This window comes from Exiguobacterium sp. SH3S3 (assembly GCF_004337115.1).
GTDB lineage: Bacteria > Bacillota > Bacilli > Exiguobacteriales > Exiguobacteriaceae > Exiguobacterium > Exiguobacterium aurantiacum_A.
On sequence record NZ_SJUU01000005.1, the window covers coordinates 1 to 56,038 of the forward strand.

At 54.0% G+C, this 56,038-nt stretch carries 60 protein-coding genes and 1 riboswitch (1 of these 61 cut by a window edge); of the genes, 12 read left to right on the top strand and 48 right to left on the bottom strand.

The window, feature by feature from the left end; translation table 11 throughout:
• Window positions 1-572 precede the first annotated feature (572 nt).
• The 4 genes from pgmB to EVJ28_RS06040 form a co-directional block, all read right to left on the bottom strand.
• On the bottom strand, window positions 573-1,238 hold the full coding sequence (pgmB, locus tag EVJ28_RS06025; protein WP_131456602.1) for a beta-phosphoglucomutase: 666 nt from the start codon (window positions 1,236-1,238) through the stop codon (window positions 573-575).
• A gap of 201 nt (window positions 1,239-1,439) precedes the next feature.
• On the bottom strand, window positions 1,440-1,757 hold the full coding sequence (locus tag EVJ28_RS06030) for an Asp23/Gls24 family envelope stress response protein (protein WP_236633343.1): 318 nt from the start codon (window positions 1,755-1,757) through the stop codon (window positions 1,440-1,442).
• Between the two features lie 90 nt (window positions 1,758-1,847).
• Window positions 1,848-2,903: an acyltransferase family protein gene (locus EVJ28_RS06035; protein ID WP_131456600.1), complete on the bottom strand. Its 1,056-nt coding sequence runs from the start codon at window positions 2,901-2,903 to the stop codon at window positions 1,848-1,850.
• A gap of 74 nt (window positions 2,904-2,977) precedes the next feature.
• Complete coding sequence (locus EVJ28_RS06040; RefSeq protein ID WP_131488271.1) at window positions 2,978-3,163, bottom strand: hypothetical protein; 186 nt, start codon at window positions 3,161-3,163, stop codon at window positions 2,978-2,980.
• A 250-nt stretch (window positions 3,164-3,413) separates the two neighbouring features.
• Between EVJ28_RS06040 and EVJ28_RS06045 the strand changes: the two genes are divergently transcribed.
• Window positions 3,414-3,902, top strand: a complete 489-nt coding sequence (locus EVJ28_RS06045; RefSeq protein WP_131488273.1) for a restriction endonuclease subunit S domain-containing protein — start codon at window positions 3,414-3,416, stop codon at window positions 3,900-3,902.
• A gap of 5 nt (window positions 3,903-3,907) precedes the next feature.
• On the opposite strand, the gene EVJ28_RS06050 is transcribed toward EVJ28_RS06045, so the two are convergent.
• Window positions 3,908-4,507, bottom strand: coding sequence for an alpha/beta hydrolase (locus EVJ28_RS06050; protein ID WP_131488275.1), 600 nt, complete (start codon window positions 4,505-4,507; stop codon window positions 3,908-3,910).
• Window positions 4,504-5,448, bottom strand: coding sequence for a VOC family protein (locus tag EVJ28_RS06055; RefSeq protein ID WP_131456596.1), 945 nt, complete (start codon window positions 5,446-5,448; stop codon window positions 4,504-4,506). The genes EVJ28_RS06050 and EVJ28_RS06055 overlap by 4 nt, the downstream gene beginning before the upstream one ends.
• Window positions 5,449-5,568: 120 nt before the next feature.
• Here EVJ28_RS06055 and EVJ28_RS06060 point away from each other — a divergent pair, with 120 nt between their 5' ends.
• From EVJ28_RS06060 to EVJ28_RS06070, 3 genes are all read left to right on the top strand, one after another.
• Window positions 5,569-6,459: an ABC transporter ATP-binding protein gene (locus EVJ28_RS06060; protein ID WP_131456594.1), complete on the top strand. Its 891-nt coding sequence runs from the start codon at window positions 5,569-5,571 to the stop codon at window positions 6,457-6,459.
• On the top strand, window positions 6,449-7,642 hold the full coding sequence (locus tag EVJ28_RS06065) for an ABC transporter permease (protein ID WP_131469149.1): 1,194 nt from the start codon (window positions 6,449-6,451) through the stop codon (window positions 7,640-7,642). Before EVJ28_RS06060 ends, EVJ28_RS06065 begins: the two co-directional genes overlap by 11 nt.
• A gap of 63 nt (window positions 7,643-7,705) precedes the next feature.
• Window positions 7,706-8,131: a hypothetical protein gene (locus EVJ28_RS06070; RefSeq protein WP_070328620.1), complete on the top strand. Its 426-nt coding sequence runs from the start codon at window positions 7,706-7,708 to the stop codon at window positions 8,129-8,131.
• Window positions 8,132-8,171: 40 nt separating this feature from the next.
• Here EVJ28_RS06070 and EVJ28_RS06075 read toward each other — a convergent pair whose 3' ends face one another.
• The 3 genes from EVJ28_RS06075 to EVJ28_RS06085 all read right to left on the bottom strand — a co-directional run bounded on the left by EVJ28_RS06075 (window position 8,172) and on the right by EVJ28_RS06085 (window position 9,904).
• Window positions 8,172-8,660: an SMI1/KNR4 family protein gene (locus EVJ28_RS06075; protein WP_131488277.1), complete on the bottom strand. Its 489-nt coding sequence runs from the start codon at window positions 8,658-8,660 to the stop codon at window positions 8,172-8,174.
• Window positions 8,661-8,714: 54 nt separating this feature from the next.
• Window positions 8,715-9,314, bottom strand: a complete 600-nt coding sequence (locus EVJ28_RS06080; RefSeq protein ID WP_016509316.1) for a helix-turn-helix domain-containing protein — start codon at window positions 9,312-9,314, stop codon at window positions 8,715-8,717.
• A gap of 89 nt (window positions 9,315-9,403) precedes the next feature.
• Window positions 9,404-9,904: a PTS sugar transporter subunit IIA gene (locus EVJ28_RS06085; protein WP_070328619.1), complete on the bottom strand. Its 501-nt coding sequence runs from the start codon at window positions 9,902-9,904 to the stop codon at window positions 9,404-9,406.
• 206 nt (window positions 9,905-10,110) lie between these two features.
• Between EVJ28_RS06085 and EVJ28_RS06090 the strand changes: the two genes are divergently transcribed.
• Window positions 10,111-11,805: a M3 family oligoendopeptidase gene (locus EVJ28_RS06090; protein ID WP_131456588.1), complete on the top strand. Its 1,695-nt coding sequence runs from the start codon at window positions 10,111-10,113 to the stop codon at window positions 11,803-11,805.
• A gap of 44 nt (window positions 11,806-11,849) precedes the next feature.
• On the opposite strand, the gene EVJ28_RS06095 is transcribed toward EVJ28_RS06090, so the two are convergent.
• The 17 genes from EVJ28_RS06095 to EVJ28_RS06175 form a co-directional block, all read right to left on the bottom strand.
• Complete coding sequence (locus EVJ28_RS06095; RefSeq protein WP_131488279.1) at window positions 11,850-12,740, bottom strand: aldo/keto reductase; 891 nt, start codon at window positions 12,738-12,740, stop codon at window positions 11,850-11,852.
• Window positions 12,737-13,240, bottom strand: a complete 504-nt coding sequence (locus EVJ28_RS06100) for a cupin domain-containing protein (protein WP_131469153.1) — start codon at window positions 13,238-13,240, stop codon at window positions 12,737-12,739. The genes EVJ28_RS06095 and EVJ28_RS06100 overlap by 4 nt, the downstream gene beginning before the upstream one ends.
• A 99-nt stretch (window positions 13,241-13,339) precedes the next feature.
• Window positions 13,340-13,768, bottom strand: a complete 429-nt coding sequence (locus tag EVJ28_RS06105; RefSeq protein WP_016510664.1) for a CBS domain-containing protein — start codon at window positions 13,766-13,768, stop codon at window positions 13,340-13,342.
• Between the two features lie 272 nt (window positions 13,769-14,040).
• On the bottom strand, window positions 14,041-14,841 hold the full coding sequence (locus EVJ28_RS06110; RefSeq protein ID WP_131456584.1) for an alpha/beta fold hydrolase: 801 nt from the start codon (window positions 14,839-14,841) through the stop codon (window positions 14,041-14,043).
• A 91-nt stretch (window positions 14,842-14,932) separates the two neighbouring features.
• On the bottom strand, window positions 14,933-16,045 hold the full coding sequence (locus EVJ28_RS06115; RefSeq protein ID WP_131488281.1) for a M14 family metallopeptidase: 1,113 nt from the start codon (window positions 16,043-16,045) through the stop codon (window positions 14,933-14,935).
• An 82-nt stretch (window positions 16,046-16,127) separates the two neighbouring features.
• The gene (locus EVJ28_RS06120) at window positions 16,128-16,529 is read right to left on the bottom strand and encodes a hypothetical protein (RefSeq protein WP_131488283.1); all 402 of its coding nucleotides are present in this window, start codon (window positions 16,527-16,529) and stop codon (window positions 16,128-16,130) included.
• Window positions 16,530-16,640: 111 nt separating this feature from the next.
• Complete coding sequence (locus EVJ28_RS06125) at window positions 16,641-17,111, bottom strand: flavodoxin family protein (RefSeq protein WP_070328611.1); 471 nt, start codon at window positions 17,109-17,111, stop codon at window positions 16,641-16,643.
• A 72-nt stretch (window positions 17,112-17,183) separates the two neighbouring features.
• Window positions 17,184-18,083, bottom strand: a complete 900-nt coding sequence (locus EVJ28_RS06130) for an SWIM zinc finger family protein (protein WP_131470059.1) — start codon at window positions 18,081-18,083, stop codon at window positions 17,184-17,186.
• Complete coding sequence (locus EVJ28_RS06135) at window positions 18,080-18,502, bottom strand: hypothetical protein (protein ID WP_131488284.1); 423 nt, start codon at window positions 18,500-18,502, stop codon at window positions 18,080-18,082. Before EVJ28_RS06135 ends, EVJ28_RS06130 begins: the two co-directional genes overlap by 4 nt.
• A complete protein-coding gene (locus tag EVJ28_RS06140) occupies window positions 18,499-19,149 on the bottom strand; it encodes an SIMPL domain-containing protein (RefSeq protein WP_131488286.1) in 651 nt (216 codons plus the stop codon). Before EVJ28_RS06140 ends, EVJ28_RS06135 begins: the two co-directional genes overlap by 4 nt.
• A gap of 19 nt (window positions 19,150-19,168) precedes the next feature.
• Complete coding sequence (locus tag EVJ28_RS06145) at window positions 19,169-19,543, bottom strand: hypothetical protein (protein WP_131488288.1); 375 nt, start codon at window positions 19,541-19,543, stop codon at window positions 19,169-19,171.
• A gap of 303 nt (window positions 19,544-19,846) precedes the next feature.
• Window positions 19,847-20,977, bottom strand: a complete 1,131-nt coding sequence (locus tag EVJ28_RS06150; RefSeq protein ID WP_161566952.1) for a Fic family protein — start codon at window positions 20,975-20,977, stop codon at window positions 19,847-19,849.
• Window positions 20,978-21,065: 88 nt separating this feature from the next.
• On the bottom strand, window positions 21,066-21,809 hold the full coding sequence (locus tag EVJ28_RS06155; protein WP_131488292.1) for a hypothetical protein: 744 nt from the start codon (window positions 21,807-21,809) through the stop codon (window positions 21,066-21,068).
• Window positions 21,806-22,351, bottom strand: coding sequence for an RNA polymerase sigma factor (locus EVJ28_RS06160; protein WP_131488294.1), 546 nt, complete (start codon window positions 22,349-22,351; stop codon window positions 21,806-21,808). The genes EVJ28_RS06155 and EVJ28_RS06160 overlap by 4 nt, the downstream gene beginning before the upstream one ends.
• Window positions 22,352-22,405: 54 nt before the next feature.
• Complete coding sequence (locus EVJ28_RS06165) at window positions 22,406-22,915, bottom strand: hypothetical protein (protein ID WP_131488296.1); 510 nt, start codon at window positions 22,913-22,915, stop codon at window positions 22,406-22,408.
• Window positions 22,916-22,994: 79 nt separating this feature from the next.
• The gene (locus EVJ28_RS06170; RefSeq protein WP_131456567.1) at window positions 22,995-24,002 is read right to left on the bottom strand and encodes a tRNA dihydrouridine synthase; all 1,008 of its coding nucleotides are present in this window, start codon (window positions 24,000-24,002) and stop codon (window positions 22,995-22,997) included.
• A gap of 97 nt (window positions 24,003-24,099) precedes the next feature.
• Window positions 24,100-24,702 carry a TetR/AcrR family transcriptional regulator gene (locus tag EVJ28_RS06175; RefSeq protein WP_131488298.1) on the bottom strand — a complete coding sequence of 201 codons (603 nt, stop codon included), beginning with the start codon at window positions 24,700-24,702 and terminating at the stop codon, window positions 24,100-24,102.
• A gap of 220 nt (window positions 24,703-24,922) precedes the next feature.
• On the opposite strand from EVJ28_RS06175, the gene EVJ28_RS06180 reads away from it, so the two are divergent.
• Window positions 24,923-25,882, top strand: a complete 960-nt coding sequence (locus EVJ28_RS06180; RefSeq protein WP_131488300.1) for a DUF5692 family protein — start codon at window positions 24,923-24,925, stop codon at window positions 25,880-25,882.
• A gap of 138 nt (window positions 25,883-26,020) precedes the next feature.
• Here EVJ28_RS06180 and rlmD read toward each other — a convergent pair whose 3' ends face one another.
• The 6 genes from rlmD to gatC form a co-directional block, all read right to left on the bottom strand.
• Complete coding sequence (gene rlmD / locus EVJ28_RS06185) at window positions 26,021-27,379, bottom strand: 23S rRNA (uracil(1939)-C(5))-methyltransferase RlmD (RefSeq protein WP_131488302.1); 1,359 nt, start codon at window positions 27,377-27,379, stop codon at window positions 26,021-26,023.
• A gap of 95 nt (window positions 27,380-27,474) precedes the next feature.
• On the bottom strand, window positions 27,475-28,473 hold the full coding sequence (locus EVJ28_RS06190; RefSeq protein WP_131488304.1) for a diacylglycerol kinase: 999 nt from the start codon (window positions 28,471-28,473) through the stop codon (window positions 27,475-27,477).
• Between the two features lie 43 nt (window positions 28,474-28,516).
• Window positions 28,517-29,269 carry a WecB/TagA/CpsF family glycosyltransferase gene (locus tag EVJ28_RS06195; protein ID WP_161566953.1) on the bottom strand — a complete coding sequence of 251 codons (753 nt, stop codon included), beginning with the start codon at window positions 29,267-29,269 and terminating at the stop codon, window positions 28,517-28,519.
• The gene (gene gatB, locus EVJ28_RS06200; protein ID WP_131456559.1) at window positions 29,266-30,696 is read right to left on the bottom strand and encodes an Asp-tRNA(Asn)/Glu-tRNA(Gln) amidotransferase subunit GatB; all 1,431 of its coding nucleotides are present in this window, start codon (window positions 30,694-30,696) and stop codon (window positions 29,266-29,268) included. The genes EVJ28_RS06195 and gatB overlap by 4 nt, the downstream gene beginning before the upstream one ends.
• Window positions 30,697-30,707: 11 nt before the next feature.
• On the bottom strand, window positions 30,708-32,150 hold the full coding sequence (gene gatA / locus EVJ28_RS06205; protein WP_131488308.1) for an Asp-tRNA(Asn)/Glu-tRNA(Gln) amidotransferase subunit GatA: 1,443 nt from the start codon (window positions 32,148-32,150) through the stop codon (window positions 30,708-30,710).
• Between the two features lie 11 nt (window positions 32,151-32,161).
• Window positions 32,162-32,452 carry an Asp-tRNA(Asn)/Glu-tRNA(Gln) amidotransferase subunit GatC gene (gene gatC / locus EVJ28_RS06210; RefSeq protein WP_016509877.1) on the bottom strand — a complete coding sequence of 97 codons (291 nt, stop codon included), beginning with the start codon at window positions 32,450-32,452 and terminating at the stop codon, window positions 32,162-32,164.
• Between the two features lie 215 nt (window positions 32,453-32,667).
• Here gatC and EVJ28_RS06215 point away from each other — a divergent pair, with 215 nt between their 5' ends.
• The gene (locus EVJ28_RS06215) at window positions 32,668-34,371 is read left to right on the top strand and encodes a methyl-accepting chemotaxis protein (RefSeq protein ID WP_131488310.1); all 1,704 of its coding nucleotides are present in this window, start codon (window positions 32,668-32,670) and stop codon (window positions 34,369-34,371) included.
• 37 nt (window positions 34,372-34,408) lie between these two features.
• Here the strand turns inward: EVJ28_RS06215 and EVJ28_RS06220 are convergent, their stop codons facing one another.
• The 3 genes from EVJ28_RS06220 to EVJ28_RS06230 all read right to left on the bottom strand — a co-directional run bounded on the left by EVJ28_RS06220 (window position 34,409) and on the right by EVJ28_RS06230 (window position 37,278).
• Entirely contained in the window at window positions 34,409-35,785 is a 1,377-nt protein-coding gene (locus EVJ28_RS06220) for an alanine/glycine:cation symporter family protein (protein ID WP_131488312.1), read from the bottom strand.
• Between the two features lie 239 nt (window positions 35,786-36,024).
• Entirely contained in the window at window positions 36,025-36,462 is a 438-nt protein-coding gene (bcp, locus tag EVJ28_RS06225) for a thioredoxin-dependent thiol peroxidase (protein WP_071398073.1), read from the bottom strand.
• A 12-nt stretch (window positions 36,463-36,474) separates the two neighbouring features.
• Complete coding sequence (locus EVJ28_RS06230; protein ID WP_131488314.1) at window positions 36,475-37,278, bottom strand: hypothetical protein; 804 nt, start codon at window positions 37,276-37,278, stop codon at window positions 36,475-36,477.
• A gap of 170 nt (window positions 37,279-37,448) precedes the next feature.
• Between EVJ28_RS06230 and pruA the strand changes: the two genes are divergently transcribed.
• Window positions 37,449-38,993 (top strand): L-glutamate gamma-semialdehyde dehydrogenase, encoded by a 1,545-nt coding sequence (pruA, locus tag EVJ28_RS06235; RefSeq protein WP_070328591.1) that lies wholly within the window; start codon window positions 37,449-37,451, stop codon window positions 38,991-38,993.
• A 51-nt stretch (window positions 38,994-39,044) separates the two neighbouring features.
• Here the strand turns inward: pruA and EVJ28_RS06240 are convergent, their stop codons facing one another.
• The 6 genes from EVJ28_RS06240 to EVJ28_RS06265 form a co-directional block, all read right to left on the bottom strand.
• Entirely contained in the window at window positions 39,045-39,860 is an 816-nt protein-coding gene (locus tag EVJ28_RS06240) for a ZIP family metal transporter (protein ID WP_131488316.1), read from the bottom strand.
• 128 nt (window positions 39,861-39,988) lie between these two features.
• On the bottom strand, window positions 39,989-40,453 hold the full coding sequence (ribH, locus tag EVJ28_RS06245) for a 6,7-dimethyl-8-ribityllumazine synthase (RefSeq protein ID WP_070328590.1): 465 nt from the start codon (window positions 40,451-40,453) through the stop codon (window positions 39,989-39,991).
• Window positions 40,453-41,634 carry a bifunctional 3,4-dihydroxy-2-butanone-4-phosphate synthase/GTP cyclohydrolase II gene (locus EVJ28_RS06250; RefSeq protein ID WP_070328589.1) on the bottom strand — a complete coding sequence of 394 codons (1,182 nt, stop codon included), beginning with the start codon at window positions 41,632-41,634 and terminating at the stop codon, window positions 40,453-40,455. Before EVJ28_RS06250 ends, ribH begins: the two co-directional genes overlap by 1 nt.
• Window positions 41,634-42,275 (bottom strand): riboflavin synthase, encoded by a 642-nt coding sequence (ribE, locus tag EVJ28_RS06255; RefSeq protein ID WP_131488319.1) that lies wholly within the window; start codon window positions 42,273-42,275, stop codon window positions 41,634-41,636. The genes EVJ28_RS06250 and ribE overlap by 1 nt, the downstream gene beginning before the upstream one ends.
• On the bottom strand, window positions 42,256-43,338 hold the full coding sequence (gene ribD, locus EVJ28_RS06260) for a bifunctional diaminohydroxyphosphoribosylaminopyrimidine deaminase/5-amino-6-(5-phosphoribosylamino)uracil reductase RibD (protein WP_131488321.1): 1,083 nt from the start codon (window positions 43,336-43,338) through the stop codon (window positions 42,256-42,258). Before ribD ends, ribE begins: the two co-directional genes overlap by 20 nt.
• Window positions 43,339-43,488: 150 nt before the next feature.
• Window positions 43,489-43,631: riboswitch (FMN riboswitch) on the bottom strand.
• A gap of 91 nt (window positions 43,632-43,722) precedes the next feature.
• Entirely contained in the window at window positions 43,723-44,535 is an 813-nt protein-coding gene (locus tag EVJ28_RS06265; protein WP_131488323.1) for an undecaprenyl-diphosphate phosphatase, read from the bottom strand.
• A gap of 451 nt (window positions 44,536-44,986) precedes the next feature.
• On the opposite strand from EVJ28_RS06265, the gene EVJ28_RS06270 reads away from it, so the two are divergent.
• On the top strand, window positions 44,987-45,628 hold the full coding sequence (locus EVJ28_RS06270; RefSeq protein ID WP_236634064.1) for a homing endonuclease associated repeat-containing protein: 642 nt from the start codon (window positions 44,987-44,989) through the stop codon (window positions 45,626-45,628).
• Between the two features lie 43 nt (window positions 45,629-45,671).
• Here EVJ28_RS06270 and EVJ28_RS06275 read toward each other — a convergent pair whose 3' ends face one another.
• Both EVJ28_RS06275 and EVJ28_RS06280 read right to left on the bottom strand, forming a co-directional pair.
• Window positions 45,672-47,354: a GGDEF domain-containing protein gene (locus tag EVJ28_RS06275; protein WP_131488325.1), complete on the bottom strand. Its 1,683-nt coding sequence runs from the start codon at window positions 47,352-47,354 to the stop codon at window positions 45,672-45,674.
• A gap of 120 nt (window positions 47,355-47,474) precedes the next feature.
• Entirely contained in the window at window positions 47,475-48,305 is an 831-nt protein-coding gene (locus tag EVJ28_RS06280) for a DegV family protein (RefSeq protein ID WP_131488327.1), read from the bottom strand.
• Between the two features lie 177 nt (window positions 48,306-48,482).
• On the opposite strand from EVJ28_RS06280, the gene EVJ28_RS06285 reads away from it, so the two are divergent.
• From EVJ28_RS06285 to EVJ28_RS06295, 3 genes are all read left to right on the top strand, one after another.
• Complete coding sequence (locus EVJ28_RS06285) at window positions 48,483-49,181, top strand: ABC transporter ATP-binding protein (protein WP_131488329.1); 699 nt, start codon at window positions 48,483-48,485, stop codon at window positions 49,179-49,181.
• Window positions 49,182-49,193: 12 nt separating this feature from the next.
• Window positions 49,194-51,518, top strand: coding sequence for an ABC transporter permease (locus EVJ28_RS06290; protein WP_131488331.1), 2,325 nt, complete (start codon window positions 49,194-49,196; stop codon window positions 51,516-51,518).
• A gap of 85 nt (window positions 51,519-51,603) precedes the next feature.
• Entirely contained in the window at window positions 51,604-52,329 is a 726-nt protein-coding gene (locus EVJ28_RS06295; protein ID WP_233589709.1) for a DUF4261 domain-containing protein, read from the top strand.
• Between the two features lie 428 nt (window positions 52,330-52,757).
• Here EVJ28_RS06295 and EVJ28_RS06300 read toward each other — a convergent pair whose 3' ends face one another.
• The 5 genes from EVJ28_RS06300 to EVJ28_RS06320 form a co-directional block, all read right to left on the bottom strand.
• On the bottom strand, window positions 52,758-53,081 hold the full coding sequence (locus EVJ28_RS06300; protein ID WP_070328566.1) for a thioredoxin family protein: 324 nt from the start codon (window positions 53,079-53,081) through the stop codon (window positions 52,758-52,760).
• Between the two features lie 19 nt (window positions 53,082-53,100).
• Window positions 53,101-53,952 (bottom strand): DegV family protein, encoded by an 852-nt coding sequence (locus tag EVJ28_RS06305; protein ID WP_131456531.1) that lies wholly within the window; start codon window positions 53,950-53,952, stop codon window positions 53,101-53,103.
• 114 nt (window positions 53,953-54,066) lie between these two features.
• On the bottom strand, window positions 54,067-54,483 hold the full coding sequence (locus EVJ28_RS06310) for an RDD family protein (RefSeq protein ID WP_236634065.1): 417 nt from the start codon (window positions 54,481-54,483) through the stop codon (window positions 54,067-54,069).
• 19 nt (window positions 54,484-54,502) lie between these two features.
• Window positions 54,503-55,579: a nitric oxide synthase oxygenase gene (locus EVJ28_RS06315; protein ID WP_131488333.1), complete on the bottom strand. Its 1,077-nt coding sequence runs from the start codon at window positions 55,577-55,579 to the stop codon at window positions 54,503-54,505.
• 110 nt (window positions 55,580-55,689) lie between these two features.
• Window positions 55,690-56,038, bottom strand: partial view of an EAL domain-containing protein gene (locus tag EVJ28_RS06320; protein WP_161566954.1) — the 3' portion only. It continues 2,468 nt past the right edge of the window; the window shows 349 of its 2,817 coding nt (coding positions 2,469-2,817); its start codon lies beyond the right edge, outside the window; the stop codon is at window positions 55,690-55,692.

The window sequence follows — 56,038 nt, forward strand, 5'->3', positions numbered from 1 at the left end:
AGATGATTTTACTCATGGATGCGTTCCCCCGTCTGAATGAATAGGTTCATTATATCGATTCGACCGCACACAAAAAACCCTGAATGAGCACTTTTTATCAAGTGTCTATCATTCAGGGTTCAGTTCACTTTCTCTTAAAGAACCTTTTCTATCTCTAGTTCATACTCTTTGTCCGATTCATCATGAAGTACATTCTAAACTGTAATCCTGCTAAGTCACAAGAGCAGTATTAATATATAGAGTCTACGTTGTAGCGCGAAAACAAATCTAAACGACGTTAGCATGAGAGCTTTTGCCATAAATGCATCCGATTAACGCACAATATTAGTAGACACTTTAACCAAATTCTTCTCGAGTTTTTATTACAGCAGTATAACTAAAGTGTAACTAAGAAAAATTCACCAGCGTGATTGAAATCATCAATAGATATTTACACCGATGAGTAGGCTAGAAAATCAAAGACATTCTCATCGCTAAAAAAGTTATGTCTTGTATTGTTACACCACTACACAAAAAAAAAGATGACGACTGTTCGGGGCAGTCGTCATCTCACGGAAGATGAACGTAGTCTGTCACGCGCCGGCGCGTTCGAGGATGCGTCGGAGCGAAAGTTCATCGGTCGAAGCGACGATGAGGTCTGCATGACCAAGCATCGACTCTTCCCCGACGGCGACAGCAAACATGTTTGCCGCTTTGATTGCAGTCACGCCTGCGGCTGCGTCTTCAACGCCGATGGCATGTTCGGGTTTCACGCCAAGGGCAGAGGCAGCCTTCAAAAACACTTCGGGATGTGGTTTCGAGTCGGCGACAGTTGCTGCATCGACAATGTGATCGAAGTAATGGCGGACACCAAGTGCGTCAACGACCGCGAATGCGTTCTTTGAAGCAGATGCCATTCCGATTTTGAGACCGGCCTCTTTAATTTCATCAAGAAATGAAACGATGCCAGGAAGCAAATCGGCCGAAGAGATATGCTGAATGAGTTCAACGTAATGCTCGTTCTTCTTCTGGGCGAGTTCCGCCTTTTCATCCGGTGTGAAATCGTCCTGTCTTCCGCCGAGCGCAAGGATGCGTTCGAGCGAGTCAGTCCGGCTCACGCCTTTGAGCGTCTCATTGAACTCGCGGTCAAATGGAATGTCGAGCTCTTCTCCGAGTTGTTTCCAAGCGAGGTAATGGTACTCCGCGGTGTCAGTGATGACACCGTCCAAATCAAAAATGACTGCTTCTATCGTCGACATACATGCTTTCCGCCTTTCCTTCAAATGTTTGTGTCCTCAGACTACATTTAGGGAACTTGACAAGTACCCGTTGCACGATTGGTCAATGATGCAAACGGTTGCACTTGTTCGATTTCTATTATATCGGATAACGCCTCATCTATGCAACCGCTTTCGCAGAAAAATAAAAAATAGGAAGAGCGCTTCGCTCCTCCTACCATTTTACAATTGAATACCGACGACTTTCACGTTCACCGCTAGCGGTGTCATCGCGAGCATCGTATCCATGTCTTGGGTGATGCGCTCTTGGACGGCCGTCACCGTCTTAACGATCGATTGACCGTAAGCGATGTAGAGCGACAAGTTGATGATGACGCCTTCTGACGACTCATCGACTTTGACGTGCTTCATGAGCGCACGCTCTGAGAGTTTCGTGTCTTCTTGTGTGAACGACACGTGTTTCGTTTCTTTGACGACGACCGCGGCGATCATCTCGACGACGTGGCGTGAGACGTTGACGTCTCCTTCTGTACTGTTCATTCCATTTTCATATGGCATGCTGTCACTTCCTTAGCTCTAGTTTCGGTTTCCATCTAAAGTGTAGCGGAAAACCGCCGTTTAGAAAAGGGTTTACGATTTTCGGTCTTTCACGTCCTGCGCGCGGCGGACGTCGATCTCGACGAGCGGCCTCAACATCCGGACGGCCGGCGGGCTGATGATGAGCAGGACGATGAGGCAGGCGACACCGAACAAGACGAGCAACTGTTGCCATGACGTCGGCATGAATCCGGCCGGCACGAACGCCTTCCAGGCGACGATTAAAAACACATGGACCAAGTAGACGTATAGACTATACTTCCCTGCCCGCGTGAACACGGGCAACTCACGCCCCGGCACGATGAGCGCGAAGCTGACGGCCATGAGCGTCGACACCGTATAGACGATCAAGAAAGCGAACGGACCGCTCCAAATCGCCTCCGGCACCGCCGTCTCGTAGGCGAACCGGAACTTGAACAAGTTGCCGACATGATAGAACGTGCCTTCTTTTTGAAAGCTCATCGAGGCGAGCAGTCCGAGCGTGAGCACGGTGAAGACGACCGCGCCGCCGATTCGGTAGCGATTCCGTTGCTCGGCCCGCTTCGGCAACTCGAAGAAGTTCATCGTGTTGCGCTCACTCATCCAGTTGCCGATCAAGAAGAACGGATAGAACATGATGACTTTCCGGAGCGCGAAGAACCCGGTCGATTCTTCTTGGAAGCCGAACAACAGGGCGAACAACAGCGCATAGAGCACATACCCTTTCAACTGGGTCACGTACGGCGTGATGACGTACCAGATGACGATGGCCATCAAATACCAGAGCGCCCAGTACGGCTTGAGCACGTTCAGTCCCGGGTTCTCGAGCGACAAGAGCGGGACCCCTTCCGTGAAGGCGAACCACGAGCCGAGAATGACTTGCCAGATCACGTAGGCGACGAACAGCTGGATGACACGCAAATAACGGTTCTCCCGGAAGAAGTAACCGCTCAGCATAATGAATAACGGCATATGAAACGTATATAAGAACAAATAAACCCACTTCGGCAGTAAATCGTCGTAGGCACCGCGCACATCGGTCAGCAAGTGACCGAAGACGACGAGCAAGACGAGCACGCCTTTAATATTGTCGTACCAATGATTTCGCATAGCGTCCCCTCTAGTTCTCCTGTTGCTTTTCCTCTTTGATGTTGGCGTATCGCTTCTGAGCGACGACCCGGATTTCAGCCGTCCATGGCACCAACGAGTCGATGGACCTCTTCTTGTTCGAACCCTTCGTTGAAGTATCGGTTCAACGTCGTCTTCACATCGTTGTGCTGTTTATACAAGCCGACGACGAGCTCAATCAACTCGTCTTGAGTGAAGCGCTTCAACTCGGCACGCAGTTCGCCGACTTTTAGCTTCTTCATCTGACCACCCACTTCATTTTTTTCCTTTCTCATCATAGCCGATTTTTACGAGCGATGAAATTACGATTCAACAAAAAAATGATGACGTCATTGTCATCATTCCCCGTATCTGCCGCTTGCAAGCCGAATCGTTAACAAATCTTCATGCGCGAGCAGGTTTTGCGCGTATTCAAATGGACGAGAGTGGGTAGAGTATAGTATAGTGGTTTTACTAAATAATCAGAATATTCTAATAAAGGAGGTGTGGAGAATGGCTTCTGTCATCCGTAACCGTCATCACGTGGTCCATGACCCGAAACGTTCGTTCTCTAACTTTGGATTTTGGTGGAGTATCGGCGCGTTTACGATCGGCTTATTCATCATCGCTTTCGAACCGCTCCGTGAACGGTTCAGCGCCTTACATCCGGTCGCTTCAGTATTGTTCCTAGTTGGCATCTCGTTCGTGGCCGGTGTCGTCATGAAGCTCGCCCGTGATGTCTGGTGGCTCAACTACCTGCTCGAGCGCACGTCGAACCGGTACATGTATGTTGGGGCGGACACACTCCGGAGCTGGCAATACACGCTCGACTCGATCTGGTTGTTGACCCGCACCTCACAAAAAAAGCTCGGCCGATTGTACATCCAAATCGACCGAACCGTTCGTGCTGAAGAAGCGAAACGCATGTTCGCCGCCTATTTGATTGATCGTGGCGTCCTCGTCGTCTACTCGAGATCGTCCAAACCGAAGAAAATGGCCTGACCGTTTCAATCGATTAACGGCACAACCCATGCCCGAGCTGCTTCGACTTCCTCCATTCGCAGCTCGTGCCCGCCCCCGTGATAGAAGAGCTCGACGTCCGCTCCGGCTTCCCGTAGCGTCGACGTCAGCTCTTCTGTTTCTTGTTTCGGACAAATCGGGTCACGCTCGCCGGCCGAGATGAACACGGTCGCATCCGTCAAGTCAGGGAGCGTGAGCGAGCGGTCCGGCACCATCGGATGGAACAAGAGTGACGCCTTGAACGCGTTGTCCCGATACAAGGCCGATCCGATCAAGTTGGCACCGTTCGAGTAGCCGAGCGGGATCATCTTGTCGCGGGCGATCCCATATTCGTTTGCCGCCTCGTCAAGAAACGCGAGGAAGCGCTCCGTCTGTTTCTTCAAATCCTCAAGGTCTAACACGCCCTCCGCGTGACGGCGGAAGAACCGGGACATGCCGTTCTCGAGGACGTCGCCCCGGAGCGTGAGAATGTTCACTTCGGTTGATAGTTCACGGGCGAGCGGGATCAAGTCCTGCTCCGTCCCGCCTGTACCGTGCAACAAGACGAGCGTCGTCTCGGTCGTGCCTTTAATGAATTGATGAATCATATTCTGTCTCCTCTCGGGATTGTGATGATGGGTAGCGTTCGTGTGATCTTGTCGCGGTCGACTTCGAGCCAGTCCGGCAGCTTCAATACGCTGCCGAGTCCGTCGATCGTTTCATCAACGAGGAACCCGGGTGCGTCGGTCGCGAGCTCGTGCAAGATGCGTCCTTCGTCATGGAAGTAGACCGAGCGGAAGTAGTGCCGCTCTCTCACCTCGGTCGGACGGAGGCCGAGGTCAAAGATCGCGTCTTGCCACGTCGTATACTCGTCGCCGTCCGCGATGCGCCAGGCGATATGGTGGACCGTCCCCGCACCGGGCACGCCGTTCGGGAGGACGGCCTTTTTGACGTCGATGACGTTGCCGTAATCGGCCGAAGCGATGAGTCGGACCCATTCCGAGTCTTCCCCCGTCTTCGTGAAGCCAAACAGCTCGGTCAATAACCGCACCGTCGCCTCCGGGTCTTTCGACAAGAGCGTCGCCCCGGCGAACCCGGTGATCGCTTCTTGTTTCGTGATACCTGACACGAGCCAGTCCGTCTGTTTCGTGCTCGCCCGCGCGACGAGCTCGACGACGAGTCCGTCCGGGTCTTCGAACAACAGTGACGGCTCGCCGAACCGTTCGGTCGCGACCGTCGCGACACCGTGGGCTTGCAGGCGACTCTCCCAAAACAAGAGGCTGCCAACTGGTACGAGATACGCGGTGACACCGACCTGCCCGCTGCCGACGCTGCCTTTCCCGATACCCGGGATCGGGAAGAACGTGATGACCGTCCCCGGCGTCCCGGTTTCATCCCCAAAGTAAAAGTGGTACGTACCCGGGTCGTCGAAGTTGACCGTCTGCTTGATGAAGCGGATACCGAGGACGTTGCCGTAAAAATCTAATGTGCGTTGCGGGTCTTTCACCATCGCCGAGATGTGATGGATACCTGCTGAGTGCGTCGTCATGACGTATCCCCCTTTTTCATTATCTTGATTTCAAGATAAATCATTTTCGATAAAAAGTGAAACTTTTTGCTCACAATGCCGTACGCTAAGAGTAGACACCTAAATAGGGAGGACTTACATATGACTTTACAAATTGATCGTGTATCGAAGCAGTTCGGGGAGTTCACGGCCGTCGACGACTTGAGCTTTCACGTCCCTAGTGGCGAGATGTACGGCCTGCTTGGGGCGAACGGTGCCGGCAAGACGACGACGTTCCGGATGATCTTAGACATTTTAAAGCCGACTGACGGCACGATTCGCTGGGACGGACGCAACGTCGACCACCGCATCGTCGGCTATTTGCCGGAAGAGCGCGGCCTGTATCCAAAGTCGCCCGTCCGCGACCAGCTCGTCTTTCTCGCCAGCCTGAAAGGCATGAAGTCAACTGAGGCGAAACGTGCCGTCAAGTCGTGGCTCGAACGACTCGAGATCCCGCAGTACGAATTGATGCGTGTCGAACAGCTGTCAAAAGGAAACCAGCAAAAGATTCAGTTGATCGCGGCGCTGCTCCACAACCCAGAACTGCTCATTTTAGACGAGCCGTTCAGCGGCCTCGATCCCGTCAACGTCGAGATCTTGAAGCGTGAAGTGCTCGCCCTGCGCGACGAAGGGACGACGATCGTCTTCTCGAGTCACCGGATGGAGCACGTCGAAGAGCTGTGCCAACATATCGGCATCTTGAAAGGCGGCCGCGCCGTCGTCAGCGGCGATGTCCCGACAATCAAGTCGCATTACGCCGAGCCCGTGCTCTTCATCGAGACCGATCGCGTCGACGTCCTCACGGCACTCCCGATCGTCAAAGCGGTCGAACCTCATCGCGACGGTCACCTCGTCCGGCTCGACTCGTTCGAAGGCAGCGACGCGGTGCTCGGCGCCCTCGTGCAAGCAGATGCTTCCGTCAAGACGTTCATGCGCCAACCCGTCTCGCTCAACGACATCTTCATCAAGGAGGTAGGCAGCCATGTTTCATAACTTCAAACCATTGTACGCGTTCACGCTACGCTCGAAACTGCGGTCGAAGGCGTTCCTCATCTCGACAATCTTGACGATTGTGTTCATCCTCGGCTTCACGAACATCGACCGCCTGCTCGCGAACTTCGAGGACACCGATCAAGGCCAGGCGCTCCTCGTCACGCAAAACGCCGAACTGACTGAAATCATGCAGTCGCTCGGTTACGAAGGGGTCGAATCGGCCGATATCACCGAAGCCGAGGCGCGCGTTGGGCTCGATAACGGGGACTACGAGATCGTCGCCTTCACCGACGGCGCTTCGGCCCGCGTCTTGTCCGACCGTCCTGAGCCCGATTTCACGACACTCCTGCAGACGGCGCTCCGCGAAGTCCGCAACGCCGAGCTGATCGAGACGTCGAACATCGATCCGACCGTCCTCGCCGCCTTGAACGAGCCGGTCCCAATCGAGGAGTCTTACCTCGGCCGTGGCGGCGAGAACTCAGAAGAGCTGTTCTCGTCATTCGCGTTCGTCTACATCATGCTCATGCTGCTTTACGTATCGATCATCACGTACGGTTCGATGATCTCAACCGAAGTGACGACCGAGAAATCGTCGCGCGTCATGGAACTGATCATCTCGACGACGCATCCGGTGACGCACATGCTCGCCAAGATCTCAGCGATCGGTACGCTCGCCCTGTTACAGATCGGCATCTTCCTCGGGTTCGGTTACTTCAGTGCCCGCAGCAATGAGATGGCCCAATCGGTCATCGACAACGCCGGCAACGCCCGGGCCGTCATCTACTTATTGACGTTCTTCACGCTCGGCTATCTGCTCTATGCGGCCATGTTCGCCGTCCTCGGCTCGCTCGTCAGCCGTGTCGAAGAGTCGCAGCAGATGACGATGCCGGTCATCATGCTCCTCGTCGCCGGTTTCCTCGCCGCGATGTTCGGGTTGAATAATCCGGACGCGCAAATCGTCACGATTTTGTCGTTCGTCCCGTTCTTCACGCCAATGCTCATGTTCCTCCGCGTCATGCTCGTCGACGTACCGGTCTGGGAAGTCGCCTTGTCGATCGGCATCATGCTCGGCTCGATCGGTGTCATTCTCTGGATCGGTTCGAAGTTCTATCGCGGCGGCGTCCTGTTCTACGGGAACAACGCGATTAAACAATGGCGTCAAATATTACAAAATCGCCAATAACGTTTACAGCATTTTCGTTTTCGTATACTCTAAAGAATGTGCAAAATGAGGAGGAAACGAACTATGCGATCACGATTACTCGCAGCCTTGATCTTTACATTCATGACGACGCTCACGACGTTCATCTGTTATACCGTCTTCTTAGAGGCCGACGCGTTGTGGCAAATCTTGCTCGCATACGCGGGCAGCACGTTCCTCGGAACGCTCGCGTTTTGGTATCCGGTCAGTCGACGTTCTGAGACGTCAAGGTTCGGCGGCGCGTGGATTGGGATTTTGATCACGCTGACGACACTCGTCGGATTCACGATCATCCGCTTCACCGTTCGCGGTGATGCCGCATCCTTACTCGACTGGCAGACGATGCTCGCGAGCCTCGCCTATACGTTCGGTTACATCGGCTGGGTGCTCACGATTCTCAACATCGTGCTCGGCTTTCTGCTTGCCGGGACGAAACCGAAAGTGCGTTATGAAGCAAGACCAATGCGTTGATAATGTCAAGAACGGCCGCCCTTTGGGTAGCCGTTCTTTTTCATGTTCGAAACCAGTCCCAGAACGCGGCCCCTTGTGCCACGATCAAATAATCTAGCCACCGTGAAAAATTAAAGGGCAAACGATTTAACCTCGCATCGGCTTCATCAAAGGTCAAAAACTCGCCTATCCACATCCGGTCTTCCGTTTCGCTTATGTATTCACAGACAATCCATTCTCCGTCACGGCCAGCCCCTATAGGAAGAAAAGACGAAGGACATTCCCATCGTTCACGGCTTGCGATGATTTCATCAACCGAAAATAGCTCAATCCCTCCACCGTACTCCGTATCTTCAAACAATTTAGCTCCGTTATGTTCTTTTAATAATGCACGGACCGCTAGCGGTGTTTCTTTCGGTAATCGGTCTAACTCATCGTCTGTTCCGGGATGGTTGAACACAAAAGCCAACTGATTCACGTATCCTTCTTCTAATTGCACTTCGAGCCGATTGTTCACTAGTCTTTGTTTCAGTGCTTGAACTGCGACCATGCCGCTCACTCCTTTTATACATATTGAAAAAGCCGTGGTCGCCCACGGCCTCGCTCACTGCAACTTATACGACTTATCGACGATGCCAAACTCCGTATATTGGAACGAGTTATCGACGAACTGTTCTGGGACGAGCTGATCGACGTAGCGGGCGAACGGGACGATGCGATGTGTCGCCTCATGCGTCCGTCCGAGGTCGAGCACGGCATCGACCAACGCTTCTAACGCGTGGTGCGACGTCGGTTCCTCGTCCTCTTCAAAGATGCGGCGCAGTTCCTCTTCGTGCATCAAGTCGAAGATGCGCATGCGCGTCTCGAGCTGATGCTGCATGTCTTCCGTCGACTTCCCGTGCATCGCTTCTTCATAGGCGAGCTTCATCTGTTCGAGTTCAGGGGCTTTGCCTTTCATGAGCACCTTCAAGGACTCCCCCGTCCAAATGTGCCGTGCCAAGTAGTTCGCGTCAATCTTCAGCGCCTCGGCGAGCGCCTCTATGTAAGGCATCGTCGGGTACACTTCACTGAGCTCGGTCCGGCGAATAAAGTACGGAGCGACACCGATCTGTTCGGCGAGTGCCTCGATCGAGATACCCGTCCGCTCACGCAAGATTCGGATCCGGTCCCCATAACCCCGGTACGGTGCATTTTTACCATCCATTGCATTCTCCCCCCTCTTTTCCATTATAGTTCCCGAATCCACAAAAAAATACTCGGAAGCGCATGCTTCCGAGCAAGTGGTCGAATTAATTATTTTTTCGTCAACTCGACGACTTCAGATGAACCGGCTGTAACGTTGTCGCCTTCGGCAACAAGTTTGTTTACAGCGAAGCTGTCATGGTTCGTGATGATGATCGGTGTGATCGTCGACGGTGCGTTCGCTTTGATGAAGTCAAGGTCGAACGTGACGAGCGGGTCGCCTGCTTTGACGGCTTGGCCTTCCGTGACGTGCGTCTCGAAGCCTTCACCTTTAAGGTTGACCGTATCCAAACCGATGTGGATCAAGTACTCCGCACCGTTGTCCGCGTTGATGCCGATCGCATGTTTCGTCGGGAAGACCGTCGCGATTGTCCCGTTGACTGGTGACACGACTTTTCCGTCTGTCGGTTCGATGGCGATACCATCACCCATCATTTTTTGTGAGAACACTTGGTCAGGCACGTTCGTAATATCGATGACTTTCCCTGTAAGTGGTGACACCGCGTTCAATTGCTCGTCTTTACCACCAAAAAGTTTTTTAAAGAATCCCATAGCTTAATCCCTCCAACATGTTCTGTTAATCAAAGTCTTAGCTTTTATACCCGAAAAGCTATTACTTCAATCCCTACCCTATTCACGGTATAGTTGTATCAAGGTAGTGCGAATTCGTTTACACATCGTAAGAATACGAGTGTGCAATCGCTTTTGCAAGCCCTTTTTACACTTTATAAAAATTTCACATGATGGAGGCGCTTACAATGACGACTTTCACAAAATTGTCATACGAACGGCCCGACGTGGACGCTTTAAACAGCCGATTGTCGGACTATTCAGTCGAATTGCAGCAAGCGAGCACACTCGAAGAGGCGAACGAATTGATTCGCCAAATCAACCAGGAACGGAACGCGTTCGAGACGCAAAGTCAGCTCGTCGCGATCCGCCACTCGATCGATACGCGCGATGCGTTCTACGAAGCCGAGCAGACGTTCTTTGACGACGCGTTGCCGGTCTACGAGAAAGAAGTCCAGGCGTACTATCGCGTCTTGACGGAGCACGACCTCCGCAGCCAGCTCGAAGCGGAATGGGGCAGCCAATTGTTCGAACTCGCGGAACGGGCACTCAAAACGTTCGACGAGTCGCTCATCCCGAAACTGCAAGAAGAGAACCGACTCGCGACGAGCTATCAAAAAGTGATGTCGGCCGCACAGATCGAGTTCGATGGCAAGACGCTCAACTTGTCGCAGTTCGGCCCATACTTACAGTCACCCGACCGGTCGGTACGAAAAGCGGCGTCCGAGGCGCGTTATACATACCTCGCCGACAACGGTGACGAGCTCGACCGCATCTATGGCGAACTCGTCCGCGTCCGGACCGAGATCGCGCACGCGCTCGACTTCCCGTCGTTCGTCGAACTCGGCTACGCCCGGATGCAACGCGTCGGCTATGATGAGTCGATGGTCGACAACTTCCGTAAACAAGTGCGCGACGTCATCGTCCCGCTCGCGACGACGTTAAAAGACAAGCAAGCGAAACGCATCGCCGTCGATACGCTCCGTTACTATGACGAATCGTTCGTCTTCCCGGACGGCAACGCGACACCGCAAGGCGACGAGTCGTTCATCATCGAGGGCGGCAACAAGATGTACCGTGAGCTCTCGGGCGAAACGGACGAGTTCTTCCAGTACATGCAAGAGCGCGGCGCCCTCGATCTTACGGCGAAGCCCGGCAAAGCCGGCGGCGGTTACTGCACGTACTTACCGTCTGAAGGTCTCCCGTTCATCTTCTCGAACTTCAACGGCACGGCCGGCGACATCGACGTGCTCACGCACGAGGTCGGTCACGCCTTCCAAGTATATGAGAGCCGTCATTTGACGACACCGGAATACGCGTTCCCGACGTACGAGGCGTGCGAGATCCACTCGATGTCGATGGAGTTCTTCTGCTGGCCGTGGATGGAGCTGTTCTTCGGCGACCAGGTCGACAAGTACAAGTTCAACCACTTGGCCGGAAGCGTCACGTTCCTCCCGTACGGCGTCCTCGTCGACGAGTTCCAGCACATCGTCTACCGGAAGCCCGACATGACGGCAGAAGAACGTCGTCAGGCGTGGCGTGACCTTGAGAAGGTGTACTTGCCGCACCGCGACTACGAGACGAACGACTACCTCGAGTCGGGCGCATGGTGGCATCAACAGGGCCACATCTTCCAGAGCCCGTTCTACTATATCGACTACACGCTCGCCCAAGTGTGTGCCTTCCAGTTCTGGGTGCGCATGCATGAGGACCGTGAGTCGGCGTGGAGCGATTACCTCACACTCTGTCAGGCCGGCGGCAGCCGCTCGTTCCTCGAGCTCGTCGAACTGGCCGGACTCAAGTCACCGTTCGAAGACGGTGTGTTAAAAGAAACGCTCGGACAGATTGAAGACTATCTATTGAAGCACCCGTTAGCGAACTGAAGATAGAAAAAGGGTGAGTCCGCATGGGCTCACCCTTTTTGTCCTCAAATCACATCTAACGGCTCTTTCCCGCTTGGTGGCGGAAACGCCTCGTCGAGCGCAAGAAAATCGTCCTCGGCCAAGTTAAGCAGCAGCGCCGCCCCGTTCTCTTCGACGTGCGCTTTCTGCCCCGCTTTCGGGATAGCGATGACGTTGCCGTTCCGGACCGTCCACGCAAGCAGGATTTGGGCCGGTGTGGCGCTGTACGCCTCAGCGATCCGTTTCACCGTCTCGTCGTTGAAGATCTTCTCTTTCACGTCGCTACCTTCGGCGAGCGGCGAATAGGCCATCACCGGGATGCCCTGCTCTTCTAGGAACGGCAACAAGTCGTGCTCGATGCCGCGGCTGCCGAGGTGATACAGCACTTGATTGACCGCGCAATGCTTCCCGTTCGGCAAGGCGAGCAGTTCCTTCATGTCGGCGACGTCAAAGTTTGAGACGCCCCACGCCCGGATCTTCCCGTCTGCTTTCAGCTGTTCGAGCCCGTCGACCGTCTCCTTGAGCGGGATGTTGCCGCGCCAATGCAACAAGTAAAGATCGAGATAGTCGGTGCCGAGCCGCTCGAGCGTCGCGTCGCACGCCTGCACGAGCTTATCGCCCCCGGCGTTATGTGGATACACTTTCGAGACGAGGAAGACGTCCTCACGACGGTCTTGGATCGCTTCCCCGACGAGTGTCTCCGACTTGCCTTCCCCGTACATCTCGGCCGTGTCGATGACGTGTAATCCGCAGTCGAGACCTGTCTGTAACGCCTCGATCTCCGCGTCATGTTTTGATGCGTCATCACCCATGCGCCACGTGCCTTGACCGAGAGCACGCATCTCGCGCCCGTCCGGCAATTTGACCACGTGTTGTTTCAGTGCCGCCAAAATCAGTGTGTGTGGAATTCGGTTCATGTTGTTTCCTCCTTGATCCATTGATCGTGCAACGGCCCTGTCGTCCCGAAGACGGGATCGGTCGCCGGTTTGTCGACACGTTCGATTCGATGGACGTTGTCCGGGCGTTCTTCCGGCTTGCCCGTCAACGTGTCATAGTCGCGTCCTTCCGGATACGCCCCGACGATTTCGAAGTCATCGCTCGCCTCGAGTCGGCGGTGCCCCGTCCCTGCTGGCAGGATCAACACGTCACCCGCATTCAACGAGACGAGATCGCCGGTCGCGCCGCCGAGTTGAACGGTCGCACGGCCTGACCTCACCCCGAGCACCTCGTGCGTGTTGCTGTGATAGTGGTGATAGTCGAACACACCGTTCACCCAACTGTTGCCCCAACCGTTATGCTCGAACGTCGCCTGGATGCCGTCCGCCTCATCGAACACGCGTCGGTATAACAGCACCGGGTAATACGGGTTGTTCGGTATCGAGCCGTCATCTTTAAACCGATATGTGGACATGTCCATGTGATCGCCTCCTTGTCTCTGACACTGTACCCGACTTATAGAGGATATAATCGACACAAAAAAATGACCCGACCCTTTAATAAGGGCCGAGCCACTGAGTTAGCGTACTTCGCTCTCGAGCTGTTTCAACTTCGTCGAGTAGTACTCGATGATGTCACGGCGTCGGATGATGCCGATGAAATACTTGCCGTCATCGACGACAGGCACGAAGTTTTGGTCGGTGATTGCATCGACGAGCTCCTCGATTTGGGCCGTGATCGATACCGGTTTATAGCGTATGCGTTGTTTGATGTCTTTCAGGCGAGTCCGGAGCACTTTCTCGTAATCTTCCTCCCCGCGAAGTTGTTCGGCGAGTGCCCACAGTAAATCTCCTTCCGTCATCGTACCGGCGTAAAAGCCATTCTCGGATACGAGCGGCACCGAGGTGAAGCGATGATGCTTCATTTTCTCGAGCGCTTGCCGCACCGTCGACTCCGGGTCTAAATATTTGACGTCTTCTTTCGGATATAAAAAGAAAGCGATGTTCATATATAATCTCTCCTCAATCTGTTAATCCACCACGCTATTGTACCATGAATCATAGGGTTGACCGCAATAGTTGACCACACCCCACAATTATTTCACCCTCCTTTCATCAGTTGCTGTCACAGAAAAAAGTCCTTTACAAGAACAGGACCGGCGTGACACGTCATCAACAGAAAACTGGAAAGTAACTCCAATTATTTATACCCTGTACGCATCGACTCTACCCGTCCGAGTCCATTAAAAAAGACGCCTTTCGATCAAGGCGTCTCGTCTAATCAGATAAAATGTAACATCGTTTGATTGAACTTCTCCATCTCATCGAGCACGGTACCGTGACCGCTCTCCTCGAAACGCTCGATGCGCGCGTTCGGGATGCCTTTTTCCATCTCTAGGGCAAACTCGAACGGACAGACTTTGTCGTGCACGCCATGAATGATCAGCGTCTCGACGCCGACTTTCGGCAAGTCTTCACGAAGGTCCTCGTCGCGGAGCGCTTTCGCCGAGGCGATCGTCCCGTGGCTCGAGGCGATGAGCGACAAGCTGTGGAACCAGTTTTGCGTCGGTTTCGAATGTTCTTTCTCGAAGAAAATCTCGCCGAACCCTTCGAGCATCTTCGGCCGGTCTTTCATCGTATCTTCGATCAAGGCGTCGACTTCTTCCTTTGTCATCCCGTACGGATAGTCCGGGCGTTGCGTGAACACCGGTGCCGCCGCGCCGGCGAGGATGAGTTTTTTCAAACCACCGTCCGGATAATCGACCGCATAACGGATCGCGATCGCCCCACCCATCGAGAAGCCGACGAGTGTGAAATCTTTGACACCGAGGCCGTTGACGACCATGTTCACGTCAGATGCCATCGTCTCGTAGTCATAGCCCGTAGCCGGTGCGTCCGACTTCCCGTAACCGCGGTAATCGATGCCGACGTAGCGATAGCCCGCCTCCAAGAGCGCGTTCTTCTGATACTCGAACATGTTGTTGTTCGCCGGCCAGCCGTGCAAGAAGACGACTGCGTCGCCCGTTCCGACGTCCTCGACAAAAATAGACGTCCCGTCATGTGCTGTAATGTAATTCCCCATCATTCAAAACCCCCAATCGTATTGTTGAGCGTTGTGCGCCGTACGTTTGCCCACAACCCATCTGTTCCCGTTTGAGCGAACTGAAAACCTGTCAACCATCGCGCCAGAGCGATTCGGCCTTCAAGATATGCTCGACCGCTTGCGCGCCTTCTCGTAACACGGACGTCTTCCACGTCTCATCTTCCGGGTAGAACATGGCCATGAATTCTTTTTTGATGCCGTTGCGTGCCTCCGGGTCTTTCGTGCCTTCGAAATAGAGACGATTCTCTAAAATGATCGTCAAAAATTCACGGATCAGCGCTTTCGTCGACGTGCCGAACGTCCCGAATTCGAACAAGGCCGAGACGAGCTGCTTGTCCGGATACTGCGTGTCGCGGACGTAATAGAAATGGTTCGTCGAGTCGCCAAGCACGTCATCCGGATTGTACGTCTTGATGTTCTTCAACCCATACGTCTGTTTTAACTGCTCGGCGCTGCGTCCGTCCCGCTCGCTGACGAGCATCGTCACTTCGTTCGTCGGCCCGAGCGCGGTGTGCCAGTCCATATGGACGACCCGGTCGTAACGGTCGAGAAGATCGTGCTGGATTTCTTTCATGAAGACGGCGGACGGTTCGTCGGCGTCCCCGCCATAATAGACGCCTTTCGGGAATTGGTACTGGCCCATCCCTTTCGCCTCGTTCATCGCGTCGAACCCGTCGAGCTTGATGCCAGAGCCGAGGAACGAATAAATGTGTTCGCGCGCCTCGTGATAGTCGTCGATGACACCGTCCGGGACGAACAAGTGGCGCATCACCTCATACTCTTTATTGACGTTTCGCGGCAGCGATTCCCGGTCGACGACGTAGTTTCGATTCAAATCGACGTTATGTTCGTTGACGCGCCGGAAATGTTTCATCCCCCATGGGTTGACCGCATGGATGAAGCAGACACCTGTCACGTCATGGCGGACGTTGCCGAGCTGTGTCTCGATGAATTGCTGCGTCAAGGCCGCACCGGCGTAGCCTTCGATCCCATGCTCGCCGATCGTCATGAGCAGCATCGCCTCACGTGACCCGGCCGGTTCGCCGATGATCACGTCGATCGTATCTTCCCCGATCGAATGCGACATCGTCCGCGCGCTCGGGTAGTATTGTTTGACGGTGTCGAGCAAATCGAGAAACCTCTCGCGCGACTCGTCGTAAGATGATGAAAAATAAGTACTCATATGATTCCCTCCATTCATGTCTTCTGTACCCCTTTCCCATTTCGAGGCAAGCTAAAAACGCCTCCCGAGGAAGGCGTTTCGATTAATGGGCTCCGGCTTTCGTGCCGCGGTCTTGGCGGCGGAACTCGAACAAGTAGACGAGCGGGGCGAGCAAGACGGCACCGAACAACCAATACGCACCAGGGCTTGCGAACAACGGTTCGAACGCGCGGAAGAACAAGGCGACAAGTGAAAACCCGACGACGAGCTCGGCTGTCCAAATGACGGCGCGCCGGATGGCTAGGGTGATCGTGTTCGTTTTTTGGAAGAGTGCTGCGATAAACGCAATCAAAAAAGCCGGGAAGCTACTGAACCAGAGCATCCGATTCAACGTCGATTCGGCAAAATAGGTGTTGCCGAGCGACACGGTGATCACGTAATGGGCAATCAACACAAGCAAGACGATGATCCACCCGACAAGCACATCTCGTTCCCATTTTTTCATCCTTCTCCCTCCATTCTTTAGAAAAGAGCTACATTTGTATTTACCCGTTTCTCGTGCTGTTCGGTCATACAACACAACAAAAAACGCATCCCATCAGGAACGCGTCTTCGTTCACTTATCGAACAGATGGCTCGCCCAGTCACGGGCCCGCTCGAGCTCTCCCTCTTTGAGCGGTCCTTCTTTGTCGAGGACGAGGAATGATTCTTGAAGCACCGGCTCTGCTCCTTTTTCCGTAAGCGCCCGTTCGATCCGGGTCGCGGCGTGGCCGAACCACTTGACGATCTTTCCGACGAAAAAGCCTTGGTCTTCTTCGGCCATGCTCGTATCGAACGCTGCGGCCCGCACTCCGCGGAGCGCATGATCCGACAGTCCGTCGAGAAACGTCTTCACGTCCTCGGTCTCGCGTCCGCCGTGTGTCGGTGATCCGACGACGAGTAAATCGAGGTTGGCGAGATCCCCGTAGCCGATATGACTGATGTGAACCGCCTCGACTTGATGAAGCTCGCCGAATCCGTCTTTGATGGCGTGGGCGACTTTTTCTGTGCATCCGTACATCGAGTCAAAAGTGATGAGGATTTTCATGACGTATCCCTCCATTAAGCGAAAACTTTCTTATGTCTACATGGGACTATTCCCTTAATGATGGACCGCTCATCATGTATCCATTCTTTTCTCTATAATCCGAAGAAGCGCTTCAATATTCTCGACTTCATGGTCATCCGCCTCGGTATCCCGATACGTCTTGATATATGCGTACAAGACATCTAAACCCTCTGTCATCGCAAACACGAGTGCTTTTAGAATCTCTATGTGCAAGTCTGCCCAACTCCATGTCTCCACTGACTTCAATACGTCTAACAATTCAAGAAGGACCGTATCATTGGATAACGCATTGATGGCAGAGCAGATTGAAGGATCGAGCTCGTTCGCAGTCTCCCAACTCATCTCGGTCAACTCTTCAAATTCATAGTCTGACATCCCGATCATCAATGCGATTCCTTGCTTCAAGCGTGTCTCCGGAGTTTGGACAATGAGCACATCACTCGTCCTAGCATCGACAAAGGATTGAAATCTCGAAAGCGACGTGTAATCAAGTTCGAGCATTGGAAACACCTCACTGAAACGCCACCTCATTTCTTTAATGGCTTGGTCAAACGACGGCGGACGTACCTCAAATGCACGTGCGATCCGCGGATAAAGTTGCGAATCGTTTGCCAGACCCATCAAGATGTTGACGAGTTCCTGCTTTTCCAGCTGTTGAAGCTGTTGTTTCAAATCAATCTTTGAGGGTGCCATGACTTCCTCACGCAACACAAAGTACGCGGCGACCTCATGTTTACATCGACCTTTCGAATATGGACAATCACAAGACGACTCGATAATATCGACGCCCGACAAAGTGATGACGACTTCGTACTCAGCCGTCCCTTCCGCAGTGAGATGATACGTCGAGTCTTGTTCCGATTCAATGAACACCCGGTCTTCGAGCCAATACTCGTAGCCACGCTCTAAAATTCGATTCGAAATCTGTTCCTCAAAATTATATAAGTTCATCGACGTTTCCTCAGCCTAGTGCCCAAAAATACCGCGATTCCCAAGCCGATGGCGGCATAGGCGATTACGTCTAGATGATTTCGGCTGTCAAACGGTGCTTCATGGACGAATTCGGCCCGCTTCCACTCAGTACCGTCCTCGACCGCGAGCACGTCTTCGACCGACTCCCCTTCCACTTGACGATATTCTGTTCCGATCGGATACATGTTCGAGGCGTCGCCGTAATAGTCGCCGGTCATATCGTCAGCCAACGCCTCGACCTCGCCGACGACCTCACCAAGATCCGCCTCGGCGACGACTTCGTCCGTCACTTCATACACCCGTCCGTCCAAGACGACGAACGCGTACGCCCATGACAAGGCATGAACCGACAGTGAGACGGACAGCAGAAACACCACCATCCAGACGAATCGTTTCATTCGATTGCCCAGACGAACGTCGCCGTATCGCTCAAATCGATATCGTCCGGCTGAAGCTCTGGCATCGACGCCTGTGAATGGAACACCTCTTCATGGAATACCAAATTAGTTGGCGAGTAAAGATGGAGCTCGCCCCACGTATAGTCAATCCGTTTCAATTCCCCAAGCTTCGCACCGGCCGCTTTCGTCAACAGTTCGGCCCGATGCAACGCACTCTCCGCCGCACTGGCGAGGAGTGCATCGCTAACCGTATCTGAATCTTTAATTGTGAACTTGATGGACAGTTTCGGGTCCGCCATTGAATTCGTGACGCTTTGGATGACGTCAGACAAGCGTTTCGTGTCGAGGTCAAACTCAAGTTTTGTTCGTTGCTCACACACATAGCCACGGAAACGAGATTTATAATTTCCGTCCTCGTCACGGTAACTTTCATAATCGGTATCGACGGAAAAATCAGTCGTCTTTAAATCTGTCACTTCAAACCCTGATGCTTGAATCGCTTTCTGCAGACGGGATACCGCCTTGGCGGCGTCACGCATCGTGTCCTCATATCGTGTCGCTTTCGAAGTTAAGTTCATCGTTAAGACAATCAAGTCTGGCTTGGCCGATACTTTTCCCGTTCCTTTAACGGTGATGGTACGTTCCATACAATCTCCTCCTCAATGTTCACGAAATGCCGAACAGTGTTGTGACGGCCCTCCACTTGCGCGGATAGGCGTTGCTGCCGCTATGTGTACGGGTGTTGCCGTCCGGTTCTGTGATGGTCATACTCCATTGTGTTCCGTCGAGAATCATCAGATCACCTTCGACTTCAAATGTGGACGGCCATTTGTCTGTCTTCAACGCTAGGAAAGCGGCATATACGTCTTTCGCTTCTGCTTCATCATATATGACGAACGTGTCCTTCGGCATCACACGGTCATATTCTTGCCAGTCAATGAAGCGGGCAGCCGTCCTATTTGGAAAGAATGTGATTGTGGATGTATTATATATCCCAAATCCGCCTACTCTGAATTGAATTTTGAACGCTTTTTCCTGCACATCGAGACCTCCTTTCATCTTCTGGATTTACAAGGCTCTTTTCATGATAATCTTGAGTCCCATCCAATCATATCTTTCCGGTCAATAACATCGCGAGTACAATCAGATAGCCGAGTGCTGCACCCTCCGCAATTCCATACACCAGTTCAAAATCAAACAGGAGCGACCCAATGATTCCAATCCCTGCTCCAAATGCTAAACCGCGTCCTATACTTGACGCACACCACTCATTTGGAACCACCTCGCCCCTCCCTTTGTTCAAATAAACTCCAATACCGCCAGTTCCCTAGCGGCATATTGAATTTAGTTCACGAAAATACGTAGTAACGCATAGTTTCGATACTTTCGATTTCTCCGTTCTGTATTCGATGCGTACAAGAGTTCTTTCTCCACAAGTTGATGAAGTGCTTTTCGGACTGTGTTCGGCGAGTAGCCAGTCATCTCAACACCTTTGGCCACCGTCAAGATTGGTTGTTCAAAGCTCGTAATCCACAGTTTCCGTTCGGCTTCGTTATCAATCAACTGTTCGCCCTCTATAAGCAATCGGTTCGCCTTATTCAGTTGATCCAACAGTTTCGTCGCCATACGCTCCGAGGCGTCAACGAAAAAGAGTAACCATTTCCCCCAATCTGACTGGTCCCCACGAACACCATTGAGCAAGTCGTAATAACGGGCCTTTTCTTTCTCAAGCTCTTCACTGACAAAGAAAATCGGATGCGTAATGACTTTCTGTTGAAGTAAATAAAGTACAATTAGAATCCGCCCTAAACGTCCGTTCCCATCCAAAAACGGATGGATCGATTCAAATTGAGCATGCATGATTCCTATTTTAAGAAGAGGAGCGGCTTGTTCGTTAATGACATAACCGTCCGGCTTTAAATGGTTTTGCGGCAACAGACGTCCATAAGAGTCAGTATTGATGAACTTTTCTAAGTTCTCCATATATTCATTGATCAAATGAGCTTCGACGGGAATGTAGGAAGCATCTTCTAAACGATTCGTCGGCCCGATAAAATTTTGGATTTTCCGGAACTCCCCGGCTGAACTGACTTCGCCACGACTTCCTTTCATCAAAATTTCATGGAGCTGCTTAATCAAGCGTGTCGTCACCGGATACCCGTTCGCGACAGATTCATATCCAAACTGCAAGGCTTGCATGTAGTTTTGAATTTCGATAATATCGGAATCGTCACTTTTTTTAAGGGAAGACTCCATCATGTCGGTGAACGTCACTTGTGATCCTTCAATCTTGGTTGACTCTACTGATTCTTGAAGAGACAGAAGTTGCATCAATTGTTTGCTAGCTTTCGAATGTGTCAATTCAACATCTAGTTTTCCAAGCAACGTATTCACATGTGCCAACCGCTCAAGCAATTTAATAGCTTGTTTAATTTCGATTTTGACAGGTAGTTTTGTTAATCCTTGTATTGCCATATCGCTCATCCTTTAAGTCATATTTCATTAAATATTGACTTAATTATAGTTTATTGTTTTTTTACGTCAAAATGAATGGATAAATATTTTATTCCAATTTTGATATGAGGACCTCTTCAATGTCATCAAGCGTCTCGGCCCCCTCCATCGACGGATATGCGTCTCGCATGAAGACGAGTCCTTCGTCCTTTTCTAAGAACATATACCGTTCACCGTCCGGAAAGCCGTAATCACTCACATCCATCACTTGAAGAGAAGCCCCATTTTGTGACCAAACGTGGGAAGCATCATGCCGTCTCGGCATAAAAATCCCTTCCATGCCGAGGCGAAGCTCTGATACAACGCTTGCTTCTGACTGCGATACTTCCGAGCCGACTCCGGCAACAGTGAGGACTTGAATCGTACTACCTGGTTCGATTTCTCCCCGATAGACGTCCGTCACGCCAATCGTCACAATCGACTGATATTCCTCTTGTCCGTTGAAATCGAGCTCAATGTGGTCAATCTGCTTCACGACGCCCCTTACCACGGCGGGATTCCACTTCGAAAAAAGTTCGTCTTCACTCATCTCGACAAGATCTGCGGACGACATTCTGACATCGATGTCCTCTTCATCAATATACGCGACCGACATATTGCTCGATCTGTCAGATAGCGGAATCAGTTCTTTAAAACCATCCCATGTCACGGCGAAGAGTGTGACGGCTGCTGCTGCGACGAGACCGCCCGTCCAGCGCCAGTATCTCCACTTTTTGACTTCAACCGCCATCGCTTCTTCGACAAATCGGTCATCAACTTCCCCGATTAAACGCGTGAGCCGATCTCCGTTCATAGCGCCACCCCTTCCGCAACGAGTGCCTGCTTCAAGTCGTTCCGGGTCCGAAGCAGTACCATCTTGACCTTGCTGTCGTTCAACTGTCGCGCTTTCGCAATTTCTTTGATCGACTGGAATTGAAAATAACGTGCCATGAAGATCTGTCTCGTCTCGCGCGGCAATTGTTCCAAAAAATCGTTCAACAAGTCGATCACTTCCGTATCATCGGTCTTCGACGACGACAGACAGTGCTCGAGCTCGTCGATGACGAGCGGCACTTGACTGCCACCTCGTTTTTTAGCGTGCGCCTTCTCATATGTATGGAGGGAGACGTTACGAACAAGCTTCGCGAGATAGGCCGCGAACCGTCGCGGGCGCGTCGGCGGGATGGCATGCCACGCTTTCATATACGTATCATTGACACACTCGTCCGCATCTTCCCGGCTGTGCAGGATATTGTAGGAAATCGTGTAGCAATACGCCCCGTATTTCTCCGCCGTCGCCGCAATCGCCTGCTCGGAACGGGCAAAGTATAAATCGATGATTGCTTGATCGTCCACATGAACCCCTCCTTTTCACCTTCACTTCTATAGACCGAAAACAAGACGCATCGGTCACAATTTCTGCAACAGTTTTTTACATCGGTTCTTCACAGCCGGACTTCCCATCTCAAGTTGCGTCTCGAGCAAGACAATCAGTTCGTCACGGAATCCGGGATGCACAGCGCTCAAGTCGAATATCGCTTGCAAGGAGTTGACGATGACGATGGCGCTCGTCTCGGTGTCAATCCACCCGGTAAGCACACGGACGATGTCGGCCGCCTCTTCTTCCGTCCACGTCATCCGTGGCATCAACTGGGCCAAGTGCCATCTCACTTCTCGTTGGGTGCCGAGATGTAGCTGTTGGAATAAGGACGCTTGGTGCGGCCGAAGCAGCTCTGGATGACGGCGTGTCACTTTCTCTATCGCATCTGCGCCCCGCATCCGGACGACAGGACGTTCATCGGTCAACCCGGTCATCAGTTCCGCGAATCGTTCTGGATCGTCACCGACGAATTGGATGACCTCATCGACCCGCCCGATGGAACGCAAGTCCCCACCTTGAAGACGTTCCAATAGTCCCATCGTGCTCACTCCTTTATGTAGTTCTACTTTTTCATTTTACAGAAAAAGGGACCCAGTATACACTGAATCCCTTCAAAAATCATTCTACTGTCGACGCCGCCTCGGCGAGCGCCGCTTCTTCTTTGTGATAGTTCTCGACGAACGCATCGAGCAATGCCCGCACTTCGTCTGTCGATTTCGTATCCATCAACTTCACACGGAGGTCGCTCGCCCCGCGGAAACCTTTCACGTAAATCTTGAAGAAACGGTGCAAGTTCGAGATCGAGCGCGGCACGTCTTCTTGGAACTTGTCTTGCAGGTCGAGCTGGAGACGAAGCAGATCGAGGTGTTCTTCCATCGAATGCTCACGCGGCTCTTTCTCGAACGCGAACGGGTTTTTGAAAATCCCGCGGCCGATCATGACGCCGTCGACGCCATACTTCTCGACGAGCTCGAGACCCATTTGACGGTCGAGGATATCGCCGTTGATCGTGATGAGCGTATCCGGTGCGATCTCATCACGCAATTTCATGATATCCGGAATCATCTCCCAGTGCGCGTCGACTTTACTCATCTCGGAACGCGTCCGCAAGTGAATCGACAAGTTGGCGATGTCTTGCTTCAGGATGTGCGTCAACCAGTCGCGCCATTCGTCGAGCTTCGAGAAGCCGAGACGCGTCTTGACGCTGACCGGGATGCCTCCGGCTTTCGCCGCTTGAATCAATTCGGCCGCGACGTCAGGACGCAAGATGAGGCCGCTCCCTTTTCCGCGCTTAGCGACGTTCGGGACCGGGCAACCCATGTTGATGTCGATGCCTTTGTAACCCATCTCGGCCATGCCGATGCTCATCTCGCGGAAGTAGTCCGGGTTGTCGCCCCAAATGTGGGCGACGATCGGCTGCTCGTCCTCGGTGAACGTCAACCGTCCACGGAGGCTACCTTTTCCTTCAGGATGGCAGTAGCTGTCCGAGTTGGCGAACTCGGTGAAGAACACGTCCGGCCGGCCGGCATGGGCGACGACGTGGCGGAAGACGACGTCAGTCACATCTTCCATCGGGGCAAGTATAAAGAATGGACGCGGCAGGTCGCGCCAGAAGTTTTCGTTCATATAGAATCATTCCCTTTCGTAATCAATCCAACAAAATCACTTTATCCATTCTATTATGGACGGGGGAATGTATCAACTGACAATACTTTCGAAATTCTTAACGCTCCTCATTCTCAATAATTTTGAAGAAGTGCGTGAACCCGTCTTGCAGCAAGTACTCCAATACACGATTCATATGTTCCGGCTCGACAACATTTGTCTGTAGCAACGTTTGGAGCACCATCCCATCGATCGCCGCCATCGTCCATGCGGCGACCGCTCGCGTCGAAGGACCTCGCTCGACACCGTATGCTCGTACGAAGATCGCCTCCACCCGGTCGATCCAATCCTCGTACTTTTCTCGAAACTTGTTCTGTAACTCCTCGTTCCCGAGCATCGCTTCATGTGCCAAGTAAAACTGCAGTCGACTCTCCGCATCTTTTTTTAAGCGGTCTTGCATCCCGTCGAAAATCTCTTGAATGATCTCACGGGCCTCTTTTTTGTCTTCGGTCGATACGGTCGCGATTCGGCGAATCTCGCTCAAGCCCTCGTCCATCACATCATAAAGAATGGCCTCTTTGGAACTGTAATAGTGATAGATGGCGCCCGTGCTAAGCCCCGCCTTCTTCGCGATGCCACGAAGCGTCGTGCCTTGAATCCCGTTCTCGATGATCGTCGCTCGCGCCGCCTCTAATATCTTTTGTTTCCCTTCGTTCATCATATGCTCCGACGCTCCTCACGTAATAATGACTAATTATATCATAATGATTTGACGGTTCTATGACATGTACCTGTGACGTCCCGAACATCATTGACAACGTTCCCAATAGTTTGTTACACTTTTCACATAAACATAACGAACGTTCGGTATGTTTGTCGATCTTATATTTTTTATTGTTGTTTCGTCACCAATACTTTAGAAATGAAAGGGGCGTTATAGTATGTTCTTCTTTGAATCCATTCCTTGGTACAATGTCGTCATGTGGTTCGTCGTATTCGGCTTGTTGATCGGATTAAATGAAATCGTTCGGTCCAGCAAAAAAGCCAGCATTCTCATGTTCATGGCGGTTCCGATCGTGTTGACCCCGATTTGGTTCTTCACCGCCGACCCTGAAATCACGTCATGGTTTCACTGGGTGAAAGTGTATTCCGCTCTCGCCGGAAGCTTGATTTACATGGTCATCCGCTTCACCGATTATCACAAAAAACATCCATGGTACTTGATACTCGTGCCGGGTATCTTGGCCCTCAATATCGCCGAGGCCGTCGTTCGAGAATTCCAAGTCGGCATTATGGGGTTCGAAGGCATGGTCGACGGGATGAATTACATCTCGGGTGGTTGGAACTACGTGAACGCCGTTGCCGGGATCCTGAACTTGCTACTCATCTGTGGTTGGGTCGGCATCTTCGCGACATCCGGCAAGAAAAAAGACATGCTCTGGCCAGACCAGACGAAGCTTTGGATTGTTGCTTACGGCATCTGGAATATCGCCTACGTCTATTCATGTGCACCGGGTAATGCATTCTATTCAGGCTTTGCCTTGAACATCGCCGCGACGGTTCCTGTCCTCCTTTGGGCGAAAGGGACGTGGATGCAAAACCGTGCCCAAACACTCACGTTTTGGATGATGTGGGTCATGACATTCCCTTACTTCTTCGCCGTCGGCAGCACGTTCAACGTGAGCGTGTCGTATAATCCGGCAGCGAACTGGACGATTTCGCTGCTCAGTCTTGCGCTGAACGTCGTCCTCGCCGTCTGGCAAGTGACGCGCATCGTCAAATACAAACTCAATCCGTTGAAAGACGAGTTGTGGAAAGATACGAACGAATACAAAGAAATCAACGCGTTGCGTGAAGATGCAGTTCCTGGACGAGAAACCGCGATTGGTAAAGCGTTGTAAGCGAAAATCAATCAATCGTAATCATCCCTCATGTTCATCCCAATCCAAACGTGCTCACCACTCTTGAATCGGTAGCACAGTGACTATCAAAAAAATCCTCAGACTAACCGTGTTAAAACGGCTAATCTAAGGATTTTTTTATATTTTTTCCATCCACGCCACCGTCTCCACATGCGCCGTATGTGGGAACATGTCGACCGGTGTCACTTCGACTAATTCGTAACCGCGGTCGGCGAGGTAACGCATATCGCGCGCTTGCGTCGCGACGTTACACGACACGTAGACGATCCGTTTCGGTGCCATCTCGACCATCGTCTCGAGGAACGACTCGGCACAGCCTTTGCGCGGTGGGTCGACGACGATGACGTCCGGATTGATGCCGTCTTGCTTCCACTTCGGAAGGACGTCTTCTGCCGCGCCACAGGCGTACGTCACGTTATCGATCTCGTTGACGAGCGCGTTCTGTTTCGCGTCCTCGATCGCTTCCGGTACGACTTCGACACCGTAGACGTGCGCTGCTTTTCGGGCGAGGAACAGGCTGATCGTGCCGATACCGCAATAGGCGTCGACGACTTGTTCCGTGCCGGTCAACTGCGTGTATTCGAGCGCCTTGCCGTACAACTTCTCCGTCTGGACCGGGTTGACTTGGAAGAACGAATGCGGGGAAATCGTGAACGTCAGTCCGCCGATCTTGTCCTCGATCGTCTCGTGCCCGTATAAGAGTTTATTCGTCGCCCCTAAGATGACATTCGTCTTGTCCGGGTTGACGTTTTGCATGATCGACGTCACGTCAGGTAGCCGCTTCAAAATGTCGGCGACGATCTCGTTGACCCCTTTGATTTTTGTCGTCTTCGTGATGAGGACGATCATCAGTTCACCCGAGTGGTAGCCGTAACGGGCCATGACGTGGCGGATGACGCCGCGTCCTGTCTTCTCGTCATAGGCCGGCACACCGTGCGCCGCGAGCACGTTGCGGACGACTTGGACGGCCTCATCGTTCCGCTCGTCTTGGATGAGACATTCCTTCATCTCGACGATGTCGTGCGAGCGTGGGCGATAGAACCCGGCGACGAGACGATCTCCTTCTTGCTTGAACGGAACTTGCGCCTTGTTGCGGTAACGCCACGGTTCCGGCATCCCGATCGTCTCGTGGACCGGGACGTCAAACTGGCCGAGCCGCTGGAGCGCCTCGACGACGCGGTCCCGTTTTTGGCGAAGTTGTCCCTCATAGCTGAAGTGTTGGAGCTGACAGCCCCCACATTGATAAAAGATCGGGCACGGCGGTTCGACCCGGTCCGCGCTCGCTTGTTTCACTTCGATTAGCCGGGCGAAGCCGTACTGTTTGTTCGTCTTCGTCACGACAATCTCGACCGTCTCTCCCGGGAGCGCGTTCGGCACGAACAACGTATAACCGTCGACGCGTGCCACGCCAGCCCCTTCGTGTGTGAGGTCATGGATATGGACGTCGAGACGGTCGTTTTTAGTTACTGGTAGCATGAGTCTCTCCTTTTCCGATTCGAGAAGTACGTATTGGTTCATTACCCGTTCAGAGGCCAACGAAAAGCTCGGCGTGAGCGCCACGCCGAGCCGACTTAATCTGCTTTCTCATTCGACACGTTGAACAGCTGTTTGATCATCTGTTCGCGTTCGTACTGAGCGTTCAACTCTTCCATCTCGCGGATGCGCGCGTTCGGTGCGAGCACCGTCAAGTGGCGGAACAAGTTCCGCATCTCACCCGTACATTCGCCGCCGTACTCGCCGTCGATGTTGAGACTCATCCGTTCCGTCGTCGTCTTCATCTTGACGTGGCTCGTCTTGACGTGTTCGACGAGCGGACTCGACAAGTGCTCGCCCCGGAGCAACAAGCGGACGACGTGGATGAACTCGAACAAGTTACATTTCCGTAGGATGAACAAGTCGAACAAGCCGTCATTGAGTGACGCGTGTGGCGAGATCTTCTCGAAGCCGCCGACCGAGTTCGAGTTCGACGTGAGGAAGATCATCACTTCCCCGCTGAACGTCCCTTCGTCATGCTCGAGCTCGATATACGTCGGTTTGATGAGCGGCAGCTTCTCCATCCCTTTGACGTAGTAGGCGAGCTGGCCGAGCGCCGTCTTCAACTTCGACGGTACTTCGTACGACAGCTCGGTCATGATGCCGCCGCCGGCGATGTTGATGAAGTAATGGATGTCACCCGCCTCGCCTTCGATCTCCCCGAGGTCGACCGGCATCTCAAAACCGTCACAGATGACGTCGAGGGCGCCGACGACGCTGAGCGGGATTCGCATCGCCCGGGCGAAATCGTTCGTCGTTCCGACCGGGATGAGCCCGATCGTCGGACGTTCATCGAGCGGAGCGAGTCCCGAGATGACCTCGTTCAACGTCCCGTCCCCGCCGGCCGCGACGATCAAGTCGAACTCGGCCGCCGCGGCCCGCTCGGCTTCGAGTGTAGCGTCACCAATCGCTTTCGTCGCGTACGTCGACGTCTCATAACCCGCATCCTCGAGGCGGTTCAAGATATACGGGAGCTCCCGTTTGATCACTTCTTTTCCAGATGTCGGGTTATAGATGACCCGTGCGCGTTTACGCATATTTACCACCATCGATTCGCTCTAAAAAGTTTTAACTAATCAGTCACTTAGGAAGAGACTTCGTGACATTCAACACCTTCAATACAAACTGGACGATATCCTTTAGCTTTTTCTTGCCACGTTTATGTGTCGAAATCCGATATACCCATTCGATTTTGAGTAGTCTAAAAAGTTTCGGAGCACGTTTTACTTCGCCCGACAGAACGTCGAACGTCCCACCGACGCCGATATAAATCCCTTTGTCTACTTCATCAATGACCGAGGCAATCCATTTTTCTTGGAGTGGCATCCCTAACCCTACCAAAACCAAGTCGGGACGTTCTTCTGCACAATGTTTGGCGAGTTGTACTTTTTCGCCTTCGTTGATGAAACCATGGACGTGTCCCACCCATCGGATGTTTGGATACCTGTCGCGAACCGTTTCATAAAACTTGGTTTGGACTTCCGGTCTAGCTCCATAGCTGAGCAAGCTATATCCGTTCTTATTTGCTTCCCGTAACAACAATTCAGTCAATTCGACGCCAGGAATAACGTGTTGAATCGTTTGCTGAAAACGTTTCGAAGCCCACTGAATCCCGACTCCGTCAGGTACAAGATACTTTGTCTTTTTGACGATTTGTTTATAGGATAGGTCGCGTTCCGCCTGCATTATAATCTCAGGGTTCGCCGTAATCACAAACGCTTTCTCTTCATTCCGCAGCTTTTGCTTCAATAGTTGCAACCAAGTATCGAGGCTCCCATCTAAAAATGTATAGTCAAAGACGCGACATTCACGAAAATTCATGATTTCCCTCAACGTTTCGCGATCTCTTCGTGGAACAAGCCATCGAGGAGCGCCGGGTTCGCCATCCCTTTCGTCTGCTTCATGATCTGCCCGATGATGAAGCCTTTGGCACGGTCTTTCCCGTTCTTAAAGTCTTCGATCATCTGCGGATGCGCTTCGAACAAGTCGAGGATGTAGCCGCGTAGCAAGTTCTCGTCCGAAATTTGGGCGAGACCGTTCGCTTCGACGTACGCCTTCGGTTCGGCGCCTTCCTCGATCATGGCCGTGAACACGCGTTTCGCGATCTTCGAAGAAATTGTACCTTCTCCGATCAAACGAATCAACTCCGCGAGCGAGCTCGGCGTCAATTTCATCGTTTCGACCGTCTCGTTCGACTTGTTCAAGTGGCCGAGCACTTCGCCCATGAGCCAGTTCGCGGCAGCTTTCGGTTCGGCACCGGCCGCTGTCGTCGCTTCAAAGAAGTCCGAGAACTCGCGCGTCGACGTGAGCGCCTTGGCGTCATAAGCCGACAGGCCATAGTTGTTCATGTAACGTTCGCGACGTTCGACCGGAAGTTCCGGAAGCGTCTTGCGAATGCGTTCCTTCCATTCCTCGTCGATCTCGAGACGGACGAGGTCCGGCTCTGGGAAGTAGCGGTAATCGGCCGCCCCTTCCTTGACACGCATGAGGATCGTCTTCTTCGCCGCCTCATCGAAACGGAGCGTCTCTTGACGCATGACACCGCCCATGATGAGGAGTTTACGATGACGCTCTTCCTCATAATCGAGCGCCTTCAAGACGTTCGAGAACGAGTTCAAGTTTTTGAGCTCCGTCTTCGTGCCGAACGGCTCTTGGCCGAACGGACGGACCGAGATGTTACAGTCGCAACGAAGCGACCCTTCTTCCATCTTGACGTCCGAGACGCCCGCGAACGAGAGCACTTCTTTCAAGCGTTCGAGGTAAGCGACCGCGTCTTTCGGTGACCGCATGTCGGCCTCACTGACGATCTCGATGAGTGGTGAGCCGGTCCGGTTGAAGTCGACGACCGAATGTTTCTCGCCCGTATGGTTCATCTTCCCAGCATCTTCCTCGAGATGGACCCGCTCGATGCGGAACCGTTTCATCTCGCCGTCGACTTCGACGTCGACGTGGCCGTTAAAGCCGATCGGTTGGTCGAACTGCGAGATCTGGTACGCTTTCGGCGTATCCGGATAAAAGTAGTTCTTGCGGTCAAACTTCGTATCGGTCGCGATCTCACAGTTGAGTGCCATCGCGGCCTTGATGGCGAGGTTGACCGCCTCTTCGTTCAATTTAGGCAGAACGCCCGGGTGTCCGAGACAGATCGGACACGTTTGCGTATTCGTTTCGGCACCGTACGTGCGCGAGCAGCCACACCAAATCTTCGACTTCGTGCTCAGCTCGGCGTGCACCTCGATCCCGATGATCGTTTCAAAGTTCATCGTTGTCCTCCTTAAAGCTGTGGCATCTTAAAACCGCCGTTTGCTTGTTCAAAAGCATGGGCCACGCGGTAGAGTGTTGGTTCGCTGAAGTGGTTCCCGATGATCTGTAGACCGACCGGGAGGCCGTCTGAGAGACCGGCCGGCACCGAGATGGCTGGTACGCCAGCCAAGTTGACCGGGATTGTCATAATGTCGTTGGCGTACATTGTGAGCGGATCTTCGAGTTGTTCGCCGAGCTTGAACGCCGTCGTCGGCGCCGTCGGTCCGATGATCGCGTCATAGTTCTCGAACACGCGCGCGAAGTCTTGCTTCATGAGTGTACGCACCTGTTGTGACTTCTTGTAGAACGCATCGTAATAACCTGAGCTTAACGCGTACGTCCCGAGCATGATGCGGCGTTTCACTTCTTCGCCGAACCCTTGCTCGCGTGAATACGTGAACACTTCTTCGAGCGCATCGGCCTCGGCGCGACGTCCGTAACGGATGCCGTCGAAACGGGCGAGGTTCGAAGACGCCTCAGATGAAGCGAGTAAGTAGTAAGTCGGGAGCGCGTATTTCACGGTCGGGAGCGATACCGTCTCAACGGTCGCACCGAGCGACTTGAGCGTCTCGACCGCTTGTTCGATCTGTTCGCGGACACCGTCTGATACGCCTTCTGCCATGAACTCTTGCGGCAGGGCGAACTTCATGCCTTTAATGTCGCCATGAAGTGATGTCGTATAGTCCGGAAGGTCGACTGTCGCCGATGTCGAGTCCATGTCGCAATGACCTGAGATGACGTTCAACAAATAGGCGTTGTCTTCGACCGAGCGCGTCAGCGGACCGATCTGGTCGAGTGACGAGGCGAAGGCGACGAGGCCGTAACGTGAGACGAGGCCGTACGTCGGTTTCATCCCGACGACGCCACAGTAGGCCGCCGGTTGGCGAATCGAGCCACCCGTATCCGAACCGAGGCTGAACAGTACTTGTCCGGCTGCGACCGTCGCGGCCGAACCGCCTGACGAGCCGCCTGGTACGCGCGTCGTGTCCCACGGGTTACGGACGACTTTGAACGCCGAGTTCTCGTTCGATGAACCCATCGCGAACTCGTCCATGTTCAACTTCCCGATCGTGACGGCACCGGCGTCGTGAAGACGCTCGACGACCGTCGCGTCATGGGCCGGGACGAAGTTCTCAAGGAACTTCGAGGCACACGTCGTGCGTGTCCCTTTCGTGACGATGTTGTCTTTGACGCCGATCGGCAACCCGAAGAGCGGGTTGTACGCTGTCTTGGCGAGGTCGTCCATCCGTTTCGCTTGCTCGAACGCGTCCTCGTTCAACGTGAGAAAAGCACCGATTTTGTCATCGGTCGCCTCGATGCGGTCAAATGATTCTTTGACGAGGTCCGTTACCGTGACCTCACCTTCTTTTAATAAGGTATGTAGCTTGGCTACACCGTGATCGAATAGTGTCATGAAGGGCCTCCTTACTCAAAGACGGCTGGGACGCGGACTTGGCCGTTCTCCCAATCAGGCGCCATCCGTTCGACTTCCTCGCGAGGAAGTGACGGGCGGACCTCATCTTTGCGCATTACGTTTTTCAAATCTAGGGCATGGGTCGTCGGGATGACGCCCGTTGTATCGAGTTCATCGAGTTGCTCGGCGAACTCGAGGATTTTTGTCAATTGCTCCGTGAAGTGCGTCACTTCATCTTCCGTGATCGCAAGTCGGGCGAGTCCGGCAACGTGCCGAACTTCAGCTTCAGTGATTCGAGCCAAAGGTTCCACCTCCAACAGTTTTCAATACATCGTTCATTATCATACCACTTTTCCATAAGACAAAAAAGAAAATCCAATCCGGTCAAAGATGACCATTTTTTGAAAGTTAGGGAATCGCGCTAGAATATTGACTCGTTTCAAAAAACAGCTCTACGGTACACGGGCAATTCTCATTATGCTAAGAGAGTAGCAAACATTTTCTGAGGGGGATCACTATGTCAATCCGTAACAAATTGATCGTCGCCTTCACCGTCCTGTTAGTCTTATTACTCGGTGTGAGCGGCTATTCATTCTATGCGTTGAACGCCTCGAAGGCAGCCCAACAAGACATGAACGTCTCTTGGGTGCCCGGCATGGACCAAATTCATCAAATCGACAAGCAGTTGCTCGAGATTCGTCAGCATATGATGCGCCACGCTCTAGTCGAGGACGAGGTGACAAAGCAAAATGTCGAGCTCAGCATTGAGACGGGCGTCACGATTTTAAAACAACAGATGACCGGCTATGAGTCGACGATCATCAACAAGACCGACCGTGAACTATTCGATCAGGCGACGGCACAATGGACGACGTTCCAGTCAAACATTGAGGAATTGATTCGCATCTCGAATGAAGAAGGACAAGCCGCGGCCGACTCCTACATCCGAGACACGGCCACGCCGAGCGTCGACGCGTTATCGAATACGCTCGGCCTCCTCGTCAACTTGAATCGTGATGGGATTCGTTCTGACACCGAGGCTGGTGAAGCGTTGTTTGCACAAGTCCAACTCACGCTCATCGTCATCATGATCGCCGCTATTCTGTTCACCGTACTCATGATGGTGTTCATCTTCCGCTCGATTTTCGAACCATTGAACGAGTTCAAAGTGAAAATGCGCGAACTCGCCACGAGCCAAGGCGATTTGACGACGTCGATCCCGGTGAAGCGACGTGATGAGTTCTCCGGGCTCGCGCGCGACTTCAACCAATTCATCGCCAACCTGCGCCAGCTCATTTTGCAAGTGAACGGCGTCTCACGCGGGGTGACCGAGCAATCCACTCGCATGTACGACGAATTGAAAGCGCTTAATACGTATATGACGACGACCGCCGCAACGACCGAGGACTTGACGGCCGGCATGCAACAGACCGCGGCGAGCGCCCAGGAAATGAACGCCTCCGCGTCGGATATGGAACGGACGCTCCATCAGATTGTAACGATGGCGGCCGAACGAAAAGTCGAGGCGGAGCAAGTCGATGCCCGGGCCATGGCGCTCCGCAGCCACGCCATCGAAGCGAAGGCGTCAGCGATCGACGTCTTGTCCTCGACACGGCACAATCTCGAACGGGCCATGCATGACGCCAAAGCCGTTCGCGAGATCGCGACGCTCACGAACGATATTTTAGACATCGCGGCGCAGACGAACCTGTTATCGCTCAACGCCTCGATCGAAGCGGCACGGGCCGGTGAGGCGGGACGCGGGTTCGCCGTCGTCGCCGACGAGATCCGTAAACTCGCCGAGACGAGCCGGACGACCGTCGAACGGATCCAAGCGATCTCGACGACCGTGCTCCATTCGGTCGACCATTTGAACGAGACGTCGAGCGAGATGCTCGGTTTCCTCGATACGAACGTATTGAAAGATTACGACCAGCTCGAAGACGCGGCCGAACGCTACAGCGAAGACGCCGGGCGCTTTGAGGCGACAGCCTCTGAATTCGCCGAAGCGGCCATCGAACTCGAACAATTGACGTCCGGTATGATCGGCGTCATTCAAGACGTCGCCGTGACGGTCAATAACGGGGCGCTCGGTACGCAAGACATCGCCGAGAAAGTGACGCTGTCGGTCGACCGGTTCAGTGAGTTGAACCGTGTCACCGAAGCGTCGCAACGGAAGATGGACGAGTTGAGCGAGTTGATCGGCCAGTTCAAAGTGTAAACAAAAGGACGCACTCCCTCGGGAATGCGTCCTTTTGTCATGCGGCCGACTGTTGCCGCTCTTTCCGTATCTCAAGTTCGAACCGCTTCGTCTCGGCGACGACAACACCCGACAAGAACAAGAGCCCAATCAAGTTCGGAATCGCCATCAGACCGTTGAAGACGTCGGAGACGGCCCAAATCAAGTTCAAGTTCGTCGTCATCGCACCGAGTCCGGCGACGACAATGTACACCATCCGGTACGGGACGATCGCCCGCTCCCCGAGCAGGTAATGGACCGATCGTTCCCCGTAATAACACCAGGCGATCACGGTCGAGAAGGCGAAGAAGACGAGCGAGATCGTGACGATGAGTTCACCGATCGGGCCGAGGAAGTAAGCAAACGACGCTTGCGTCAGCTCGATGCCTTGCAGCCCTTCCGTATACTGACCGCCCATGACGATCGTCAGCCCGGTGATCGAACAGACGATGAGCGTGTCGATCAACACTTGTGTCATCGAGATGAGCGCTTGCCGTCCCGGGAAATCTGTCTTCGCGGCCGCGGCCGCAATTGGTGCTGAGCCGAGACCAGCCTCGTTCGAGAATACGCCGCGCGCGACCCCGTAACGGATCGCGGCACCGAGCGCCCCGCCGCCGATTGCTTCGGCACTGAACGTACTCGAGAAGATCGTCGCGAGTGCGGACGGGATCAAGTCGAAGTTCATGACTAAAATGGCGAGCCCGGCCCCGACGTAAGCGAAAATCATGACCGGGACGAAAATCCCGACGACTTTCCCGATCGATTTGACGCCACCGAGGATGACGAACCCCGTCAGGACCATCATGACGATACCGGTCGCGACCATCGGGACACCGAACGACGTGTTCAGCGCTAAACTGATCGAGTTCGTCTGGACGCCATTGCCGATGCCGAACGCGGCGATCGAGGCGAACAAGGCGAACGTCATGCCGAGCCAACGTTTTTTAAGCCCGTGTTCTAAATAGTACATCGGGCCGCCGGCAACCTCGCCCCGTTCATCGACGGTACGATACTTGACGGCAAGGATCGCCTCGGCGTATTTTGTCGCCATGCCGATGAAGCCACTCAGCCACATCCAGACGATCGCACCCGGTCCTCCGAGGACGATCGCGGTCGCGACCCCGACCATGTTGCCGGTACCGACCGTCGCCGCGAGCGCCGTCATGAGCGCTTGGAAGTGGGAGATGTCCCCACGTTGCCGTTTTCGTTTTTCGGCTTCCGCCCCACTCTGCTTTTTCGGGATGAACGCTTCTTTCAAGCCGAACCCGAGCCGTGTCACTTGGATGAATCCGAGCCGGAACGTCAAGAAGATGCCCGTCCCGATCAATAATATGAGCAAGTGTGGTCCCCAGACGAGGTTCGATAGACTCGTCACCCAACTTTCAAACTGCTTCACGTGATGTTCCCCCTATGTATGTATTCGCTTGACTGCTGGTTTATATTTTTCAGAACATTCTCAACTTCGTCAAGTTGACGCGGGGTGAAATCATACCGATTCTGCGTAATGTTTTTGTAATATATATGTTCAACGCTCGGTTTTATCCTGTTTCCAACTTTAGTATTTGAAATAAAAATGTAACGATTCACTTCAGCAAAAAACCGACTTCCTCTATCAGGAAATCGGCTGGGTCTTGCTTATTTGGCGAGCGCCGCGACGACTTCGTCGACGTGACCGTTCACTTTGACACTGCGCCACTCCTCTTCGATATAGCCGTCCTCGTTGATGAGGAACGTCGAGCGGACGATGCCGTAATACTCCTTGCCGTAATTCTTCTTCAGCTGCCAGACGCCGTATAGCTCTGACACTTCATGCGTGTCGTCGACGAGCAAGTCGAACGGCAAATCGTTCTTCTCGATAAAGTTTTGATGCTTCTTCTGGCTGTCGGCCGAGATGCCGATGACGACGGCCCCGCTCATCTTCGGTGCGGCGTCACGGAAATCGCACGCCTCGGTCGTACAGCCCGGCGTCGCGTCTCTCGGGTAAAAATAGAGGACGACTTTCTGGCCGCGATAGTCTTCGAGTGCGACCATGTCCCCGTTTTGGTTCGGTAGTGTAAATGTTGGTGCTAGCATCTGATTTCCTCCTTATCCGAACGACGGGTCGACGAGCTGTTCGTCATATCCGTCGATCGCTTGTTCTAGTTTTTGTTTGAGCGGGTCGAGCACTTCGAGATAGTCGACCGGGTCTTCCGTCGCGGCCGCATCGCGGAGCGCGGCCTCGTTATCGATATACCACGTCTGGTACGCTTTAAAGTAATCGGTCATGATCGCTTGGTTTTCCGGGACGGTGAGCGTCTCTGACATGAGCAGGAAAACGTTATTGTCCGCCTCGAGCGCGACATAGTCCGTCTGGGCGTTGACCCGGTCGTAAATCGGTCCGGCCTCATCTTCCGGCACGTCGGCGAGACGGGCGTTCGCTTCAGCGTTCACCCCGTACTCGCTCGCTTCAATCCCCGTCAACAACTCCCCGACCTCACCGATCACGTTAGCTGGGACCAAGGCTGGTGTGACGACGAGCGACCAATCGTCGCCTTCCTTGATCGCGACTTTGGCGAGCCGGTTCGGCAGTTCGTTCCCGTCACCATCCTCCATCTCATGGACGATATAGGCGACGTCCTCGTCCTCGTTCACCCAACTCTCGACGATGTCACCTGGCGTCAGGTCACGCGTCACGGCACCTGTCGCCGGGATGTCGGTCCGGGCAGCAGCGTAGTCGATGTCCGCGAGCGCCTCGGCGTCCCCGTCACGGAGCGCTTGTTGATACGATGCATACACCGTCTCGACCGCGTCCGGGAGCGGTCGTTTCGTCTCTTCGACCGGTGCTGCCTCTTCATTCCCGCAAGCGCCGAGCATGAGTGTGAGCGCCAGCGGCAACATCCATTTTCTCATCCAATCATTCCTTCCTCGATCAATCTCTTTTCACCATCCTACCACGACTGAATTTAGAGCGGAAACGACACGCTTTTCCGGAAAATTGTTTCACTAGGATTTCATGAAGAATTCCGATACAATACAGACGTAAGCGCTTAACTGCATAATCACTTTAAGGGGGAACGAGAATGATTCCATACAAACATGAACCATTCACAGACTTTACAAACAAAGAGAACGCTGCCTTGATTCAAGCGGCGATCGAGAAAGTGAACGGGGAGCTTGGTCAGGACTATCCGCTCGTGATCGGTGGGGAAAAAGTGACGACGGAAGGTAAGATCACGTCTTACAACCCGGCCAATAAAGACGAAGTCATCGGACACGTCTCGAAAGCGAACCAAGAACTCGCGGAACGTGCGATGCAAGAAGCGCTCAAAGCGTTCGACACGTGGCGTCACGTCGACCCGTCTGTCCGTGCCGACGTCTTGTTCAAAGCGGCGAACATCGTCCGTAAACGGAAGCACGAGTTCTCGGCCTACCTCGTCAAAGAAGCGGGCAAGCCTTGGAACGAAGCGGACGCGGACACGGCGGAAGCGATCGACTTCATGGAGTACTATGCGCGTCAAATGCTCGAACTCAAACCTGGTAAGAAAGTCGAGAGTCGCCCGGGCGAGTACAACCGCTATGACTACATCCCACTCGGGGTCGGGATCGTCATCAGCCCATGGAACTTCCCGTTCGCGATCATGGCAGGGACGGCCGTCGCGGCCATCGTCGCCGGTAACACGATCCTCTTGAAGCCAGCTTCGACGACACCGATCGTCGCGGCGAAATTCGTCGAGGTCATGGAAGAAGCGGGTCTCCCGAAAGGCGTCCTCAACTTCATCCCGGGACCGGGCGCTGAAGTCGGCGACTACCTCGTCGACCACCCGAAGACGCGCTTCATCAGCTTCACTGGTTCACGCGATGTGGGTCTCCGCATCAACGAGCGTGCCTCGAAGTTGAACGATGGCCAAATCTGGCTCAAACGCGTCATCGCCGAGATGGGCGGAAAAGACACGATCGTCGTCGACGAATCAGCGGACCTCGAACTCGCGGCCCAGTCGATCGTCAAATCGTCGTTCGGTTTCTCGGGACAAAAATGTTCAGCTTGTTCACGCGCCATCATCGTCGACAGCGTGTATGACACGGTACTCGACCGCGTCGTCGAATTGACGAACGAACTGTCAGTCGGAAACACCGAGCAGAACGAACACTTCATGGGACCGGTCATCGATGCGGCCGCGTTCAAGAAGGTCACGTCGTACTTCGACGTCGCGAAAGAAGAAGGACGCATCGTCACGGGCGGTAAAGCGGACGACTCGACCGGCTACTTCGTCGAGCCGACGGTCGTCGCCGACGTCGCACCGAAAGCACGTCTCATGCAAGAAGAGATCTTCGGCCCGATCGTCGCCTTCACGAAAGCGAAAGACTTCAAAGAAGCGATCGACATCGCCAACAACACCGAGTACGGCTTGACGGGTGCGGTGCTGACGCGTGACCGCTCGAACCAAGAATACGCACGCCAAAACTTCCACGTCGGCAACTTGTACTTCAACCGTGGTTGCACAGGCGCGATCGTCGGCTATCAGCCGTTCGGCGGCTTCAACATGTCAGGGACCGATTCAAAAGCAGGCGGACCGGATTACATCCAGCTCCACATGCAAGCGAAAACGACGTCAGAGACGTTTTAATCCAGGAAGGCACGACGGGACAGCCCGTCGTGCCTTTTTTCTGTGTCGGCCTCACCCTAACGCCACGTCTAAAATCATCATGACGGTAAATCCAAGCATTAAGGCGATCGATGCCAAGTCCTTATGGCCATTCTCTTGCGACCCGGGGATGACTTCTTCGACGACGACAAAAATCATGGCCCCGGCGGCAAAGCTCAATGCGAACGGCAGTAGCGGCTCCATGACAAACACCGCCCAAACGCCGAATAAGGCGGCGACCGGCTCGACGACGGCCGACAGCTGTCCGTAGAAAAAACTCTTTCGTCGTGACATCCCGTCCCGCCTTAACGGCAGCGCCACCGCCACGCCTTCTGGAAAGTTTTGAATCCCGATCCCGATCGCGAGGGCGATGGCACCCGTCAACGAGGCCGATGGAAAGTCAGCCGCGACCGCCCCGAACGCGACCCCGATCGCTAGCCCTTCCGGTATGTTGTGCAACGTGATCGCTAAGACGAGCAACGTGCTGCGCTTTCGTTTGAACGGGCCGATCCCTTCCGCCTCACTGAGCGGAGAAGTCGGGTGCAAGTGCGGAATCAGTTGATCGATACCCCATAAAAAGAATCCGCCCAATAAAAAGCCGACCGTGGCCGGGAACCAGGCCGGCCAAGCGTCCTGTCCTGCCATCTCGATCGCCGGCGCGAGCAACGACCAAAAACTGGCGGCAATCATCACCCCGCCAGCAAATCCGAGCATCCCGTCCATCAGCCGTTGATTGATCGATTTCGTCGTGAACACGACAGCCGCCCCGAGCGCCGTCATGCCCCATGTGAACAACGTCCCGAGCAAGGCCTGCATGGCCGGGCTCAGTTGAGCCACCCCGTCCCACATCGCCGTCGCCTCCCCTTCCGTTTTGTATGCGCGCCCTATTCTTTTCCCGTCGTCCCTGCGTCGCTAATCCCGATTTGAACGATCAAAAAAGAGGAGAGCGACGTCGCTCTCCTCCGTTACAATTCTATTTAAAACGTGCGCATCAAGTTCGCCATCTCGATCGCCGCTGTCGCTGCTTCCCAGCCTTTGTTCCCGGCTTTCGTGCCGGCCCGCTCGATCGCTTGTTCGATCGTCTCGGTCGTCAAGACGCCGAAGATGACCGGCACTTCCGACTGATAGCTCGCTTGGGCGACACCTTTCGCCGCTTCGCTGCAGACGTAGTCGAAGTGCGGCGTCGCCCCGCGGATGACCGCGCCGAGCGTGATGACAGCGTCATACTTCTTGCTCATCGCCATTTTTTTAGCGACGAGTGGGAGTTCGAACGCGCCCGGGACGAACGCAATCTCGACGTCGTCTTGCTCGATGCCGTGGCGCTTCAACGCATCCTTCGCCCCGTCGAGCAAGCGCATCGTGATCAAATCGTTGAACCGTCCGACGACGATCCCGATTTTCAAGCCTTTACCAACCAAGTTACCTTCAAATGTATGCAACATTATTCTTCTCCTCCAAAATGATTCATTTTTTGTTGTTTCGTCAAGCGATAGCGTTCATTCTCGGCGTGCTCCCCGACGATGATCGGGACGCGTTCGACGACGGTGATGCCGCACGCCTCCAAGGCATCGACTTTCTCTGGGTTGTTCGTCATGAGCCGCACGTTCGTGACGCCAAGGTCACGCAGCATGCCCGCGCTCACCCGGTAGTCACGCAAGTCGGTATGCAACCCGAGCGCGACGTTCGCCTCGACCGTGTCGAGCCCTTGCTCCTGCAGTTCATACGCCTTCAATTTATTCAGTAAGCCGATGCCGCGCCCTTCTTGGCGCATGTAGAGCACGACGCCGCCCTCTTCTTCAATTTTAGCGAGTGACGCATCAAGTTGCGGACCGCAGTCGCAGCGGTAAGAGCCGAACACGTCACCGGTCAGACATTCCGAATGGATGCGGACGAGCGGTGCATGTTCAAGTTCGCCTTTGATGAGCGCGACGTGCTCTTCGCGGTCAAGGACGTTTCGATAACCGATCAGGCGAAACGTCCCTTTTGCCGAGGGGAGATTGACGTCCGCCTCTCGTTCGACGAGATCCGTCTCCATATAGCGGACAAGCTCCTCGATCGTGATGAATTTCAAATCGTGCCGTTCCGCGACGTGGACCAGGTCCGGTACTCGAGCCATCTCGCCGTCTTCACGGATGATTTCGCAAATGACGGCGACCGGCTCACTCCCTGACAGTCGGGCCAAATCGACCGACGCTTCGGTGTGGCCGCGCCGCACCGAGACGCCGCCTTTTTTCGCGATGAGCGGGAAGATGTGTCCCGGCCGTTGAAAATCGGCCGGACGCGCGTTCGCATTGGCCAGCTCGCGGACCGTGTGGGCCCGTTCGCTCGCCGAGATGCCCGTCGTCGAGTCGACATGGTCGACACTGACGGTGAACGCCGTCCCGTGTGGATCGGTGCTGTTGTCGACCATCGGCGACAAGTCGAGCCGGACGGCGACTTCTTCCGCCAGGGCGGCACAGACAAGCCCTTTCCCTTCCGTGATGAGGAAGTTCATCGTCTCGGCCGTCATCTTATCGGCGAGGACGACGAAGTCACCTTCGTTCTCCCGGTCCTCGTCATCGACGACGATGATCGGACGCCCCATCTTCAAATCTTCGATTGCTTGTTCGATTGTGTGAAACATCACCATCCCGCCTTTCCGTATCCCATCGACGCAAGTGATTCGAGCGTCATGTCTTTTTGATTCACTAGCTTTTCCATATATTTAGCCAACATATCGCATTCCAAATTGACCTTATCTCCTGCCTGCTTCATCCCGAGCACCGTCTCACTGTACGTGTGCGGGATGAGCGACAGCGTGAAGCCGCGTTCAGTGACCTCATACACCGTCAAGCTCGTCCCGTCGACCGAGATCGAACCTTTAGGGACGATGAAACGGAGCAACGACGACTCGCAACTAATATCGATGTAGACCGCGTTCGCGAGCGGACGCTTCTTGACGATGCGACCGACCCCGTCGACGTGTCCCGAGACGAAGTGACCGCCGAAGCGACCGTTCGCCGGCATCGCCCGCTCGAGGTTGACGTCCGTTCCAGGGCGGACCCCATCTAGACTTGACGCTTTGAGCGTCTCCGGCATGACGTCGACGGCAAAACTCGTTTGATCAAACGCCGTCACGGTCAGGCAAATCCCGTTCACCGAGATGCTGTCGCCGAGCTTCACGTCTTCTAGCACGACCTTGCCCGCGAGCGTGAGCCGTAGCGACGGCCCGTTCCGCTTCACGGCTTTCACACTGCCGATTTCTTCAACGATTCCCGTGAACATTGGACTCCTCCTTTCTCATGACGAGCTTGATATCGGTACCGACCGTCTCGACCGAGCCGATGGCGAAGCGTTCGATCGTATCTAACGGTCCGGCTTGGCTCGAGCGATAGACGCCTCGGTTCCCACCGAACACGCGCGGTGACTGATACATGACCCATTCGTCGACGTATCGTCCGTCAAAGAATGACGTCACGAGCGTCGGTCCCGCCTCGATGAGCAAACGGCCGACGCCGCGACCGTACAAGTCACGCAGGACGTTATCGAGTGTCGAATAGTCGGCAAGCTCGACACCGCCCTTCGCGAGCGCGGTCCGTTTCTCTTCATCCTCGGACTGCGTGTAGACGAGCACCGGCACGTCTGTCGCGCTGCGAACGAGCTGACTCGAGAGCGGTAAGCGGAGCTCACGGTCGAGGATGACCCGGAGCGGCTGACGTGTCGGCGTGTCGAGCCGGACGGTCAAGGCCGGGTCGTCGGCGAGCACGGTCCCGATTCCAGTCAAGACGGCATCGACCGTCGCCCGTAGTTCATGGACGTCACGTCTCGCTTCAATCCCGGTCACCCACTGGCTCTCACCCGCCTCAAGCGCGACTTTCCCGTCTAGGCTCGTCGCCGTCTTCAATACGACGTACGGTCGCTTCGTCTCAAGCGAACGTAGGAACGCCGGATTGAGCGCACGGGCCTCGTTTTCGAGCAGACCGACTTCGACGTCGATCCCGGCCGCCTTCAAACGAGCGACACCTTTCCCTGCGACGAGCGGGTTCGGGTCTTCCATCGCGATGACGGCGCGCTTGATGCCCGACTCGACGATCAAGTCGGCACACGGCGGCGTCTTCCCGTAGTGCGAGCACGGCTCGAGCGTGACGTAAATCGTCGCACCGTATGCGGACGCACCGGCCATGCGAATGGCGTGCACTTCGGCGTGCGGTTCACCGGCCTTCAAATGGGCACCGAATCCGACGACGCGACCGTCATTGACGACGACGGCCCCGACGAGCGGGTTCACACCGGTCTGTCCGGCAGCGGACTTGGCCAATTGGATTGCTTGTTGCATGTACTGTTGCATCGTTCTCCCTCCTTGTTTCGTACAAACAAAAAGACCCTAAGGATGTCCTTAGGGTCTCGGCGGGAGGTTTCAGTCGTCATTGGGCGAGCCAAATAAACGTTTTCTTTACAGAATAACGTACGACGAAGCGCAGGTCACGAGGACCTGTCTTTTTTCCTTCTCCCATCCAGACTATACTGTCGGCTCTAGAATCGCACTAGATCCACCGTTCGCACACGTGCGCCCGGGTCACGGACTTAAGGCTTGCGCCCATCACCGCCGGTTGGGAATTGCACCCGACCCCGAAGGAATATTTATTTGTACTCCTTTACTTTAGCGCAAAAAAGAATCGAAGGCAAAAATAAAAGCGCAAAAAAGCGCTGCTCCGATGAGCAGCGCTTCCAATCAAGCCAAGAACAAGACGACGAGCAAACCGACGATCCAACAATAGAACGAGAAGTACTTGAGCTCACCTTTCGCCATGATGTGCTGGAACCATTTGAGCGAGATGGCCGTCAGCGCGTACGAGGCGATGAACGCCAAGACGAGCGGACCGAACAGATCGCGCGTCGTCGGATCGGTGAACAAGACCGGCCCGTCCAAAATCATCGTCCCGAGACTGACCGGGATGAACAAGAAGAACGAGAACCGGAGCGCCGACTCTTGTTTAATGCCGAGCAACATTGCCATGACGATCGTGGCACCCGAGCGGCTGATCCCAGGGATGAGCGCGACCGCTTGGGCGAGACCGATCAAGATGGCGTCACGTAACGTGATACCGCCGTCCCCTTTATTCCCACGCATATTGCGGATGAACCAAAGAGCGACCCCGGTCAAGATCAACGTATAGCCGACCGTCGCGACGCCGCTGAGCGTCTCACCGATCCAATCGCCGAATAACACGCCGAGCACGCCGGCCGGTACGGTCGCGACGAGCAAGAGACCGATGAACTTGACGTCGATCATCGTATCCTCGCTGCGGTCTTTCTTAAATAAGAACGTCCACAGACTGAAGACGAGCCGGACGACGTCTTGGCGATAAATCGTCAAGACGGCGAGGAGCGACGCAAAGTTGACGAAAATCTCGAACGACAGCCCCGGTAATTCGATATTGAATAACTCTTGGAAGATGACCAAATGACCGCTCGACGAGATCGGGATCGGTTCCGTGAACCCTTGGACGAGACCAAGCAGCAAGTAAAATAACCATATTGTCATATCATAATATCCTCTTTTCTCAAATTCGCTCAATGCGGATATTTTAGCAGAACCACGGTTTCATTGACCACCATTTAAAATTTTTTCGTATATTTTGAAAACTTTTATTGATTAGTCTGAAAATTAAATTTATTATAGAAGGGTACTCAACTGGACAACGGCGATGACCCCATTGTCCAGTTGGGTACATTTTCGTATGGAACTCATATAATTTACCAAAAATAAAACTTTTTGTTTACAAATGAATCCATATAATATTAAATTTGTAATATGCCTGTTACCTTTTTTTTAAATCTTTTATCCAACTTTATACCTACCGAGTCCCATTTTTAACATAAAAAACTTACAAAAGCGCTTATAAATCGTAAAAACTATCCGATAGTATGATTGTAGAAGCACTTTCGTCATCATTGTCGGTTCAGATATGAGTCCATGGAAGGAGGAACCATCATTGAGTCAAACGCTATCCACTAATACTCATCATTTATCAACCGAACAGCAACGCATGATTCACTGTATTCGTTTGCTCGGGGATTTATTAAAGGAACGTCCTCGTCGCTCTGTCTATCGTCGCTTCGCGATGGAGCAAAACTGGCCGTCTCCCGAATCGATCATTCGACAGTTCGGATCATGGGCCGAGGCACTCGCCATCGCCGGCTATGAATGGCATGGGGAAATCGCCGTTGATTTACCCGATAAAATGCCAAAATATACACGCGACGATATCGTCGAGACGCTTGCCCTCTATTCACGGGACATGGGTTCGATCATCACGCTGAAGAAGTATCAAGAATGGCGGAAACTACACCCGAAAGCACCGAGCCATTACCACATCGTCAAGACGTTCGGTTCGTGGCATGATGCCTGCGCCGAAGCCGGTCTTGAGGCGAGCGTGACTTACTCGAAGTCAGAGTTGTCGAACGCTCTTCGAGAAGCGATTCATGAGATGGGCTTCTCTCTTTCATTCGAGGCGTACCGAGAATGGGCAAAACGCAACAACAAGCCATCTACGAAAGCGATCTTGCATCGTTACGGGTCTTGGTCCGCTGCCATCCATGCGGTCGAGTCCGATATATTCAGCCAGAAATCATAATCATTCATTCAAAAAGGAGAACCGTTTAACGGTCCTCCTTTTTTCATTGAATTCGTTCGGTCGATGTGTCCCGGTAATGGGCGACACGGTCGCGCCCGTTAAACTTCGCCCCGACGTACATCGCCCGGTCGGCATGCCGCAACACCGTATCGAGCTCTTCGTATTCATGAATCGTCTCGATGCCGATGCTCGCCGTCACTTGGACCCGGATTCCTTCCGTCCCGAACGGGTGTGACCGGAGCGCTTGCCGAATCTTCTCACCGGTCACAATCCCCGCCGCCTCGTTCGTCCTCGGGAACACGAAGACGAACTCTTCGCCGCCGTAACGCGTGACGAGGTCACTGCTCCGGACGAGCCGGTTGAACAGGACCCCCGCTTCAATCAACACTTCGTCACCGAACGCATGGCCGTACGTATCGTTAATCGATTTAAAATGGTCGAGGTCAACCAAGAAGACCGACAACGGATACGACGCGACGTCGTTCAATCGCTCTTTCGTCCAACGTTTCAACGCCCGCTGGTTCGGCAACCCGGTCAACGGATCGGTCAGACTCTCGTGCTGGAGCCGATCCCGTTCATCGATCCGCTCGAGTGACCACGATAGCGTCTTGAGCAAGCGGTGAATCTCGACCGCGAGCGCCTCATCATAGGCCCCGTTCGCCGTCGTCGAAATCATACAACTGACCGCGTTCGTCGTGCTCGTCACCGGTTGAATGACGAGCGCGGAATGATGTAGTTCGCTTTGGTTCGCCTGAAGCTCCGGATGCCACTCGTGGAGCGAATCGTACAGAAAGTACGGCTCACTCGCGTCACGGTGCCGCTCGAGCGTATACGCATCAGCGACCGCTTCCGCTTTCCGCCCCCGTACATCATAAAACGTCTGGTCCCCGTCTCGATTGATTTGAAGCCAACCACGCTCGACCTCGACGACTTCCCGTAAGCCGTTCCAAAATTTTTCAATTAACAGCGCTTCGCTGTCGACGCGATAGAGCTGTTCTTTCAACCGCTCGACTTGATCGATCTTCGATTGCGTTTCTTCTGTCTGTGTCGCTTTCGACAACCCCATCTTCAAGATCGACAAGAGCAGGAACGTCGCCATCAACCCGACATACCCGAACAGTTGGAACGCCTCGAGCGCGACCATCGTGAACAACAGCTCGAGCGAGATAACGAGCCAATCGAACCGTAACAGCCGCCACATGATCGGCAGCGGGATCCGCTCCCCGATCAAGAACCGGGACATGACGAAGCTAAAGCCGAGGACGAGATAAAGCACTCCGAAGAAACCGATCAGTGCCGCTCCCTGCTCAAGCAGGTGGACGGTTGACCCAATCTCACCGCCGAGCGAAAAGTAGACGAGACCCGGGATGACGAGAATCATCGCCTCGATCAGCGTGTTGAGCGGATAAAAGTGTAAGAAACGCCGGCGGCCGACTTTCCTGTTGAACGCCCGTGCCTGGAACGTCAACAACAGCAATTGCCCCATTAAAAGTGCCGGGACGAGCCCGTACAAGAAGAACGTCATGAAGACGAACAGCTCGTGGAATGTGAAGTGCAGGTGCCGCCGCTTTAACGGGTTCATGACGAACAAAGCACCGAGCGTGTAGATGAACCAGAAGAACGCCCAATCGAACGTTTCCAGATCAGTCCACGTGTAATAGACGATCCCGATGAAGACGAGCGACCACGAGAGCCAGCTCCTTATGAGATACTTCCGAAACCGCATCGTCTCCCTCCTTTTCTTGTAACATTCTTTAATAGTATGAAGGGTTTTGGGGAAACATTCCAGTCGTTGTTTGAAAGTTGTGACAATAAAAAAGCCGTGGCGCACGCCACGGTCTGTCCATTATTTCGCTTTCAAATAAGAAATGCCGATCGAGCCGGACCCCGTATGAGCCCCGAGCAGCGGCGCGAGCGTGTCGACGCGGATCGGCACCTTGTCGCCGAGCTCCCGTTTCCACGACTCCGCAAGCTCCGGCACGTTCCCGTGGAAGATCGAGACGTCCGTGCATTCGCCCGACTCAATCGCCGCCCGGATGACCTCGAACAAGTGGGCTTGCGCCTTTTTATACGTCCGTACGGTCTGATACGGGACGATGAGCCCGTCCTCGAAGCGGAGTACCGGCTTCAGCTGCAGCATGTTGCCGATGAGCGCTTTTGATTTCGAGATGCGCCCACCTTTTTGCATTTGCGTCAAATTCTGAATCGTCAGTTCGATCCGGACGTCCTCGACGCGCTGTTTCATGTACGCCTCGACGTCATCAAGGGCGTCTCCGCGCTCGACGTGCTCGATCAGTTCTTCGAGCAACAGACCCATCGTATAAATACCCGACCGTGAATCGATAGCGAGCAGCTTGAACTCGGCGATCTCGGCTCCTTGGATCGACGCCGAGTACGTGCCGCTCAAGTCAGACGACAGATGGACGGCGATACCCATGTCATACTTTGGCTTCAACTCTTCATACAACGTGGCGAAATCCCCGATTGCCGGTTGGCTCGTCGAGACGCGCTCGCCGGCATCGATCCAGTCGTACACCGTCTCGGCGTCGACTTCGATGCCGTCTTTATAAGGTTGATCGCCCTTGACGACGTAAAGCGGGACGATATGGATGTCTGGATGGTGTTTGATCGAATCTGGCAAGACGACCGTGCTGTCCGTGATGTAGGCAATTTTCATGTTAGCCTCTCCTTTAAAATCGTAATTAGTACCTGGTAGTATGATTTTATCACAGGTTAAACGGTTTCACTAATTTTTCAAAAAATGTACCCGTCTTCGTCAAACGTTCAAACCTCCCAGGTCCACAATCCGTCCGAAACGGGTAAAAGATAACATGGACAAAGGAGGCGTTTTTTTATGATTCGAATCGAGAACGTCAATAAGATTTACAAGACCGGTGACATCGAGACGGCCGCCTTGAAAGACGTCGACTTGACGATCAACGACGGGGCGTTCGTCGTCATCCTCGGACCGAGCGGCAGCGGCAAGAGTACGCTCTTGAACGTCATCAGCGGGCTCGATACGGTCACGTCCGGGAACATCACGTTCGATGACACCGTCTTGACCGACTTGTCCCCGGAACAGATGACGGCGTTTCGGCGCGACCATCTCGGCTTCATCTTCCAACAATACAATCTGCTCCAAAACTTGACCGTCTACGAAAATATCCAGATCGGGGCCGACCTGTCGACGCAACCGCTCGGTATCGACGAGCTGTTAGAGCAGGTCGGGCTGTCGCCTTCGCGCGACAAGTACCCGTACCAACTGTCCGGCGGTGAGCAGCAGCGCGTCTCGGTCGCCCGGAGTCTCGCCAAAAACCCGTCGATCATCTTTTGCGATGAACCGACCGGCTCGCTCGACGAGGACAACTCGAAGAAAGTGCTCGAGCTGCTCGAACGATTGAACACGACGTACGGCAAGACCGTCGTCGTCATCACCCACAACACCGGCATCAGCGCCATGGCCGACGACGTCATCAAGATGAACTCGGGACGCATCGTCGAACTGACGCACAACCCGGTCCGACAAGCCGCGCGCGACATCGCTTGGGGTTAGGAGGTTTCGACCATGCTGTATAAAAACGTCTTGAAGACGCTCGCCGGCAAATGGATGCAGCTCGTCGCCATCGCCGTCATCATCGTCATGAGCTCACTCACCTACACGATGATGTTCTACGGCATCAGCGGGATCGAGGTCCCGACCGAGGACTATTTGGCGTCGTCGAACCAAGAGGATTTCGCCGTCGAGATGCTCAACCGCGTCACCGCAGACGAAGCGAACGACCCCGAAATCGCCTCCCTCATCGCCTCGGGCACGTATACGCTCGCCGACTTGAAACAGGTCGACCCGGAACGCTTCGACGACTTGATCGGCGCCCGGATCGACGCGGTCGAGTCCGTCATGCCCGAGGCGACACTCGAACTTCGCGAATCTAAACTGATCACTTATCCATTCGCGGGCAGTGAACATCGGGGGCTCGTCTTAAAAGAAACAATGACGATCAATCAGTCCTACCTCGAAGCGGGATCGCGTCCGACGACCGACGACGAGATCGCGCTCAACGCCAAATACGCCGAGAAGAACGGGATCGAGGTCGGTGACACGATCGACCTCGGCACGCCGTTCACGGTGAGCGGTTTCGTCTTGTTCCCGGACTATACGCTCCCGCTGTTCGATGAGAACTTCTTCAATCTCGACGCCGGGACGCAGACGCTCCTGCTCATGACGGACGAGGCGTATGAAGCGGTCGTCGGCACGGAATCGTTCCGGCTCGCAGGCGTCACGGACGGCGCGATCGACACGGTCGAGCTCCCGTTCGTCGTCTCGGTCATGGAGACGGAGAATATTATACGCAGCGGGGCCATCTATAGTGAGATCTCGTCCGGGAAAGCGATGGCGCTCGGACTTAGCCTATTCATCGTCTCAATCGCCGTCATCATCGTCGCCATTCTCATCTCGAACACGCTCGAGGCCGAACGCGGTCAGATCGGGCTGTTGAAAGCGATCGGCTACAACCGGCGCCAGATTTCAACCCCCTACTTGGTGCTCATCTTGGTGTTCGCGACGCTCATGCTCGTCATCGGGTACTTCCTCGGCCTCTATTTTGCCGATCCGCTCAAAAACCTGTACCTCGACTTCTATCTGCTACCATCGATCACGATCGCACAAAACCCGCTCGTCTTTTTGACCGCCGTCTTCGCCCCACTACTGTTCTTCGCCATCGTCGCCGGTGCCGTCATCTACAAGCTTATGGGTGAGAGCGCGCTCGCACTGCTGTCACCGCGCGACAACATATCGCTCAATCGGCTCAGCCGGCTCGTCAGCCGAATGCTAAGCCGGGCCAGCGGGAAAACGAAGTTCAAATATTTATACGCCGTCAAAAGCACGGGCAGCTTCATCATCTTCTTCCTCGGTATCTTGTTCTCGACATTGTTGATCGTGTTCGCGCTCATGATGAACGGGGCCGTCGACCGGATGACGGTCGGTGGATTGAACGACGTTGACTATGCGTATGAGGCGTACGCGAACACGGAAGCGCCGCCAATGCTCGCCGACGGTCAGGAACCGTTCCTCGCCTATCCGTTCGCGTTCGTCGAGGATCAACTCGTCACCCTTAAAGGCTTGAGCGACGACAACACGCTCTACCGGTTGCAAGACCGGGACGGGAACGAATTGACCCCTGCAACCGATGGCGTCATCGTCACCGAACCGCTCGCCTTAAAACAGAGTTTTGACGTCGGCGACACGATCGATGTCGAGCTCGACGGGGAGACGTTATCGTACCCGATCCTCGGCATCGCCGACGACTTCACGGGTGACGTCGTCTATTTACCAATTGAAATGCTCAGCAACGAGCTGACAGACGGCGCCTCGAGCGACTTGTTCAACGGCGTCTACGCCAGTGAACGGCCGGACGAGTCGGTGTATCCGACGATTCTGTCGCGCGACGGTTTGATCGAACAGTCCGAGTCGATCAACGAATATATGAATTTGATGATGAACGTCATGATCGGCGGCTCCGCCTTGATCGCCTTCAGCATCTTGTTCGTCTTGACCGCGCTCACGGTCGAGAAGAACTATTACGTCATCTCGCTCCTCAAAGTGATGGGGTATAATCGACGTGAGGTCCGCTCGATGATTCTTGACAGCTACTTCGTCTACGCACTCATCTCGGCACTCCTGAGCATCCCGATCGCCCTCGTCGTCCTCCGGATAATCATCGTCGTCTTCGCCGAGGACTACGGGCTCGTCTTGCCGCTCGAGTTTGAATGGATATACGTGCTCTATACGGTCGGGGCCGTCACGCTCTTGTTCTTCGTCAGCACGTTCATCAGCCGGCGCAAGATCGATCAAATCCCGCTCCAAGAAGTGTTGAAGACGTATCAAGAATAATTTTGCTCGAAATAGGGCATAATAAGAGAAGAGACTAGGCCTCTCGCTTGAGGGGCCTAACTATTTGCAGAAGAGGATGATTCTAATGAACCGTACACAAGTATTGCTCGCCATCCCAGGAAACTGGCCATCGGCCGAGGCCGTGAGCGAAAAAATCAGTTTACATAGCGAAGGCTATACGATGGCCGGTCTGTTGCTGTTAGAAGACGAGACCGGAAAAGCGTTCACCGTCGAAGTCGTCGAACGCGACCCGGCGCTCGCCGAGGCGATGATTCACGCCAGCACGAGCGGCTTCACACCGAAAATCGCCAAAGGACTCACGCGCCACACGCATATCGTCTATTTGATCGGCGACGTCAATGATGTGACAGACATCGCCGCGGCCCGTCGCGGGGCGAACGCCCTGTTGAACGCCGGCGGACTCGGTGTCATGGTCGAGACGGCAGGCGTCGCTTATTCGAAAGACGAATGGCAAGCGTCGAAAGAAGAAGACCTCGCCCTCGACTACTCGCTCCTCACCGCCATCACGGAAGAAGAGACGGCGTACGTATCGTGGGGCATGAAAGCGTTCGGCCATGCCGACGTCGCCGTACCAGAAACGCTCGAGATCGAAGACGCGATCCACGTCATCCATTCGTTCAACTTCCATTTGATCGCAGGCGGATCGATGTTCGGTGATGGCGATAGCTTCACGTTCGAGGACGGTAAGACGTTCACGGTCGAGATGGGCGAAGACGAGCGCACATCAATCGACAACTTGCTCCATAACCCGTTCGGCTTGATCTATCTCGTACCACAAATTGCAGAATAACATGTCAATCGATTAATTTGGACCCACATCCAGATTGATCGATTTTTTGATATCGCTCGTCCTTCCGGCGCCCACGCTTTCCGCAGGCAATCCCGGAGCCGCATCGCGACTCGCGTCGCTGCTGGGTCTCCGTCGGATTGCTTTCCTGCAGGAGTCGGGGCGCCATCGGACGAGCAACAAAAAGGTACTGTTCGAAAACTAATCGAACAGCTAATAGCCGAACGGAAAATCATCCGTGTCGGAAACGGTCCATCCACTCGCTACCAGCCCCTAAAGTAAACAAGAGCTCACAGATCATTCGTCTGTGAGCTCTTGTTGTTTCGGCATGTCGAGCGGCAAAAAGTAATGGTCGCACCCTTCCTAACCTCACTAATTTTACCTAAATCATCACGACAATCAAAAAAATCCACAGACACACGTCTGTGGATTTACTTTCTCATCTCTTGGAGCCGTTCGAGTTGGTGGGTCAACTCACCGATTGGCACGAACCGGGCCCGGCGGAGCATCTCTTTGCCGTCGATGAAGAACAAGACGACCGGTACGGTGAAAATCGAATAGGCGCCGGCGATATCCGGCACTTCGTCCGAATCGACCGCGACCGCCTCGATGTCGGGAAAATCAACGAGCATCTCCTCGACTTGCGGCTTGAGCGAGTGACAAACGCTGCATCCCGGGTGCGAGACATAGACGAGCAACTGCTCGGCATCCGCGACCCGCTCTTTCAATGTCGTCAGTGCCTTCACTGCCTCCATGCTGTCTCCCCCTTTCAACTTAAGCGTCGAGCCAAAGCACACCGACCGTCTCAAAGCCGGCATGGACCGCAATCGACGGACAGAAACGTGTCTTCACGACCTCAACCTCCGGCAATTTCGCTTGGATGAGGGCGACGAGGTTGTCTTGCATCTCTGGCGCGAGCGCCGTCTGGACGAAGACGCGGTTGTTATAGATCCCGTTCGCCGCATGAAGACGTTCGAGTTCGGTGACCATCTCAGCGTACGCTTTTTTGATCGAACGCACTTTCTTGAACGGGATGACTTTCCCGGATTCGTCGAGCGTGATGATCGGTTTGATGTTCAAGATGTTCGCGAGGAACATCTCACCTGATGACACACGTCCGCCTCGGCGCATCGTCTCCATGTTCCCGATGATCATGAAGAAGTTTTTCTTGTCACGCCATGCTTCGAGAAGAGCAACGATCTCCTCGACCGACTTGCCTTCCTTCTCGGCAGCGAGACCGAGACGGACGAGCTCTTGCTGCGCCTCGAGCGCCGCGTGCGAGTCGACCGTATGCACTTCAAATCCAGCCGCTTCGGCCGCAGCACTCGAGTTTTTGACGGTGCTGCTCAATCCGTTCGAACAGTGGACGGCGATGGCGCAATCGTACCCTTCTTCTTTTAAGCGCTCATAACGCGAGATGAAGTCACCAAAAATCGGTTGCGACGTCTTCGCTTCTTTCTTTTGGTCAATCATGTAGCGGTGCAAGTCCTCAATCGAGAGGTCGACTTCACTGTAGCCGCTCCCATCGACGATCAATTGGATCGGGACGATCTCAACGCCGAGCTGGGCGGCCTCCTCTTTCGAGAAGTTAGCCATACTATCGGTAATCCATGCAATTTTTGTCATAACAAATAGTCCTCCAGTAGTCGTTCAATTTTTTCCTCTTTTATTATAACCCATTTTCCCCGCCACTTCCCCGAAGAAAAAAGCAGAACGATTGCGGAATCGCCCTGCTCCCGTTCATTTTGTCGAAATCAGCTTTGTATGGGCGAACTCATCGTGCGGCAGTTCGAGGTCTTTATTCGACTTCATCTGTTGAAGTGCACGAAGAAGTGGTAGACCGAGCGTCGCCGGATAGACGACGTCCTTGTAGAGCGTCCGTTTCATGACTTGTTCGAGCGTTAGCGGCCGGCCGTCTTGGCTCACGACTTTAATCCCGACGATTTTGTCGCCGATCGTCTGCCCGTCCCGGTTGAGCAAGAAGTAGGCTTCTCCTGCGATGGAGACGATTGTCGGTAAGTAATAATGCTTCACTTCTTTATCCGGCCAAATTCTTTTACGGATCGTCTTCTCGACGAGTTTCGCGGGTGCTTCTAATAGGATTTTATCGATTCGACTAGCTACAGCGCGTTTCCAGATTGGGACTGCCACGTTCATCATCCTTTCGTTTCGTTTCCTAGCCTTTAGATTCCTCTTTTGGCTTGGCTTGAAACGCTGAAAACGGACAACCTGACCGCGCGAACAAGTTCGGCGTCACAATCTTGTCATCATAGTGGCGATGAAAGACGTGGGTCGAGGCCGGTGACAGCGGCGGGATGAGCCAACTCCACTGTCCGGTCACGTCACGACCGGCGTCCGTCTCATTTTTCTCGAACCGTTTAAATTGTTTCGCCGCTGTATGATGGTCGACAATCGTCACGCCGGCGCGCTCGAACGATTGCAAGACGGCGACGTTCAGCTCGACGAGGGCGCGGTCACGCCAGAGCGTCCGCTCTTTTGACGTATCGAGACCGAGTGATGCCCCGACGAGCGGGAGCAGGTTATAGCGCTCGACGTCGGCGAGGTTGCGCGCCCCGATCTCTGTCTCCATGTACCATCCGTTGAACGGGACCGATGTGAAGCGGTGTCCACCGATCTCAAGCTCCATGTCAGCGATGGCCGGGACGGCGTGCCACTTGACGTCACGTCCCCCGAACAAATCGACGTCGTCATGGCGAATGTCGACCTCGAGCACGGCGTCGGCCGGCAGTTCATACATGCGGATCTCGTTCCCGTCTGTAAGCAAGAGCGGTAACAGATCGAAAGCAGTACCGGCCCCGACCCACCCAAAACGCATCGCTTGTCTCGTCATCGACAGCGATAGCGGGTCACCGACGATGCCGTCTGTCGTCTCGTACGCCGCATAACGGATGAGTTGCGTGTTCAAAATCCGAAAATGGTTCGGGAGGACGGTCATCGTCGAGCGGATCTTTCCGCCGTTCGTCGCGTAGCGAAGATGGGCGACGATTGCTTCAAACACGTCATCGAACGTTTCCGCGTCACGCGCGTCATGGACGGTGAGCGTCTGCCAAAACAAGCGGCCGATGCAGCGGTTCGAGTTGCGCCATGCGAGTTGTGCCCCGGACGCCAATTCGTCCGTCGTGAGCGTGTACGTCCCGGTCCGCTCGATTTCGGCTTCGATCTCCCGTAACCGTTCGGTATGCTCCCCATCAAGTTGTGAGAAAAAGTGGCGGGCTGCCTGTAGTCGATCCATCGTTTCTGTCTCCTCTTCTAATCTGTCCCTTCCATCTTAGAGAAAATCACGTCCCGTTTCTAGTTTTAGGGCGCACAAAAAGCGAGCCGGCAAATCCGGCTCGCTGTGTCTCATTCTTCGACTAAATCTTTCGCTTGTTGAATCGTGAAGCCGCGCGGTTTGTCACTCTCAAGCGCGGTCAACCGTTTCTCAAGTTCGACGGTCTGTTCGTACGTCGCTTCATATTGATACAATCCGTTCGCGAGCTCGGTCAATCGCGTCACTTGAATCGGCAGTGACGGCTGCCCGTCGTCAAGCAAGATGACGAGATTGATATCACTGTCGACCGGTAACCGAATCGAGCTATAAAAGGCGATCGCTTTAAAACCGCGCTTCATAATGACGATCGGCGATGTCCCGACCGCGACCGCTTGATTGCGCAGGCGTGTGATCGTGATGCCGGCGTGGATCAACCGGTTC

Bases quoted from the DNA above. Each gene is read 5' to 3' on its own strand.
- EVJ28_RS06045 (WP_131488273.1), top strand. From the start codon at position 3,414: ATGGCTTCTGTCATCCGTAACCGTCATCACGTGGTCCATGACCCGAAA.
- EVJ28_RS06030 (WP_236633343.1), bottom strand. From the start codon at position 1,757: ATGAACAGTACAGAAGGAGACGTCAACGTCTCACGCCACGTCGTCGAG.
- EVJ28_RS06100 (WP_131469153.1), bottom strand. From the start codon at position 13,240: ATGGACATGTCCACATATCGGTTTAAAGATGACGGCTCGATACCGAAC.
- EVJ28_RS06315 (WP_131488333.1), bottom strand. From the start codon at position 55,579: ATGGATCGACTACAGGCAGCCCGCCACTTTTTCTCACAACTTGATGGG.
- EVJ28_RS06275 (WP_131488325.1), bottom strand. From the start codon at position 47,354: ATGCGGTTTCGGAAGTATCTCATAAGGAGCTGGCTCTCGTGGTCGCTC.
- EVJ28_RS06250 (WP_070328589.1), bottom strand. From the start codon at position 41,634: ATGTTTCACACAATCGAACAAGCAATCGAAGATTTGAAGATGGGGCGT.
- EVJ28_RS06095 (WP_131488279.1), bottom strand. From the start codon at position 12,740: ATGAACCGAATTCCACACACACTGATTTTGGCGGCACTGAAACAACAC.
- EVJ28_RS06125 (WP_070328611.1), bottom strand. From the start codon at position 17,111: ATGAAAATCCTCATCACTTTTGACTCGATGTACGGATGCACAGAAAAA.
- EVJ28_RS06060 (WP_131456594.1), top strand. From the start codon at position 5,569: ATGACTTTACAAATTGATCGTGTATCGAAGCAGTTCGGGGAGTTCACG.
- EVJ28_RS06165 (WP_131488296.1), bottom strand. From the start codon at position 22,915: ATGGGACTATTGGAACGTCTTCAAGGTGGGGACTTGCGTTCCATCGGG.
- EVJ28_RS06110 (WP_131456584.1), bottom strand. From the start codon at position 14,841: ATGGGGAATTACATTACAGCACATGACGGGACGTCTATTTTTGTCGAG.
- EVJ28_RS06085 (WP_070328619.1), bottom strand. From the start codon at position 9,904: ATGGGATTCTTTAAAAAACTTTTTGGTGGTAAAGACGAGCAATTGAAC.
- EVJ28_RS06040 (WP_131488271.1), bottom strand. From the start codon at position 3,163: ATGAAGAAGCTAAAAGTCGGCGAACTGCGTGCCGAGTTGAAGCGCTTC.
- EVJ28_RS06105 (WP_016510664.1), bottom strand. From the start codon at position 13,768: ATGAACATCGCTTTCTTTTTATATCCGAAAGAAGACGTCAAATATTTA.
- EVJ28_RS06305 (WP_131456531.1), bottom strand. From the start codon at position 53,952: ATGACAAAAATTGCATGGATTACCGATAGTATGGCTAACTTCTCGAAA.
- EVJ28_RS06215 (WP_131488310.1), top strand. From the start codon at position 32,668: ATGTCAATCCGTAACAAATTGATCGTCGCCTTCACCGTCCTGTTAGTC.
- EVJ28_RS06300 (WP_070328566.1), bottom strand. From the start codon at position 53,081: ATGGAGGCAGTGAAGGCACTGACGACATTGAAAGAGCGGGTCGCGGAT.
- rlmD (WP_131488302.1), bottom strand. From the start codon at position 27,379: ATGCTACCAGTAACTAAAAACGACCGTCTCGACGTCCATATCCATGAC.
- EVJ28_RS06065 (WP_131469149.1), top strand. From the start codon at position 6,449: ATGTTTCATAACTTCAAACCATTGTACGCGTTCACGCTACGCTCGAAA.
- EVJ28_RS06075 (WP_131488277.1), bottom strand. From the start codon at position 8,660: ATGGTCGCAGTTCAAGCACTGAAACAAAGACTAGTGAACAATCGGCTC.
- EVJ28_RS06120 (WP_131488283.1), bottom strand. From the start codon at position 16,529: ATGAAAAAATGGGAACGAGATGTGCTTGTCGGGTGGATCATCGTCTTG.
- EVJ28_RS06090 (WP_131456588.1), top strand. From the start codon at position 10,111: ATGACGACTTTCACAAAATTGTCATACGAACGGCCCGACGTGGACGCT.
- EVJ28_RS06290 (WP_131488331.1), top strand. From the start codon at position 49,194: ATGCTGTATAAAAACGTCTTGAAGACGCTCGCCGGCAAATGGATGCAG.
- EVJ28_RS06070 (WP_070328620.1), top strand. From the start codon at position 7,706: ATGCGATCACGATTACTCGCAGCCTTGATCTTTACATTCATGACGACG.
- EVJ28_RS06180 (WP_131488300.1), top strand. From the start codon at position 24,923: ATGTTCTTCTTTGAATCCATTCCTTGGTACAATGTCGTCATGTGGTTC.
- EVJ28_RS06310 (WP_236634065.1), bottom strand. From the start codon at position 54,483: ATGAACGTGGCAGTCCCAATCTGGAAACGCGCTGTAGCTAGTCGAATC.
- EVJ28_RS06230 (WP_131488314.1), bottom strand. From the start codon at position 37,278: ATGAGAAAATGGATGTTGCCGCTGGCGCTCACACTCATGCTCGGCGCT.
- bcp (WP_071398073.1), bottom strand. From the start codon at position 36,462: ATGCTAGCACCAACATTTACACTACCGAACCAAAACGGGGACATGGTC.
- ribH (WP_070328590.1), bottom strand. From the start codon at position 40,453: ATGTTGCATACATTTGAAGGTAACTTGGTTGGTAAAGGCTTGAAAATC.
- EVJ28_RS06080 (WP_016509316.1), bottom strand. From the start codon at position 9,314: ATGGATGGTAAAAATGCACCGTACCGGGGTTATGGGGACCGGATCCGA.
- EVJ28_RS06265 (WP_131488323.1), bottom strand. From the start codon at position 44,535: ATGACAATATGGTTATTTTACTTGCTGCTTGGTCTCGTCCAAGGGTTC.
- EVJ28_RS06050 (WP_131488275.1), bottom strand. From the start codon at position 4,507: ATGATTCATCAATTCATTAAAGGCACGACCGAGACGACGCTCGTCTTG.
- gatB (WP_131456559.1), bottom strand. From the start codon at position 30,696: ATGAACTTTGAAACGATCATCGGGATCGAGGTGCACGCCGAGCTGAGC.
- EVJ28_RS06055 (WP_131456596.1), bottom strand. From the start codon at position 5,448: ATGACGACGCACTCAGCAGGTATCCATCACATCTCGGCGATGGTGAAA.
- EVJ28_RS06035 (WP_131456600.1), bottom strand. From the start codon at position 2,903: ATGCGAAATCATTGGTACGACAATATTAAAGGCGTGCTCGTCTTGCTC.
- EVJ28_RS06295 (WP_233589709.1), top strand. From the start codon at position 51,604: ATGAACCGTACACAAGTATTGCTCGCCATCCCAGGAAACTGGCCATCG.
- EVJ28_RS06280 (WP_131488327.1), bottom strand. From the start codon at position 48,305: ATGAAAATTGCCTACATCACGGACAGCACGGTCGTCTTGCCAGATTCG.
- EVJ28_RS06115 (WP_131488281.1), bottom strand. From the start codon at position 16,045: ATGAGTACTTATTTTTCATCATCTTACGACGAGTCGCGCGAGAGGTTT.
- ribD (WP_131488321.1), bottom strand. From the start codon at position 43,338: ATGCAACAGTACATGCAACAAGCAATCCAATTGGCCAAGTCCGCTGCC.
- EVJ28_RS06135 (WP_131488284.1), bottom strand. From the start codon at position 18,502: ATGAAACGATTCGTCTGGATGGTGGTGTTTCTGCTGTCCGTCTCACTG.
- EVJ28_RS06155 (WP_131488292.1), bottom strand. From the start codon at position 21,809: ATGAACGGAGATCGGCTCACGCGTTTAATCGGGGAAGTTGATGACCGA.
- pruA (WP_070328591.1), top strand. From the start codon at position 37,449: ATGATTCCATACAAACATGAACCATTCACAGACTTTACAAACAAAGAG.
- EVJ28_RS06190 (WP_131488304.1), bottom strand. From the start codon at position 28,473: ATGCGTAAACGCGCACGGGTCATCTATAACCCGACATCTGGAAAAGAA.
- EVJ28_RS06150 (WP_161566952.1), bottom strand. From the start codon at position 20,977: ATGGCAATACAAGGATTAACAAAACTACCTGTCAAAATCGAAATTAAA.
- EVJ28_RS06170 (WP_131456567.1), bottom strand. From the start codon at position 24,002: ATGAACGAAAACTTCTGGCGCGACCTGCCGCGTCCATTCTTTATACTT.
- EVJ28_RS06175 (WP_131488298.1), bottom strand. From the start codon at position 24,702: ATGATGAACGAAGGGAAACAAAAGATATTAGAGGCGGCGCGAGCGACG.
- EVJ28_RS06140 (WP_131488286.1), bottom strand. From the start codon at position 19,149: ATGGAACGTACCATCACCGTTAAAGGAACGGGAAAAGTATCGGCCAAG.
- pgmB (WP_131456602.1), bottom strand. From the start codon at position 1,238: ATGTCGACGATAGAAGCAGTCATTTTTGATTTGGACGGTGTCATCACT.
- EVJ28_RS06285 (WP_131488329.1), top strand. From the start codon at position 48,483: ATGATTCGAATCGAGAACGTCAATAAGATTTACAAGACCGGTGACATC.
- EVJ28_RS06130 (WP_131470059.1), bottom strand. From the start codon at position 18,083: ATGAACTTATATAATTTTGAGGAACAGATTTCGAATCGAATTTTAGAG.
- gatA (WP_131488308.1), bottom strand. From the start codon at position 32,150: ATGACACTATTCGATCACGGTGTAGCCAAGCTACATACCTTATTAAAA.
- ribE (WP_131488319.1), bottom strand. From the start codon at position 42,275: ATGTTCACGGGAATCGTTGAAGAAATCGGCAGTGTGAAAGCCGTGAAG.
- EVJ28_RS06240 (WP_131488316.1), bottom strand. From the start codon at position 39,860: ATGTGGGACGGGGTGGCTCAACTGAGCCCGGCCATGCAGGCCTTGCTC.